Below are 55152 nucleotides of genomic sequence, written 5' to 3'. Positions count from 1 at the left end.
ATTTTGTCGCGGCCAGTTTTTGCCATGATAGCTCCCTAATTAAACTTTGATGCCACGAGCGCGCATGTCGACCAGAACCGCATCGATGCCCAGCTTGTCGATCACGCGCAGGCCGGCGTTCGACAAACGCAGCGAGACCCAGCGGTTTTCCGATTCAACGTAAATACGGCGGTTCTGCAGGTTAGGCAGAAAACGGCGTTTCGTTTTGTTGTTTGCATGGGAGACGTTGTTGCCAACCATCGGACCCTTGCCAGTAACTTGGCAGACACGTGCCATAGCGCACTCCTTAGATAAATAAACTTCCGAATTCGGAAAAAACGAGAGTATAGCGTGAAAACCATCACGGAATCAAGCACTTGCAGAAAACAAGTGTGTCATGCTCATGCGCTACAATTTAACAATTGTAAAATTGCCGCCGGCGCCTTGTTTTCATGCGGCCGGTCGAGCGGCGGCGCCACGCCAGCGGCCGAGACAAACGTCGATTCGGGCAGCAAAAACCGCGATTCCTGGTCTTAAAGCTGGCCATGCTCGGCGAAGGAATGCACCCGTGTCCCGGCCACCACGAAATGGTCGAGCACGCGCACGTCGATCAAGCCTAGCGCCTGGCTCAAGCTGCGCGTGAGCCGGATATCCGCCTCGCTCGGCTCGGCCATCCCGGAGGGGTGGTTGTGCGCCAGCATCACGCCAGAGGCGTTGCGGCGCAGGGCGGCCATCACGACCTCCCGCGGGTAGACGCTGGTGTGGGTGAGGGTGCCGCGAAACATTTCCTGCGCATCGATCAGGCGGTTCTTGACGTCGACGAACAGGACGACGAAGGATTCGTAAGCCTGCAAGCCAAACTTGCCACGCAAATAGGTCTTGACGACGTCGGGCGAACACAGCGCGTGGCGGAAGAATTCTTCCGAGATCGCACGGCGCGACAATTCCATCACCGCTTGCAGCTGCGCGTACTTGGCCAGGCCCAGGCCATGTACCTGCGAGAATTCCTGGGGCGTCGCATGCAGCAAGGCTTGCAGCGAGCCGAAGTGATCGAGCATGTGGCTGCCTAGCTGGACCGCGCTGCGCCCGCGCACGCCGACGCGCAGGAAAATGGCCAGTAATTCCGCGTTCGACAGGGCGGCCGGCCCTTCGCGCGCCAGCCGTTCGCGCGGCCGGTCCTGTTCCGGCCAATCGTTGATGCCCATGGTGCTCCATTATCGTCAAAAGAGAGGGCTGATTATGGGCATCGGGCAGGAAGCGGTTCTGATCTGGCGCGCATCCGCTGCATGCGCGGCGCCGGCGCCAATGCGGCAGCGGGGACCGTGGCAGGATACGCAGCCTGCGCGATTGCTCGCTCGTCATCATGCCGATGCGCGCGCGCGACACTCGGGTGGGAAACGATTTCGCCAGCCCCGCCGGCTGCCGAAAAAAGCGGCGCCCGGACGCGGGAACGGGCGCCAGGCTTTACAATAGCGGTTTGCCCGTCATAACGCATACCAAGCGCATACCATGTCCAACGCTTCCCCTGTTGTCACCGAATCGGCCTACCTGACCCTGCACTACCGCCTCGCCGGCGCGGATGGGACCGACATCGTCACGACCTTCGGCACCAATCCGGCCACGCTGATGCTGGGCCAGAACCAGCTCGCGCCTTTCCTGGAAGAGCGCCTGCTCGGCATGGCGGAAGGCGAACACAAGACATTTATCCTGAGCGCGCAGGAAGCGTTCGGCGAGCGCAATCCGGAGCTGGTCCAGTGGGTGTCGAAACAGACGCTCGACGACAACTCGGTGCCGGACGCCGACTACAAGGCGGGCGACCTGGTCGACTTCGCCGCCCCGGGCGGCGGCCGCTTTGCCGGCATGCTGCGCGAAATGCGCGAGGACGCCGCCTTGTTCGACTTTAACCACCCGCTCGCCGGCCAACACCTGCATTTCGAAGTCAAACTGATTTCGGTGCTGTAAAGGAGTGACGATGGAAAACGTGGAAAACGAGATTCTGCTTGCCCAGCCGCGCGGCTTTTGCGCCGGCGTCGACCGTGCCATCGAGATCGTCGAACGCGCCCTGCAGCAGTTCGGCGCGCCGATCTACGTGCGCCACGAGATCGTCCACAACGCGTACGTCGTGGAAGACTTGCGCAACAAGGGCGCGATCTTCATCGAAGACCTCGACGATGTCCCGGCCGGCAATACGCTGGTATTTTCGGCCCACGGCGTCTCGAAAGCGGTACGCGCCGAAGCCGAGTCGCGTGGCCTGAAGATTTTCGATGCTACCTGTCCCCTGGTCACCAAGGTGCACGTGGAAGTGTCGAAGATGCGCAAGGGCGGCGCCGAGATCATCATGATCGGCCACGACGGCCACCCGGAAGTGGAGGGCACGATGGGCCAGGCCGAAGAGGGCATGCACCTGGTCGAGACGGTCGAGGACGTGGCGACCCTGCAGGTGGCCAATCCCGACAACCTCGCCTATGTCTCGCAGACCACGCTGTCGGTCGACGACACGGCCGAAATCATCCTGGCCCTGAAACGGCGGTTCCCGAACATCATGGAACCGAAGAAGGGCGACATCTGCTACGCCACGACCAATCGCCAGGAAGCGGTGAAGTTCATGGCGCCGCAGGTCGAGGTCGTGATCGTGGTCGGCAGCCCGAACAGCTCGAACTCGAACCGCCTGCGCGAGCTGGCCGACAAGCTGGGCACGCCGGCTTACATGGTCGACAACGCGGGCATGATCGACTCCGCCTGGATCGCAGGCAAGAGGCGCATCGGCGTCACCGCCGGCGCTTCGGCCCCGGAAGTGCTGGTGCAGGCCGTCATCGACCGCCTCAGGCAGCTGGGCGCGGCCAGTGTGCGCGCGCTCGAGGGCGTGGAAGAGCATGTCACCTTCCCGCTGCCGAAGGGACTCGACGGCATCAAGGTCGGGGTCGCTTGAGTCGTGCATCCGTGTCGATAACCGGCGCAACAATTTTCCGTTGTTAGTTTTTCAAAAACCTCGCTATGATGGCGACGCTCGGAATTTTTGTCGTGGCAACTGTTTTCTCCCAGCAGGAAGCAGTGCGCAGTCGCAGCAATGCTGTTAGCGGTGGCGTGCCAGTGTCCCGCTAAGTCAACGACGTCAGGCCAAGGAGCGGCACTTCGGGTTTTCCGGGGTGCCGTTTTTGTTATCGAAATAAAGAGGTGCGCAAACGATGGAGACTTTTGTCCAGCAGATACTCAACGGGCTGGTGCTAGGCAGTATGTATGCACTGGTCGCGCTCGGGTACACGATGGTCTACGGGGTGCTGAACCTTATCAACTTCGCCCATGGCGACGTCCTCATGATCGGGGCGATGGTCGGCTTGTCGATCCTGCAATTGCTTGAAGCTTATTTCCCCGGCTTGCCCGGCTACGTCCAGCTTGCTGTCGCCATCCTGGGCGCGATCCCCGTGGCGATGCTGGTCAATGTCCTGATCGAACGGATTGCCTACCGCCGCCTGCGCAATGCGCCGCGCCTGGCGCCGCTGATCACCGCCATCGGCGTCTCCATCCTGCTGCAAACCTTCGTCATGGCCATGCCATGGTGGGGCCGCAGCCCGCTGCCTTTCCCGCAACTGCTCTCGTCCGAACCGATCATGATCGGCGGCGCCCTGATTTCGCAGACCCAGGTGCTGCTGCTGGTGCTGGCCGCGCTGGCCATGGTGGGGCTCGTGCTGCTCGTCGAACGCACCAAGATGGGGCGCGCGATGCGCGCCGTGGCGGAAAATCCCCGCGTGGCCGGCCTGATGGGCGTCGATTCGAACAGCGTCATCGTGGCCACCTTTGCCATCGGCGCCGCGCTCGCGGCCGTGGCCGGCGTGATGTGGGGCGCGAATTACGCCTCGATCACGTTCACGATGGGTGTGTTGCCCGGCTTGAAAGCCTTTTGCGCCGCAGTGCTGGGCGGGATCGGCAATATCTACGGCGCCATGATCGGCGGCCTTTTGCTCGGCATCATCGAGGCGCTCGGCGCCGGCTATATCGGCGACCTGACCGGGGGCTTCCTCGGCAGCCATTACCAGGACATCTTCGCCTTCGTGGTGCTGATCCTGGTCCTCACCCTGCGTCCGTCCGGCATCATGGGCGAGCGCGTGGCCGACCGCGCATAAAGGACCCGCCATGGCAATCCTGACTTTCGACGTCCACCACAAGCCGCGCCAGGCGCATCTCACGCTGGGCTTGCTGCTGGCCCTGCTGCTGGCCTTCCCCTTCGTCGCCAGCCAGTTCGGCAACTCGTGGGTGCGCATCATCGACATCGCGCTGCTCTACATCATGCTGGCGCTGGGCCTGAACATCGTGGTCGGCTTCGCCGGCCTGCTCGACCTCGGCTACATCGCCTTCTTCGCCGTCGGCGCCTACATGGTCGGGCTGTTTTCCTCGCCCCAGTTCGCGGCCCTGCTCGAATCGGTGGTCAATTATCATCCGGCGATCGGCGAGTCGCTCGTCGCCCTGTTCGGGCCGGACATCCAGCAAAACGGCATCCACCTGTCGGTGTGGGCGATCGTCCCGCTGGCCGGCCTGGTGGCCGCGTTCTTCGGCGCGCTGCTGGGCGCGCCGACGCTCAAGCTGCGCGGCGACTATCTCGCCATCGTCACGCTCGGTTTCGGCGAGATCATCCGCATCTTCATGAACAACCTGAACGACCCGATCAATTTCACGAACGGGCCCCAGGGCATCAACATGATCGATCCGATCCGCATCTTCGGCGTCTCGCTGGCCGGTGAAGCCGGGTCCCAATCGACGGTGTATATCGGCGGCTACGGCATGCCCTCGGTGAACGCCTATTACTTCCTTTTCCTGTTCCTGTGCATCGCCACCATTTTCGTCACCAGCCGCTTGCAGCATTCGCGCCTGGGACGGGCCTGGGTCGCGATCCGCGAAGACGAAATCGCGGCCAAGGCGATGGGCATCAACACGCGCAACGTCAAGCTGCTGGCGTTTTCGATGGGCGCCTCCTTCGGCGGCGTGGCCGGGGCGATGTTCGGCGCCTTCCAGGGCTTCGTTTCTCCGGAATCGTTTTCGCTGACCGAATCGATCGCCGTGCTGGCGATGGTGGTGCTGGGCGGTATCGGCCACATTCCGGGCGTGGTGCTGGGCGGCGTGCTGCTGGCGGCCTTGCCCGAGGTGCTGCGCCACGTGGTCGAACCGGCGCAGATGGCGCTGTTCGGCAAGGTCGTCATCGAAGCCGAAGTGCTGCGCCAGTTGCTCTACGGCCTGGCGCTGGTCGGCATCATGCTGGTGCGTCCGGCGGGCGTGTGGCCGTCGCCGAACCGCGAAGACCGGCCAACGGCCGCGCTCGCACGCGACGAGGAAAAGGAGGCGGCTGCCTGAGGCGCCGACACCATGAGCGAACAACTTCTTCTCAATATCGCCGGCGTGAACAAGCGCTTCGGCGGCCTGCAGGCGCTCACCGATGTCGGCATCCAGATCCGCCCCGGCCAGATCGTCGGCCTGATCGGTCCGAATGGCGCCGGCAAGACGACGTTCTTCAACGTCATCACCGGCCTCTACCAGCCCGACAGCGGCACCTTCGAGCTGGCCGGCAAGCCGTATTCGCCCTCGGCGCCGCATGCGGTGGCGAAGGCGGGCATCGCGCGCACCTTCCAGAATATCCGCCTGTTCGGCGAGATGACGGCGCTCGAAAACGTCATGGTCGGGCGCCACGTGCGCTCGAAGCAGGGCGTGTTCGGGGCGATTTTCCGGCACAAGGCCGCGCGCGACGAGGAGGCATCGATCCGCGCCCGCGCCCAGGAATTGCTCGATTTCGTCGGCATCGGCCAGTTCGCCAGCCGCACGGCGAAGTTCCTGTCCTACGGTGACCAGCGCCGCCTGGAAATCGCGCGCGCCCTGGCCACCGATCCACAACTGCTGGCGCTGGACGAGCCGGCGGCCGGCATGAACGCCACCGAAAAACTGGCGCTGCGCGAATTGCTCGTCAAGATCAAGGCCGGCGGCAAGACCGTGCTGCTGATCGAGCACGACGTGAAACTGATGATGGGCCTGTGCGACCGGATTACCGTGCTCGAGTATGGCAAGCGCATCGCCGAAGGAGTGCCGGCCGAGATCCAGAAGGATCCGGCGGTGATCGCGGCCTACCTGGGAGGTGCTCACTGATGAGTGAAACGAGGAGCGAAAGCATTCTGAAAATTGCCGGGCTGAAGGTGTCGTATGGCGGCATCAAGGCGGTCAAGGGCATCGACATGGAAGTGAACCGGGGCGAACTGGTCACGCTGATCGGCGCCAACGGCGCCGGCAAGACGACGACCCTGAAAGCGATTACCGGCACGCTGCCGGCATGCAAGGTCGAGGGCAGCATGTCCTACCTCGGCCAGCCGCTGGCAGGCACGCAATCGTTCCGCCTGGTGCAGCAAAAGCTGTCCATGGTGCCGGAGGGGCGGGGGGTGTTCACCCGCATGACGATTCACGAAAACCTGCTCATGGGTGCTTACACGCGCGACGACAAGGCGCAGATCGAAGCCGACATCGAGAAGTGGTTCGGCGTATTCCCGCGCCTGAAGGAACGGTCCGCCCAGCTTGCGGGCACCTTGTCCGGCGGCGAGCAGCAGATGCTGGCCATGGCGCGCGCGCTGATGTGCCATCCGACCCTGCTGCTGCTCGACGAGCCGTCGATGGGCCTGGCGCCGATCATGGTCGAGAAGATCTTCGAGGTGATCCGGGATGTGTCGAAGCAGGGCATCACGATCCTGCTGGTCGAGCAGAATGCGAAACTGGCGCTGCAGGCGGCGCATCGGGGCTACGTGATGGATTCGGGGATGATCACGATGACGGGCGACGCGAATGCGATGCTCGACGATCCGAGGGTGCAGGCGGCGTACCTGGGCGAGTAGACGTCGCTTTCGTTGTCCGCAAATAAAAAAGGGCCGCCTGACGATGCAGGCGGCCCCTTTTCTCACCACCCGCCGAAGCGGGTCGTCCATCTTCAGGCAGCAGCAGCAGCGGCGGCTGCAGTGGCGCTGGCGCCCGGTGCCTTGGCAGCGGCTTGCGAGAACTGCGACACGGCCGCGTTCACGTTGGTTTCGATGGCTTCGACGGCTTGCTTGGTCGTCTTGCTGAACTGCTCGTAGCCTGCGTTGGCGTTGCTGATCGCGGTCTTGACGGCGGCGACGAAGTTTTCCGAACCGGCAGGGGCGTTCTTGCTCACTTCGTCGACCAGGGCGATGACCTTGCGGTTCGCTTCGACGATCTGGCCTTCAGCGGCCTTCGAGAACTCGGCGCCGGTGCCGGTGGCGATGGCGGCCAGCTGGCGGTTGTAGGCGACGGCTTTCTCGGCAACAGGCTGAGCGCGGGAAGCCGACAGCTGGAAGAACTCTTGCGGGTCCTTGGCGGTCAGCAGCTGGCGTGCGACGTTGGAGCTGTCGGCCAGGGTAGCGCGGGCGGTGCTGAGGTTCAGCTCGACCAGCTTTTCCATGCTTTCGAAGGTTTTCGCGGTCAGCGACGAAAACAGGGCGAATTGGGTTTCGAAATTGGCTTTGGTGGCATTCGAGAACTGCTCTGGGATTGCAAACATGGGAATCTCCAAACAAACGTTATAGGAAGGTATGCTGCTAGAAACCGGTGCTTTTCCGAATGGTGCACCGCAACAGAACAGAGTTTTGCGCATTTTCGCGAGGCCGTCAAGCGATTTTGGTGCGTTGCACCATATCGATCGCGATTGTTGTTCCGTTACATCGGAATAAATATTTTTATACAATTAGTGTAATGCCTCTGCCATCGGGCCAGTGGTCCGGATGGCAATCGGAAGAGTTTTCCGGCCCATGTTAGACTTGCCATTACGCTATTCGCCATCCGGTGTTCCGGCGTTCGATTCCGAGATCATGGCCGATATCACCGCAACCGCAGGCGCCTCCGCCTCCGCCTTCACCGTACGCCACCGCTGGCTGGTGCCATGCTTTTTCGTCTTCCTCTGGAGTACCGGCTTCATCGTGGCCAAGTTCGGCCTGCCGTATGCGCCGCCGCTGACCTTTCTCCTCTTGCGTTGCCTGGGCGTGCTGCTGGTGCTCGTTCCCATCGTCCTGATCTGGGGCGCGCCCTGGCCGCATGGGCGCATCAAGCAGGTCGCGCTGGCCGGACTGCTGCTGCAGGCCGGTTACCTGGGCGGGGTCTGGTGCGCCATCAAGATCGGCATGCCGGCCGGGCTGGCGGCGCTGATCGTCGGCATGCAACCGATCCTAACGGCCGTGGCCTCGCCCCTGATCGGCGAGCGGGTGCGTCCGCGCCAGTGGATCGGCCTGCTGCTCGGCCTGGGCGGGGTGGCGCTGGTGGTGGGGGCCAAGATCGAGCTGGCCGGACTGTCGACGCCCGCCATCCTGTATTGCCTGTTCGCGCTGCTGTCGATCACGGCCGGCACCATGGTCCAGCGCCGCTATTGCCCCAGTTTCGATTTGCGCACCGGCACCGTGATCCAGTTCGCGGCGACCGTCGCCGCCTTGCTGCCCTGCGCCATCGTCTTTGAACAGCTGGACCCGGCCTTCTCCAACGTGGTGTGGACCGCCAACTTCGTCGGCGCGCTGCTGTGGTCGATCTTCGCGCTGTCGATCGGTGCGATCTTCCTGCTTTTCACCCTCATCCGCCGCAGCAACGCCGCCGAAGTGACCAGCCTGCTGTATCTGACTCCGCCGACCACCGCCGTCATGGCCTGGCTGCTGTTCGGCGAGTCGCTCAGCCCGCTCGGGCTGCTGGGCATGGCCGTGGCCGTCACCGGCGTCGCTTTCGTCGTCAAGAAAAAGGAGCTCCCATGATCTCAACCCCGCAACAAGCAGCGGTCGATGCCGCCATCACCTCGCGCCGCTCGATCCGCGCCTTCCTCGACAAGCCGGTGGAGCAGGACGACATCGCGCGCATCCTCGAGGTGGCGGCGCGCGCCCCGTCCGGCACCAATACCCAGCCCTGGAAAGTGTATGTGCTCACGGGCCAGGCGCGCGTCGACTTGTCGGAGGCGATTCTCGCCGCGCACACCGACCCCGAGCAGTCGCGCCAGCACAGCGAGGAATACGCCTACTATCCGCGCGAATGGGTTTCGCCCTTCATCGACCGCCGCCGCAAGGTCGGCTGGGACCTGTACGGCCTGCTCGGCCTGTCGCGCGAGGACAAGGCCGGCATGGCGGCCCAGCACGCACGCAATTTCCGTTTTTTCGATGCGCCGGTGGGCTTGATCTTCACGATCGACCGCATCATGGAACAGGGCTCCTGGCTCGACTACGGCATGTTCCTGCAGAACATCATGGTGGCGGCGCGCGGGCGCGGCCTCGACACCTGCCCGCAGGCGGCCTTTACCCAATACCATCGCATCATCGCCAGGCAACTGGCGCTGCCGTCGAACGAAACGGTGGTATGCGGCATGGCGCTGGGCTGGGCCGATCCGTCCCGCATCGAGAATTCGCTCGTCACCGAGCGCGAGCCGCTTGCCGGGTTTGTACGTTTTGTTAATTAAGGTGTTGCGCTCATCACACAATTCAGAGGAGAACAGTCCACCAAGCAAGCTGCTTTACGCTCCAGTCCGTTGTTGTGCGGCAAAATAGGCGAGGCGATGGTAAATTCGCTTGCAGTCGAGTTGTGGGCGAATACACTTTAGTAAAGGCCTCACCGGTTCGCGTAAAAAGGAAGTAGAAATGTTGAAGCTCCTGTTGTCTGTCCTGGTGTCGCTGTTCCTCGTTGCCGAACCGGTGTCGGCCGCCGGCGCCGGTGCCGGTGCCGGTGCGCAGGCCGCTGCACGGGAAGCCAAGCGCCCGGTAGTCAAGAAGAAACCCGTCAAGAAAGCCGCTGCCAAGGCAACCCGCAAGGGCAAGCGCAGGGACGTGGCGAGCATTCCCGCGGCCGACGGCCGCCAGCGCATCGTGCGCCGCGTGGTGTCGGTGCGCGGCAAGCGCCGGGTCCTGTATCAAACGGTACGGCGCGCCGCGCCGGCCGTGCTGGCTATACCCGCGGCACGGACCGCGGGCGATATCGCCGGCCTGAACCAGACGCGCGATCCGCTGTCGCTGGCCTCGAACGTCGCCTTCGTGATGGACCAGAACAGTTCGGAAGTGCTGTTCGAAAAGAACGCCAACGTGCCGCTGCCGATCGCCTCGATTACCAAGCTGATGACCGGCCTGGTCGTGGTCGAAGCCAATCTCGACCTCAACCAGACCCTGGTCGTCAGCGACGACGACGTCGACCGCCACAAGTTCAGCAGCTCGCGCCTGCCCGTCGGCGCCCGCATGACGCGCGGCAACCTGCTGCACATTGCGCTGATGAGTTCGGAAAACCGCGCGGCGTCCGCGCTCGGGCGCAACTACCCGGGCGGCATCCACGCCTTCGTGGCGGCGATGAACGCCACGGCGCGCGAGCTGGGCATGAACGATACGCGCTTTGTCGACGCCAGCGGCCTGTCGAGCCAGAATGTCTCGAGCGCGCGCGACCTGGCGAAACTGGTGGCCCATGCCCACCGAAAACCGTTGCTGCGCCAGTATTCGACCGATCCGAACTGGGTGGTCGAGGCGAGCGGGCGTCCGATGCGCTACAACAATACGAACTACCTGGTGCGCCTGCCGGACTGGAACATCGGCTTGCAAAAGACCGGCTTCATCAATGAAGCGGGGCGCTGCCTGGTGATGCAGGCGATGATCCAGGGCCGTAACGTGATCATGGTCTTCCTCGACTCGAAGGGGCGGATGTCGCGCACGGCCGACGCCGGCCGCATGCGGCGCTGGCTGGAGGCGCTCACGCCCGACACCATCGACGTGCCGCTTGCAAGCCCGGTGGGCATCGGCGAGTCCGCGCCCAGCTCCTTCTCTGCCGTTTCGGCGGCAACCGTGCTGCAGAAACGGTAACACGGCCACAGGCTGATACGACAAAGGCGCCCGCGGGCGCCTTTGTCGTGTCTTAGGCCATCGAGGCTGGCCGGAAGCCCAGCGTTGCCGAAATCTGTCCGGCGGTCTGCACCAGGTCGTCGAGCCAGTCTTCCTGCAGGCGGTCGGCCGGGGCCGAGATCGACAGGCCGGCCACCAGCTTGCCGCTGTCGTCGTAGATGCCGGCGGCCATGCAGCGCACGCCCAGTTCCAGTTCCTCGTTGTCGCGCGCATAGCCGCGCGCGCGTACCAGGCCCAGCTCGCGCTCGAGCTTGGTGAGGTCGGTGATCGAATTCTTGTTGTGGCCGGCAAGCCCGGTACGCGTGGCGTAGGCCCGGATCGCCTTGGCTTCGTCCACCGACAGGAACAGCTTGCCGGTCGAGGTGAGGTGCAAGGGCCCGCGTCCGCCGATCGCGCGCACCACCTGCATGCCGGAGCGCTCGGAGAAGGCGCGGTCGATGTAGACGATCTCGTCGCCCTGGCGCACCGACAGGTTCACCGTCTGCTGGGTTTTCTTGTGCAGGGCGCGCATGAAGTCGAGCGCCGCTTCGCGCACCGACAGCCGGCTTTTCACGACATTGCCCAGTTCCAGCAGGCGCATGCCGAGCCGGTAGGTGCCCGGCTCGACGCGGTCGACGAAGCGGGTGACGACCATGTCGTTCAGGATGCGGTGCGCGGTCGACGGATGCAGGCCCGAGACCTTCGACAATTCCTTCAGGCTGACGGGATCGGGATAGGTGGCCAGCGCATCGAGCAGGGCGACCATGCGTTCAATCACCTGGATCGAGGTCTTGGGCGGTTCAAGTGTTTCGATTTTCATGATGTGTTGGTGCAGTGCAGTATCATGCCTACTTTATACCATAATGCGAAAAGCGGCGACCTTTTCGCGCATGTCGTGCATCTTGGGAGCCAACCTGCGCATGTCGGCGCCGAACGGGCATAATGACAATTCTTAGTGTCTTCTTGGAAATATGATGGAACAACCGACCAGCGAATTCAAGAGCAAGGGCGGCTTCAAGCGCATCCTGGCCGCGTCGAGCTATACCGTGCAGGGCCTGGCCATGGCTTGGCGCATAGAACATGCGTTCCGCCAGGAAGTGCTGGTTTTCCTGCTCGGCCTGGTATTTGCCTGGGTGCTGCCGGTGTCGGGCTTCCAGAAACTGGCGCTGATCGGCGTCTTGCTGCTCGTGCTGATCGTTGAACTCGTCAATTCGGCAATCGAAGCGATCGTCGACCGTATTTCGCTGGAAAAGCATCCCCTGTCGAAAAACGCCAAGGACTTCGGCAGCGCCGCGGTCGGCCTGACGATGCTGCTTGCCGCGATCACCTGGGGCACGGTGCTGTATAACCGGTTCATGTAGGCGGAGCGCGGCAACGGCATGGCAAGCTTGTCGAAAATGCCTCAGAATAGCCGGATGGCTTGCGGCGACCTGATCTGTCGCCGCGGCCTTCCCTCGACAACTCCCGGAGATGACCATGACCTTACGCCTCGGCGACACCGCCCCCGACTTCGAGCAGGATTCCACCATCGGCCGCATTCGCTTTCACGAGTGGGCCGGCGATTCCTGGGTCGTGCTGTTTTCGCACCCGGCCGATTTCACGCCGGTATGCACGACCGAACTGGGCCTGACGGCCAAGCTGAAGCCGGAATTCGACAAGCGCAACGTGAAAGCGATCGCGCTCTCGGTCGACCCAGCCGAGCAGCACAAGGACTGGATCCGCGACATCGAGGAAACCCAGCAGACCGTGGTCGGCTTCCCGATCATCGCCGACGCCGATAAATCCGTCTCCACCCTGTACGACATGATCCACCCGGCAATGTCGGCCACGGCCACGGTGCGTTCGCTGTTCGTGATCGACCCGAACAAGAAGATCCGCCTGACCATCACCTATCCGATGAGCACCGGCCGCAACTTCGACGAAGTGCTGCGCGTGCTCGATGCGCTGCAGCTGACGGACGGTTATTCGGTGGCCACGCCGGGCAACTGGAAGGATGGGGACGACGTCATCATTCCATTGACGGTGCAGGACCCGGCGGTGATTGCTGAGAAGTATCCAAAAGGATTCACCGCGCCGCGGCCGTATCTGCGCTTGACCCCGCAGCCGAATAAATAATCACGGAGTGGACCGGGCGGCACCGCTTCCGGTCCACCCCGCGTCGAGCGGGTGATTTTTCGTGTCGCGGCGACCCCCGTCGCCCTGCACGCATAAGCAAATAAGAAACCCATCCTTTGCCCCACGGCTGACCCGGCTTACTCTTGGGCCATGCTGCTTACCTATATCACTGCCGGATTCGGCGTCGGCTTGCTTGTCGGAATGACCGGCGTCGGTGGCGGTTCGCTGATGACGCCGCTCCTGACCCTGCTGTTCGGCGTCTCGCCCACCGTCGCGGTCGGCACCGACCTTGCCTTCGCCTCCATCACCAAGGGCGCCGGCACCATCACCCACCGCCTCAACGGCACCGTCGACTGGGCCATCGTGCGCCGCCTCTGCCTCGGGGCGCTGCCCGCCGCCTTCGTCGCCACGCTCGGCCTGCGCCACTTCGGGGCGCTCGACGCCGGGATCGGCCAGCTCATCCGCTATTCGATCGCCGGTTCGGTCATGCTGACCGTGGTCGCGCTACTGTTTCGCAAGCGCATGCTGGCCTGGATGCACGCCAAGCCTTCGCGCCAGTTGCAGGGCAACAGCCTGGTCACGGCCACCGTGGTCTCGGGCGCGGTCCTGGGCGTACTCGTCACCGTTTCCTCGATCGGCGCCGGCGCCATCGGCGCGACCCTGCTGGTGATGCTGTATCCGAAGCTGACCCCGGCCGAAGTGGCGGGTACCGACATCGCCTACGCCGTGCCGCTGACGGCGATCGCCGCCCTCGGCCACTGGTGGCTCGGCTCGATCGACTGGACGCTGCTGCTGACGCTGCTCATCGGTTCGCTGCCGGGTATCACGCTCGGTTCGATGCTCGCCCGCAAGGTGCCGGAGCGCTTCCTGCGCACCTTGCTGGCCCTGGCGCTGACCGGTGTCGCCGCCAAGCTCATTTACTGACGCGGCCAGCCGGCGCACCAGGCATCCGGGCGCTAATAGCTTAATTCATCTATGCAAATGAAGATTCGTTCGTTTGGTTTATGAGATGACAGTGAGATTATGACGCTCCATTAGAAGAATTTGTAATAAGGACGCCATGAAACTAATTCAGCCGCGCGCGCCGGGCAGGGTGATCCCCGGCTTCGGCTTGTCGCTCGGATTCACGATCTTTTATCTCGCACTGATCGTGCTGATCCCGTTGTCGGCCGTCTTCCTGAAAACCTTCACCATGACCTGGGAAGCCTTCTGGACCGCGGTCACCTCCGAGCGCGTGGTCGCTTCCTACAAGCTCAGCTTCGGCGCCTCGCTGATCGCGGCCAGCCTGAACGTGGTCTTCGGCGGCATCGTCGCCTGGGTGCTGGTGCGCTACAAGTTTCCGGGTAAACGGTTTGTCGACGCCCTGGTCGACCTGCCGTTCGCGCTGCCCACCGCCGTGGCCGGCATCACGCTGACCGCCCTGTATTCGAACAATGGCTGGATCGGCAAATATCTCGAACAGTTCGGCATCAAGGTCGCGTTCACCCCGCTCGGCGTGGTCGTGGCGCTGACCTTCATCGGGCTGCCCTTCGTCGTGCGTACCGTGCAGCCGGTGCTGGAAGAAGCCGAGCGCGAGCTTGAGGAAGCGGCGGCCAGCCTGGGCGCCAGTCCGCTCCAGACGTTCTGGCGCGTGATCCTGCCGACGATCGTGCCGGCCTTGCTGACCGGCTTCGCGCTGGCATTCGCGCGCGCCACCGGCGAATACGGCTCGGTCATCTTCATCGCCGGCAACCTGCCGATGGTGTCCGAGATCACGCCCCTGTTCATCATCACCAAGCTCGAGCAGTACGACTACGCCGGCGCCACCGCGATCGCGGTCGTGATGCTGGTGTTCTCGTTCATCCTGCTCTTGACGATCAACCTGTTGCAGGCCTGGACCCGCAGAAGGGCAGGCAAGAAATGAGCGCCGTGCTGGACAAACCCATTGACGCGGCGGCACCCGCGGTGCGTCGCGTGAAAACCAATGCCTTCGAGCCGAACTGGGTGCGCTGGACCCTGATCGCCATTGCCCTGGCCTTCCTGACCCTGTTCCTGTTCGTGCCGCTGGTGGCCGTCTTCACCGAGGCCTTCAAGAAAGGCTGGGATACCTATGTCGCCGCGATCCTCGATCCGGACGCCGTTTCCGCCATCAAGCTGACCCTGATCGCCGCCGGCATCGCCGTGCCGCTGAACCTGGTCTTCGGCGTCGCCGCCGCCTGGGCCATCGCCAAATTCGAATTCCGCGGCAAGAGCGTGCTGCTCACGCTCATCGACCTGCCGTTCTCGGTCTCGCCGGTGATCGCCGGCCTGATCTACGTGCTGCTGTTCGGCGCCCAGGGCTGGTTCGGCGAGTGGCTGATGGAGCACGACATCAAGATCCTGTTCGCGGTGCCGGGCATCGTGCTGGCCACGGTCTTCATCACTTTCCCGTTCGTGGCGCGCGAACTGATTCCACTGATGCAGCAGCAGGGCACCGAGGAGGAAGAAGCGGCGCTGGTGCTGGGCGCGTCCGGCTGGCAGACCTTCCGCCGCGTGACGCTCCCGAACATCAAGTGGGGCCTGCTGTACGGCGTCATCCTGTGCAATGCGCGCGCGATGGGCGAGTTCGGCGCGGTGTCGGTGGTCTCGGGCCACATCCGCGGCGAAACCAACACCATGCCGCTGCAGGTCGAGATTCTCTACAACGAATACAACTTCACGGCCGCGTTCGCGATCGCATCCCTGCTGGCGCTGCTCGCCCTGGTGACGCTGGCCATCAAGTCCTTTATCGAATGGCGTCTGCACCTGTCCATGCGTGACGACGCCGGTACCACGGAGCGCACGCAATGACGATCGAAGTCCAACACATCCGCAAGCAGTTCGGCCAGTTCACGGCCCTCGACGACGTCTCGCTGCAGTTCCCCAACGGCGAGCTGACCGCCTTGCTCGGCCCCTCCGGCTGCGGCAAGACCACGCTGCTGCGCATCATCGCCGGCCTGGAACATCCGGACTCGGGCGCCGTGCTGCTGGACGGCCAGGATGCCTCCAGCAGCCACGTGCGCGAGCGCCAGGTCGGCTTCGTGTTCCAGCACTACGCGCTGTTCAAGCACATGACGGTGTTCGAGAACGTGGCGTTCGGCCTGCGCGTGCGCCCGCGCAAGGAGCGCCCGAGCGAGCAGCAGATCCGCGACAAGGTCAAGCAGCTGCTCGAACTCGTCCAGCTCGACTGGATCGCCGACCGCTATCCGCCGCAGCTCTCGGGCGGCCAGCGCCAGCGTATCGCGCTGGCGCGCGCCCTGGCCGTCGAGCCGCGCGTGCTGCTGCTCGACGAACCGTTCGGCGCCCTGGACGCCAAGGTGCGCAAGGAATTGCGCCGCTGGCTGCGCCGCCTGCACGACGACCTGCACGTGACCTCGATCTTCGTCACCCACGACCAGGAAGAAGCGCTGGAAGTGGCCGACCAGGTGGTCGTCATGAACAAGGGCCGCGTCGAGCAGCTGGGCACGCCGGAAAGCGTGTACAACGCGCCCGCTTCGCCCTTCGTCTACAGCTTCCTGGGCAACGTCAACCTGTTCCACGGCCGCGTGCACGACGGCGTGCTGGCCAGCGGCGACGCGCTGTTCGACGCGCCCGGCCATGTCGCGGTGCAGAACGCCGACGGCATCGGCTACGTGCGCCCGCACGACCTGGAAGTGGAACGCTACGTGGCGGGCCAGCCGGGCATCGCCGTGAAGCTGCGCCGCGCGCATGCGATCGGCCCGCTGGCCCAGCTCGACCTCGAACGGCTCGATACCGCCCAGCTGATCGAGGCGGTGATTCCCAACGAGCGCTTCGCCGGCCTGGGCCTGAAGGAAGGCGAGACCCTGCTCGTGCGTCCGCGCCAGATCCAGGTCTTCGTCGACGAGGGCGGCGGCATATGAACTTCCAGCAGCTGCGCTCGGTCCGTGAAGCCGCGCGTCGCAATTTCAACCTGACCGATGTCGCCAACGCGCTGTTTACCTCGCAGCCGGGCGTGTCGCGCCAGATCCGCGAACTCGAGGACGAGCTGGGCGTCGTGATCTTCGAGCGCAACGGCAAGCGCCTGACCGGCCTGACCGCGCCCGGCAAGGGCATCCTGAAGATCGTCGAGCGCCTGCTGGTGGAAGCGGAAAACCTGGCGCAGGCGAGCCAGGAATACTCGGCCCAGGACAGCGGCACGCTGACCATTGCCGTTACCCACACCCAGGCGCGCTACGCGCTGCCGCAGGTGGTGCAATCGTTCCGCAATGCGTTTCCGAACGTGCGCATCGCCTTGCAGCAGAGCGCACCGGAGCACATCGCCGAATACGTGCTGTCGGGACGGGCCGACATCGGCATCGCCACCGAAGGCCTGTCGACCTTCCCGGACCTGGTGTCGTTTCCGTGCTACCGCTGGAGCCATGTGGTGGTGGCGCCGGACGGCCACCCGCTGCTGGGCAAACTCCCGCTGCGCCTGGAAGACCTGGCCGAGCATCCCTTGATCACCTACGACGTCGGCTACACCGGCCGCGGCCATATCGACGATGCGTTCGCCGGGGCCGGGCTGGCGCCGGACATGGTCTTGACGGCCATGGATTCGGACGTCATCAAGCAGTATGTGTCGCTCGGGATGGGGGTGGGGATCATCGCCTCGATGGCCTTCGACGATGGCCGCGACAAGGGGCTGCGGGCGATCGAATCGTCGCACCTGTTCGCGCCGAACGTGACGCGCCTGGCGGTGCGGCGCGGGGCCTACCTGCGGGCGTATGCATATCATTTCATCGAGCGCTTCGCGCCGGGCGTGACGCGCTCGGACATCGAGCGCAGTTTGCAGGCGGATGAGGCGGTGGCGATCTAAATGCCCGGCGCGGCGCCGGGCGGCGCCGGCAAGGTCATGCGGCGCCCATTGCACTCATTGCGCTCATCGTGCGCAGCGTACTCATAGCGCGCATCGTGTTTATTGCCCGGGGTTGGTGATGCGCCCGTGGATCGCGTCGATCGCCGCGACCACTTCATCGCCCAACGCGATCTGCGCCGCATCGATGTTCTCCTCGAGCTGCGCCATGGTCGTCGCCCCGATGATGGTCGATCCCACGAACCAGCGCGAATAACACCACGCCAATGCCATCTGCGCCGGCGTGAATCCGTGCGCCCGCGCCAGTTCCGCATATGCGCGCGTGGCCTCCAGCACTTCCGGCCGCACGTAACGCGGACTCCAGTTCGGCGGAAAAATCGTCAGCCGGCCTTGCGCTTTCGGATCGTCCAGGTATTTCGCCGTCAACTGCCCGAAGGCCAGGGGACTGTAGGCCAGCAAGCTGACCTCGCTGCGGAAACAGGTCTCGTCCAGCAGCGAGGTCTCGAACCCGCGCGCCGTCAGGTTATACAGGTTCTGGATCGTGGCAATGCGCGGCAGCCCGCGCAGCTCGGCCTGCTTGACGTATTCGCAGACGCCCCAGCTGCTCTCGTTGGAAATGCCGATCGCGCGGATCTTGCCCGCCCTGACCAGTTCATCCAGCGCCCCCAGCGTCTCCTCGATCGGCACGCTGCTGCGTTCGCGCTTCGGGTCGAAACTGTTGGCGCCGAAAATCGGCAGGTTGCGGCTCGGCCAGTGGACCTGGTACAGGTCGATGTAATCGGTCTGCAGGCGCTCCAGGCTGGCCTCGACCGCGGCGCGGATGTCGGACGCGTCGAGATTGTGCGCAGGGCCGCGGATCCAGCCCATGCTGGCATTCGGGCCGGCGATCTTCGACGCGATGACGACGTCGTCGCGCCTGCCGCGCCTGTGCAGCCAGCTGCCGATGAAGCGCTCGGTCGACCCCTGGGTTTCGGCGCGGCCCATGACCGGATACATTTCCGCCGTATCGATGAAATTGATGCCGCGCTCGATCGCATAGTCGAGCTGGCGGTGCGCGTCGGGTTCCGTGTTCTGCTCGCCGAAGGTCATCGTGCCGAGGCACACCTTCGATACCCGTATATCGCTGCGTCCGAGCCGGTGGCGTTCCATCGTCTGCTTACCCCTTGATGGTTCTGAGCGCCTCGGCGCACTCGCGCACCAGCGACGGGCCGCGGTAGATCAGGCCACTGTAGAGCTGGACCATCCGGGCGCCGGCCTCGATTTTCGCCTGGGCGTCGCTGCCCGACAGGATGCCGCCGACGCCGATGATCGGGATCGCGTCGCCCAGTTCCCGCTTCATCGCGCGGATCACGATGTTCGACAGGTCGAACACGGGCGCGCCCGAGATGCCGCCGGTTTCCATGCCATGCCGGTAGCGCTCGACGTCGCGCCGGTTCAGGGTGGTGTTGGTGGCAATGACGCCATCGATCTTGTGGCGCAGGAGGGCGCCGGCGATGTCGCGGATCTGTTCGGCGTCGATGTCCGGCGCGATCTTCAGCACGAGCGGGACGTAGCGGCCGTAGTCGTCAGCCAGGCGCGTCTGCTCGGCCTTCAGTTGCGCGAGCAGGCTGTCGAGTTCCGAGGCGCCCTGCAACTGGCGCAGGTTCTTCGTGTTCGGCGACGAGATGTTCACCGTGACATAGCTTGCATACGGATACACCTTGCGCAGGCATTCCAGGTAATCGTCGGCGGCGCGCTCGATCGGGGTGTCGGCGTTCTTGCCGATGTTCAGGCCGAGCACGCCCTGCTGTTCCTGGTAGAAGCGCGAAGCCTGGACGTTGGCGACGAACGCGTCGACGCCGCGGTTGTTGAAGCCCATGCGGTTGATGATGCCGCGCGCGGCCGGAATGCGGAACATGCGCGGTTTCGGGTTGCCGGCCTGGGCCCGCGGGGTCACGGTGCCGATTTCGATCGAGCCGAACCCGAGGGCCGCGAGGCCGTCGATATAGGCCCCATCCTTGTCCAGGCCCGCCGCCAGGCCGACCGGGTTGGGGAAGGTGATGCCCATGACGGTGCGCGGGTCCGGCGCCGGCTTCTTGAACATGCCGGCCATGCCGCGCCGGGCGGCGCCGCGCAGGGCGGGCAGGGTCAGGTTGTGGGCAGTTTCCGCCGGCAGCGTAAACAGCAGAGGACGGGCGAGGGTGTAGAGGATTTTATCGGACATGGAGCGCTCGAAAATGGGGTCGCGCCAATTGTACCGTGAGCAGCCTCCTTACCGGTCGAGGATGCCCCAGACGCCGTTGATGCGCGCTTCCAGGGGGCGGAAATTGATTTTATAGGCCATTTTCGGACTTTGCTCGATCCAGTAGCCGAGGTAGACGAAGGGCAGGTCCAGTTCGCGCGCCTGGGCCACCTGCCACATCACGTTGTAGGTGCCGAAGGAGGCGCCCGCCACGTCCGGATCGAAGAAGGTGTACACCGAGGACAAGCCGTCGGACAGGACGTCGATGATCGAGACCATGCGCAGCGTGCCGTCGGGCTCGCGGAATTCGACCAGGCGCGTGTTGACCCGGCTTTGCAGCAGGAACTGGGCGTACTGGTCGCGGCTGTCCTGGTCCATGCCGCCGCCGACGTGGCGCGTGGTCTGGTAGCGCAGGTAGAGCGCGTAGTGCTCGTCCGAGAACGAGAGGTTGGCCACCATGGCGCTGAGCGTCTCGTGGCGCTTCCAGGCGCGGCGCTGGGCGCGGCTGGGCGTGAACGCGGCGCAGCGTACGCGCACCGGGATGCAGGCCTGGCAACCGTCGCAGTACGGGCGGTAGGTAAAAATGCCGCTGCGGCGAAAGCCGTTCTTCACCAGTTCGGAGTACACGTCCGCATTGATCAGGTGCGAAGGGGTGGCCACTTGCGAGCGCGCCTGGCGCGCATCGAGGTAGCTGCACGGGTAGGGTGCGGTCGTGTAGAACTGCAGCGTTGAAAAGGGCAGGTCATTAAGGTGCGTCATGCAGAGCTCTCGGGACGTGATGGGGCTATTCTAACGAAAGCCGGGCCGCGCACAATTCTCTACGTGCTAAACGGTGCGACGGGTTCCCACGGGCCGATGGCCGGCTCGCGTATTGCCGCGCGCAAGTGCTGCAGAAACACTGCCCGTGGAATGGGCGCCGCGCCCAGCGACGCCAGGTGGCCGGTTTCCTGCTGGCAGTCGACCATGCGCACACCGTGCGCGCGCAGGAAGGCCACCAGGTAGGACAGCGCCACCTTCGAGGCGTCCGACACCCGCGCGAACATCGATTCCCCATAGAACATGCGGCCGATGCACACGCCGTAGGCGCCGCCGACCAGTTCGCCATCGAGCCAGACCTCGGCCGAGTGGGCGTAGCCGAGCGCATGCAGGCCGGCATAGCCGGCGATGATGTCTTCGGAGATCCAGGTGCCGGGCCCGTCCTTGCGCGGGGCGGCGCAGGCGCGCATGACGGCGTCGAAATCGCTGTCGAAGCGCACTTGCCAGCGCCCGCCTTCGGTGCGGCTGCGTTCGACGCGGCGCAGGGTTTTCCTGAGGCTGTCGCTGATCTTGAACTCGTCCGTATGCAGGACCATGCGCGGATCGGTGCTCCACCAGAGGATGGGCTGGCCTTCCGAGAACCAGGGAAAGATGCCGTTCTGGTAAGCCAGCAGCAGGCGCCGCGGCGACAGGTCGGCGCCTGCCGCGAGCAGGCCGGGCGCGTCGATCGTCAGCGCCTCGGATACGTCGGGAAACGGCGTATGCGCGTCAAGCCAGGGAATCATGGCGGTTCTCGCCCCTCAGTCAGGTTCGCGTGGAGCAATCATCGGACGCCGGATGTCGTGGCTGTGCACGCCATACGATCTCGACACGCCCTCGCGCATTTTGACGCGGTCGGCAAAGAACAGTTCCAGCGTCGTGCGGATCGTCGGAAACGCCAGGTCGTCCCAGGGAATGTCGCGTTCGGCGAACAGCTGCACCTCGAGACTTTCCTCGCCGGGCGCGAAGTCGAGGTCGAGCAGGCGCGCCAGGTAGAACATGTGGACCTGGTGAACGTGGGCAACATTGAGCAGGGAGAACAGGTTGCCGATCTCGATGTTGGCGCCGGCTTCCTCCTCGGTCTCGCGCACGGCGGCCTCGCTGGTCGTCTCGCCGTTTTCCATGAAGCCGGCGGGCAAGGTCCAATAGCCATGGCGCGGTTCGATGGCGCGGCGGCACAGCAGCACCCGCGGCGTGCCGTCCTCTTCCCAGACCGGGATGGAGCCGATGACCATTTTCGGGTTCTGGTAGTGAATCGTGCCGCACTGCGTACATACATGGCGTGGCCGGTTGTCGCCTTCGGGAATGGCCAGCGCGACCGCATGGCCGCACTCGGAACAAAAGTTCATAGGGATGCATGAGAATGAATATGCGGCTACTTTACACCCGATTCGGGCAACAGTGCCGCGACGCCGGCTCGGCAGCAGGACGTTCGCGCCCTATTGAATCCGTCAATCGTTCATGCGTCCGGCATCAGGTTTGCCTAAACGGCCGAAGCCGCGTATAATTCATTTCACAGACGCGGGGTGGAGCAGTCTGGCAGCTCGTCGGGCTCATAACCCGAAGGTCACAGGTTCAAATCCTGTCCCCGCAACCAGATTCAGAAAAGCCGCAGATTCCTTGACAGGGGTCTGCGGTTTTTTCATGCCCGCTCCCTTTTCCTTGCCGGACTCGACCTGTATCAAGCAGCTTGCGGGTTGACGGCACTAGCCGAACTCGGCGCTGTCGAACAATCAGCTGGCCCCGGCCATGGAAATGTTTCCTTGGCACGCGCCGACACGTCCAACCTTCCATTGACGGGTTCACCATGATTACTGTTGAAGATATCAACGACGCCTGGGGCTGGATGGGCTTGCGGGCGGTCGAGATACTCGGCGCCAACGCCTTCGGCAACCTGATCCTGCGCGACGCCGACGGCACCTACTGGCGCCTGCGCCCGCAAGACCTGTGCTGCGAACCGGTCGCCGAAGACCGCGCCGCCCTCGATGCGCTTTCCTACAACCAGGACTTCCTCAACGACTGGTACATGCCGGAACTGGTCGACCTGGCCGAGTCCACGCTCGGGCCCCTGACCGACGACCGCACCTATTGCCTCAAGATTCCCAGTGCGCTGGGCGGCCATTACGGCAGCGAGAACCTGGCCACCGTGCCCTTGAGCGAACTGATCCGGTTTTCCGGGGAGGGCGCGCAGCAGCTGGAGGGGATGCCGCGCTGGACGTGAGGCCGGCAGCGCCGCTAGCCTGCCGTCCCGGCGAGACTGGCCCACAAATAGGCCGCCGCCATCGTCCGGTGCGGGCTGTACTGCGCCAGCCATGCCTGCGTGCGCGCGTGGTCCGGCTTTTCCGTTTCCCCCAATAAACGTCGCAGCGCCTCGCGCACGGCGACGTCGCCTTCGAGCGAACAGTCGGCATGGCCGTAACCGCGCAGCAGGGTGTAATTCACGGTCCAGGGGCCAATGCCCTTGATTGCCAGGAGGCGCGGGGCGGCGCGCGCCGGATCGTCGTCCTGCGCCAGATGCAGTGCGCCGTCGGCGGCCATGCGCGCCACACGCAACAGGGTCTCGGCCTTGGCGCGCGAGAACTTGCGCGACGTGAGCGTGTCGAGGTCGAGCCGCGCCGCGTCGGCGGCTTCCGGGTAGCACCACAAGCCGCTGCTGTGCGGCCGTCCGGCCTGGGCGATGAAGCTGCGGCGCAGGCCGATGGCAAACGGCAGGTTGATCTGCTGGCCGATGACGGCCCAGGTCAAGGCCTCGAACACGCTGGCGGACTGGACGATGCGCAAGCCCGGCCGGCGCGCCACCAGCGGACCGAACACGGGATCGGCGCGCACGCAGGCATCGAAGGGCGCCGGATCGATGCGCAGCGCCAGGATGCTGCGCAGTGCCTCGTGCACGCATGCCATCGCGGCCGCGTCGAGCGCGCCGTCGGCCTCGATCTGGCAGTGCGCCGCCTGCGGCGCGAGCGTGACGTCCAGCAGCACCGGCACACCGCGCATCAGCACCGCCTTGCGGATGCGCTCGCCGCTGACCTGTTCGGCCAGGCCCGCGCCGTCGCGCGCATGGAAAGCGAGCACGTCGGCGCTGCGGTAATGCGCGGGCAGCGCGACGGTCAGCGCCCGGGTCGTCATGGCCGGCCGGCGGCCGGCGCCGGACGCTTGACGCGCGGCACGAAGCCCGTCACCAGCGCGGTGCCGACCAGCACGATCGCCGCGCCCGCCAGCGTATGCCAGCCCACGGCCTCGCCGAGGAAGAGCGCGCCCCAGAGGATGCCGAACAGGGGATTGAGGAAGGTGACGGTCAGCGCCGAGGTCGGGCCGATGTCGACGATCAGGCGGAAGTAGATCAGGTAGGCGATGCCGCTGCACAGTACGCCCAGCGCCAGCACGGCCGCCCACACGCCCGGGGTCGGGGTGGCGGGCGCCGGAAAGAAGGGCAGGGCCGGCAGCACGAACAGCGCCGCCGCCCACATCGTGCCGTGGGCGTTGGCAAAGGGTTCGACCGTCCTGGCCGTCTTCGCATACAGGCTGGCGATGCTGTAGCACAGGGCCGCCGCCAGCGCCGCCGCCAGCGCCAGGCCGGCGCCCGGCCGGCGCGAGACGTCGTCGAAGCCCACCAGGAGGGCCACGCCAGCCGTGCCCAGCACGAGGCCGATGGCGCCCTTGACCGTGATCGCCTGGCGTGCCCACAGCGCGCCGATCAGCGCCCCCCACATCGGCGCCGTTGCGTTCAGCACCGATAGCACCGACGCGCTCAGGGTGCGTGCGCTGTAGGCGAACAGCAGGAAGGGCAAGGCGGAATTGAAGAAGCCCAGCATCAGGTAATGGCGCCAGTTGGCGCGCAGGTCGAGGCGCTTGCCCAGCAGCAGGCCGACCGCCGCCAGGAACAGCGCGGCGAACAGCACCCGGTACTCGACCAGCACGGCGGGGCCGAGCACGGGCGCGCCGATGCGCATGAACAGGAAGGAGCCGCCCCAGATGGCGGCCAGCAGCAAAAGGCGCAGGAAATTGATTGTGGTCATGTTCGACTCAGCACGCGAGGGCGCATGGTGGCCCGCGGCGCGCGGCCGCGCAAGCCGTTCCTTGCCCGCCTGTCGCGGCGCGTCCGCACATCAGAGCGTGCAGATGTCGCTCGTGGCCGGGGCCGGCGCGGCCGCGTGCGGCACCAGCATCGCCGCCGGTACGCCGTTCCTGACGGCGGTCATTTCGGCCAGGATCGCGATGCCGATTTCGGACGGCGTCTTGCTGCCGATGTACAAGCCGATCGGACCGTGCAGACGGCCGAGCTCGGCGTCGGAGAGATCGAACAATTTCAGGCGCTCGCGCCGTCTTGCATTGTTCAGGCGCGAGCCGATCGCGCCGACGTAGAAGGCCTCGGATTTCAGCGCTTCCATCAGGGCCAGGTCGTCGAGCTTCGGGTCGTGGGTCAGGGCCACGACGGCGCTGCGCGCGTCGAGCCTGGCCTCGATCATCAGGTCGTCCGGCATCGTGTGCACCAGTTCGGTGCCCGCCAGGTTCCAGTCGGCCCGGTATTCCTCGCGCGGGTCGCAGACGATGACGCGGTAATCCATCGCACCGGCCACTTGCGCCAGGAAGCGCGACAGGGGACCGGCGCCGATGATGAACAGGCGCCAGCGCGGGCCATGCACGGTGGTCAGCATATCGTCTTCGACGCGCAGCACGCTGCCGGGCGTGGCGCGCGCCAGCGTCACGGCGCCGCTGGCCAGGTCTAAGCGGCGTTCCAGCAGTTCGCCGCCCTCCAGGCGCCGCAGCAGTTCGCGCAGGCCGCTGGCGCCGCCCAACGGCTCGATGGCCAGTTCGATGGTGCCCCCGCACGGCAGGCCGAAGCGGTGCGCATCGTCGGCGCTGATGCCGTAGCTGACGAGATGCGGCTTGGCGTCCCGCGCGATGCCCCGGGCGCGCACGTTCTCGATCAGGTCGTCCTCGATGCAACCGCCGGAGACCGAGCCGATCACGCGGCCATCGCCGCGCACGGCCAGCGTGGCGCCGATCGGGCGCGGGCTCGAGCCCCAGGTCTTGACGACGGTGACCAGCTGGCAGCGATGTCCGGCATCGAGCCAGGCGGCTGCGGTCTTGAGTACGTCGAGGTCGAGGCTGTCCATGATTTAGCGCGGCGCTGCTGGTGAGGGATGTCAATGATACGGAAAAAGCGGGCGGGACGTCGGCACGGCGGCAATGGCGCAGGGTGGACGGGAACCCATCCACCCTGGCGGCCGGCGAAACGGCGTGCGAGCGAGTGTGACGTGCGATCGACTGCGGCGGCAACGGCCTTACGGCACCAGCGACTTCTTCCCGCCCTTCTTCGACTTCACGTCCTCGATCGCCAGCTCGATCGCCGTCAGCCGCGCCGCCGTCGACGGATGGTTGGCCGTGAAGCCATTGGCCACGCTTGCCGGATAGGCCGCCGCCAGGCGCTTCCAGAACCCCGGCGCGCCCTCGATATCGTAGTCGGCGCGGGCCAGCATGAAGATCGCCATGCGGTCGGCCGCGACATCCAGGTTGGCGGGCATGGGCTTGATGCCGGCGCTGCCGCCCAGCATGGCGGTGTCGGGTGTCATGCGCGTCAGGTTGTCGATCACGCTGCCCTGCGTGGCCTGGTTGCGTTGCACCTTCGCGTGCTCGAGCATGTTGTGCGCCATCGTGCGCGCCAGCACATAGGCCAGCTCGGTGTCGCTGCGGGTCACGCCCAGCATGCCGCGCGTGACCATGACGCGCGCGCCATCGGCGTAGGCGTTCACGTTGTCGGCGTTGCCCAGCTCGATGCCGAAGCCGCAGGCGCGCGTGACCGGGACGCTCAGATCGCGCGGACGGCCGTCGCGTTCGATCGACAGCGGCAAGGTGGACTGCGAGGCGACGATCGGACCGAAGATCGCGGCCGCGCCGGCCAGGGCGTTGGCGCCGGTCGGCAGCGGCTTGCCGCCGGCCGCGACCAGGTCGTCGCCCGGGCGCAGGCCGGCCTTGGCGGCGCCGCTGCCGGCCAGCACGGCCGTCACTTGCAGGCGTTCGTCCATGCCGAAGGCCACGTGCGCGGCCTCGTTGTAGATGCCCGGGTAGGAATGGCGGTTCTTGGCGGTAAAGCCGAGCAGGTTGCGCGCGTGTTTCGTGCACAGCGCCGCATTGTCGATCAGGAGCGGCGCCGCCACGCGATACAGGCGGTCCTGCAGCGCGGCCATCCTGGTGAGCGTCTCGGCGGCGGCCGACATCTGCGGCGTCAACGGCGTGCCTTGCGGCGTTTCCGTGATGGGTCCGGGCATGCCGGGCTGGCGGATCGGGGCTTGCGTGCCGCACGCGGCCAGCAGTACAGCAATGGCGACACCCAGCACGGCCGGGCGCAGGCGTTCAAAGCGAATCATGGTCCTCCTCGTTATTGTTTTCCGGTGCTGCCGAACCCGCCGGCGCCCCGTTCGCTCGATGCGAACTCGTCGACGACCTGGAAGCCGACCTGCAGGACGGGCACGATCACCAGCTGCGCCAGGCGCTCCAGCGGCTGCAGCGTAAAGGCGGCCTGGCCGCGGTTCCAGGTCGAGACCATCAGCTGGCCCTGGTAATCGGAGTCGATCAAGCCTACCAGATTGCCGAGGACAATGCCGTTCTTATGGCCGAGTCCACTGCGCGGCAGGATCATCGCCGCATAGCCGGGATCGGCAACGTGGATCGCCAGCCCGGTCGGCACCAGCACGGTCTGGCCCGGCTGGAGATCGATCGGCGCGTCGATGCAGGCGCGCAGGTCGAGCCCCGCGCTGCCGGGCGTGGCGTAGGCGGGCAGCAACTCCTTCATGCGCGGGTCGAGGATTTTTACGTCGATGGTTTTCATGCGTGTTCCTGGATCGTTGAATCAGGTGAGCAGCGAGCGCTGTTCGAGGCGCTTGCCGATTTCGGAAACGAGCTGGCGCGCCAGCGTCAGCTTGTCGGCGCGCGGCAGCACGGTGTGGCCGTGCTCGTCGAACAGGACGATCGCATTGTCGTCCTGGCCGAAGGTATGGTGGCCGATGTTGCCGACCAACAGGGGAATGCCTTTGCGTTCGCGCTTGGCTGCGCCGTATTCGACCAGGTTTTCCGACTCGGCGGCAAAGCCGACGCAGTAGGGCCAGCCCGACAGCGAGGTGGTGGCCGCGACCGCCGCCAGGATGTCGGCGTTCTGCACGAATTCGAGCTGGGGCGCGCCGCCGCCTTCCTGCTTTTTCAGTTTCTGGTCGCTGGCGTTGGCCACGCGCCAGTCGGCCACCGCGGCCACGCCGATGAACACGTGCTGGTCTTCGACGCCCGCCATCACGGCGTCGTGCATCTGCCGGGCAGAAACCACGTCGATGCGGCGCACGCCATGCGGTGTGGGCAGGGCGGTCGGGCCCGACACCAGCGTCACCTCGGCGCCGGCTTCGCGCGCGGCGCGGGCGATCGCATAGCCCATCTTGCCGGACGAGAGATTCGTGATGCCGCGTACCGGATCGATCGCCTCGAAAGTAGGCCCGGCCGTGATCAGCACCCGCTTGCCCAGCAGGATCTTGTGCTGGAAGGAGGCGATCAGTTCCTCGAGCAGTTGCTCCGGTTCCAGCATGCGCCCCAGGCCCGTCTCGCCGCAGGCCTGCTCGCCGGCGGCCGGACCGAAGATCTTGACGCCATCCTCGCGCAGGGTCGCGACGTTGCGCTGCGTGGCGGGGTTCTGCCACATCTCGACATTCATCGCCGGCGCGACCAGCAGCGGCACGCCGTGCGGGCGCGCAAGGCACAGGGTCGAGAGCAGGTCGTCGCAGGCGCCATGCGCGAGCTTGCGGATGAAGTCGGCCGAGCAGGGCGCGACCAGCACCGCGTGCGCGCCGCGCGTGAGGTCGATGTGCGCCATGTTGTTGGGCATGCGCGCGTCCCACTGGTCGAGCCAGACCGGGTTGCCCGAGAGTGCCTGCATGGTGACGGCGCCGATGAAGTGGGTGGCGGCCTCGGTCATCACGACGTGCACCTGCGCGCCCTGCTTGATCAGCGCGCGGCACAGTTCCGCCGCCTTGTAGCAGGCGACGCCGCCGGACAGGCCGAGGACGATTTTTTTACCTTGCAGGTCCATGTCGCGCTCCTTGCTGGTGTTCCGTATTCAGTTTTTACTCAGTTCTTGCTCAGTTCTTGCTCAGTGCTTGCTCAGTTCTTGTTCACGCGCCGCAGTTCATCGAGGATGAACAGGAAGGCGCCGACCGAGATGCCGATGTCGGCGACGTTAAAGGCCGGGAAATGGCCCCAGCCGCGCCAGTAGAAGTCCAGGAAATCGATCACGTGGCCATAGGCGATGCGGTCGATCACGTTGCCGATGGCGCCGCCCAGGATCAGGGCCAGGGCCCAGCAGAACAGGCGCTGGCCCGGATGGCGCTTGAGCAGGTAGAGAATGAAGCCGATCGCGCCGACCGCGATGGCCGTGAAAAACCAGCGCTGCCAGCCGCCCTGGTCGCCCAGGAAGGAAAACGCCGCGCCCGGGTTATACACGAGCACCAGGTTGAAGAAGCTGGTCACCGGCAGCGTCTCGCCGTAGGTGAACAGTTTCGAGACGGTGATCTTGGTGAGCTGGTCGATCAGGACGATGATGAAGGCGATGCCCAGCCACGGGGTCATGCCGGCGCCGGCGGACTTGTGGACGGTGGTGATGCTCGGTTTTTTCTTGGTTGCCATGGGATATCGGGTCGGATGGTAAAACCGCCATGCCGCTTCAAGGGCGGCATGGCGGCCGGGGTGCGACTGCTTACGCGAAGCGGCGTGCTTCGCCGGCGCCGAACAGGTTGCTCACGCAGCGGCCGCACAGGCCCGCGTGCGCCTGGTCGTGGCCGACGTCGCGGCGGTAGTGCCAGCAGCGCTCGCACTTGGGCGCTTCCGACGCCGTCACCTGCACCGCTTCATCGAGCGCGTTGGCCGCCTGTGCCACCGTCGCCTGCGAGGTGATGAAGACGAATTTCAGGTCGTCGTCCAGGCTCGTGAGCAGTTCGTACTTGGTGCCAGCCGCCTTGATCGTCAGTTCGGCCTGCAGCGACGAACCGATCGCACCCGCAGCACGCACTTCCTCGAGCTGCTTGGTGACGTCGGCACGCACGTCGCGCAAGGCCGCGTACTTGGCCAGCAGGGCTTCGGCGTCCGGCAGGTCCGGGAACGTCCACAGCGTCTGCGTGAAGATGGTCTCGTCGCTGTCCTTGTAGGCTTGCTCGTCCGCGAACACGGCCCAGGCTTCCTCGGCGGTGAACGAGAGCACCGGCGCCATCACGCGCAAGAGCGCATGCGCGATGTGCCAGAGCGCGGTCTGGGCCGAACGGCGCGCGGGCGAATCGACGGCGGTCGTGTACAGGCGGTCCTTCAGGATGTCGAGGTAGAAGCCGCCCAGGTCTTCCGAGCAGTAGTTTTGCAGGCGCGAGACGACCGGGTGGAATTCGTAGCGCTCGAAGTGCGCGGCGATGTCGTCCTGCAGGGCCGCCATCGAGGCGATCGCGTAGCGGTCGATCTCGACCAGCTGCCCGCTCGGGACCGCGTGCCTGGCCGGGTCGAAGTCCGAGGTGTTCGCCAGCAGGAAGCGCAGCGTGTTGCGGATGCGGCGGTAGGATTCGGTCACGCGTTTGAGGATCTCTTCGCCGATCGACAGCTCGCCCGTGTAATCGGTCGACGCGACCCACAGGCGCAGGATGTCGGCGCCGAGCGTATCCGAGATTTTCTGCGGCGCCATGGTGTTGCCGAGCGACTTGCTCATCTTCTTGCCGTTCTCGTCGACGGTGAAACCGTGGGTCAGCAGCGCCTTGTAGGGCGGGGCGCCGTTGAGCATCGACGAGGTCAGCAGCGACGAGTGAAACCAGCCGCGGTGCTGGTCCGAGCCTTCCAGGTAGAGGTCGGCCGGGAAGGTCGACTGCCGGGCGTGCGAGCCGCGCAGCACGGTCTGGTGCGTGGCGCCCGAATCGAACCAGACGTCGAGCGTGTCCTTGTTCTTTTCGTAGGCATCGGCGTCGTCGCCGAGCAGCGCGCGCGGGTCGAGCGCCTGCCAGGCGTCGATGCCGTCCGCCTCGATCAGCTTGGCCACCTGCTCGAGCAGCTCGGGCGTGCGCGGGTGCAGTTCCCCGGTTTCCTTGTGGATGAAGAAGGCCATCGGCACGCCCCACTGGCGCTGGCGCGACAGGGTCCAGTCCGGACGGTTTTCGATCATGCCGTGCAGGCGCGCCTGGCCCCAGTCCGGGAAGAATTGGGTCTTGGCGATGCCGGCCAGCGCCGTTTCGCGCAGGGTCGGGCCGCCGTCTTTCGGCGTGATGTCCATGCCGGCGAACCACTGGCTCGTCGCGCGGTAGACGATCGGGGTCTTGTGGCGCCAGCAGTGCATGTAGCTGTGGTCGAACATTTTCAGTTCGAACAGGGCGCCGGCGGCGGTCAGTGCGGCGCAAATGGGTTTGCTCGCTTCCCAGATCGTCAGGCCGCCGAACAGGGGCAGCGAGCCGGCGAAGCGGCCGTCGCCCATCACCGGTTTCAGGATCTCGTCGTCCTGCATGCCGTGCGCTTTGCACGAGACAAAGTCTTCCAGGCCGTAGGCGGGCGCCGAGTGGACCACGCCGGTACCGCTGTCGGTGGTCACGTAGTCGGCCAGGTAGACAGGCGAAGTGCGGTCGTAGAACGGGTCGGCCGCGTGCAGCGGGTGCTTGAAGCGCATGCCTTCGAGCTTGTCGCCGGTCGTGGTGGCGATCACGCTGCCGTCGAGCTTGTAGCGCGCCAGGCAGGACGCGACCAGGTCCTGCGCCAGGATCAGCAGCAGCGGCCGGCCGTCGCGCTCGGCCTGCACGAGGGCGTAGGTCACTTCGGGATTGACGTTCAATGCCTGGTTCGACGGGATGGTCCACGGGGTCGTGGTCCAGATCACGATGAAGCCGTTGTCCGGATCGACGCCGGCCGGCAGCGCCGGCAGGCCGAATGCGGCCGCGACTTGCCCGGGTTGCGCGAACGGGAAGCCGACGTCGATCGCCGGGTCGCGCTTGTCCTGGTATTCGACTTCCGCTTCGGCCAGGGCCGAGCCGCAATCGAAGCACCAGTTGACCGGCTTCAGGCCGCGGTAGACATAGCCCTTGTCGAGCAGCTTGCCGAGCGCACGCAGCTCGTCGGCCTCGTTACCGTAGGCCATCGTCATGTACGGGTTTTCCCATTCGCCGAGCACGCCCAGGCGGATGAAGCCGGCGCGCTGGCGGTCGATCTGTTCGAGCGCATAGGCACGCGCTTTCTGCAGGACTTCCGGCGTCGGTAGATTCTTGCCGTGCAGTTTTTCGATCTGGATTTCGATCGGCATGCCGTGGCAGTCCCAGCCCGGCACATAGGGCGCGTCGAAGCCGGCCATGGTGCGCGATTTGACGACCATGTCCTTCAGGATCTTGTTCACCGCGTGGCCGAGGTGGATGTCGCCGTTCGCGTACGGAGGACCGTCGTGCAGCACGAAGGTCGGGCGGCCTTTGGCAGCCTTGCGGATGCGGTGGTAGATCTGCTTGTCCTGCCATTGCTTGACCCAGCCCGGCTCGCGCTTGGCGAGGTCGCCGCGCATCGGGAACGGGGTGTCGGTCATGTTGACCGGGTACTTGCTCTCTGGTTTCTTGCCGGCCTTCTGGGCAGGCGCATGCTGGACGGGTTTGCTGTTTTCGGACATAAATTTCTTCGGTAAGGGAAGGGGGTGTGGCGGCACGGTTCCTGGCGTGCCGCCGCGCGCAACGTGGCGTTGCGCGTCAAATTCGGTCGGTGGCGGTCAGGGCGCCGGCGCGGGCGGCGCTGCGCGGATCGTGGCGCAACCGGTGCGCGGCAAACCAGGCGCGTGCCTGCTCGGCATCGCGATGGATCGCCGTGGTGAGCGTATCGAGGTCGACATATTTTTCTTCGTCGCGCAGTTTTTCCAGGAACTCGACCCGCACCAGCTTGCCGTAGCAAGGGCGGTCGTAGTCGAAGATGTGCACTTCCAGCAGCATGCGCCCGGCGTCCTCGACCGTCGGGCGCACGCCCAGGCTGGCGACCGCCGGCAGGGGCGTCTCGGCCAGGCCATGGACTTGCACCACGAAGATGCCTTGCAGGGCGGGGCGGTGCATGACGCGCAGGTTCAGGGTCGGGAAACCCAGCGTACGGCCGAGCTTGGCGCCATGGATCACGTGGCCCGAGATCGCATACGGGTGGCCGAGCAGGGCGCCGGTCGCCTGCAAATCGCCCGCGGCCAGGGCCGCGCGCACCAGCGAGGACGAGATGCGCTGGTCGCCCTGGTGTACCGTCGGCAGGGTCTCGACTTGGAAGCCGTGGCGGCGGCCCGCTTCCTTGAGCATCTCGACGTTGCCGGCGCGCTTGGCGCCGTAGCGGAAATCCTCGCCCACCATCAGCCATTTGACATGCAGGCCGTCGGCCAGCACGCGCCCGGTGAAGTCGTGCGGGGAGATCGCGGCGAATTGTTCGTTGAAGTGCTCGACGATGACGCGGTCGATGCCGGCGTTGGCCAGGTCGCCGAGTTTGTCGCGCAGATTGGCGATGCGCGCCGGTGCGCGGCTGAGGTCGCCGCTACGGCTGGCAAAGTATTCGCGCGGATGCGGCTCGAAGGTCATCACCGCCGCTTCCAGTCCCAGCACCTGGCTTGCCGCCCGGACGCGCGCCAGCAAGGCCTGGTGGCCGCGATGGACACCGTCGAAATTGCCGATCGTGAGGGCGCACGGGGCGCGCGCCGCGTCGTTGGGAAGTCCGCGAAATACCTTCATTGTGGGTTCCAGAATGCCCGGCAAGTCCGTCACGCATGTCGTGGCCGGCGCTGCCCCAGGGCGAAACCCTGATTATACGGTAAAGGCTTGTTGCATTGCGGAGAGAGACGGGGCGTCGGCGCGCACCGGCGGTGGGCGGCGGGCGAAAAAAAACGCCGCCTGCGGACAGGCGGCGCTGGATCTGGGCATGTACGCGGCCGGAGCGCGCAACGGACTCGGACCGCTTAGCCGGCCAGGGGCTTGTTGATGGCCATGATCCAGTAGCGTGCCAGGTCGGCCGTGCCTTCCTTGCCGCCGACGCCGCGCAGCGTGCTGATCGCCTGCTGCTTCTTGCCGGCCGCGGCATAGGCTTCGCCCAGGCGCAGCTTGGCTTCGTCGGCGTAACGCAGGCCGCCGGCCTTGATCGCCGTTTCCATCATCTTCAGGCCTTTGTCGGTCTGGCCCGACTGCACCAGGCCGTAGCCGAGGGCGACCAGGCCGTCGTTGTCCTTGGCCGCCACGTATTCGGCTTCCAGGGCGGCGCTGCCCTTGTTCTGCTCGGCGAGGGTTTTCTCGGCCAGATCCTTCAGGCGCTGGTGACGGGCAGCGTCGGGGCCGGTGCCCAGGGCGCCTGCCTTGTAGCCCTTGTCGATGATCTTGAGCGCTTCGGCCGGGGCCTTCGCCTGCAGCACCAGCTGGGCCATTTCCATGTATTCGCTCGGCTTCTTCAGCAGGCCGTTGGCCAGCTTCAGGCGGTAGACGTCGACCGCCAGGCGGCTCGAGAAACCGGGCTTGCCCTGTACGCGGTTGAGCAGGTCGTTCCAGTACTGGGCTTTCGGATAGTTCGCCGCCAGCTTTTCGATGGTGTTGACGTAGCCGGCCTTGTCGTTCTTCTTGAGCTGGATGTTGGCCAGCATGCCGAGCATGTCTTCGCTCATGCGGCCCGATTTCTCGGCGTTGCGCAGCTCGGTTTCCAAGGCGGCGACATTGCCCTGCTTGTAATAGTTCTGCATCAGGTAGCCACGCAGCTTCGGATCGTCGCCGTTTTTGAGCTGGCGCTGGATCGCTTCGTTTGCCTTGTTCAGCTCGCCGCCACGCATGTAGATGCCGATCAGGCCTTCCGAGAACTGGCTGCGTTCGCTGGCCGACAGCTTGCCCGAGGCAATCAGGGATTCGAATGCGTCGGCGGCGGTACTGTAATCGCCGGCCGACGAGGCGGCCGAGGCGCGTACGCGCTCGATCAGGTAGCTCTCGTGGGCACTCTTGCCGGCGATTTTGTCCGCTTCGCGCAGTTTTGCCAGGGCATCCTTATGCTTACCCTGTTTCATCAATGCCTGGGCTGCCTGCAGTTGCTTGCCGACTTCGGCGCGTACTGCTTGCGCATGTGCCGGGGCAAGGCCAACGATCGGCGCTGCTGCGGTGAAGCCGAGGGCGGCCAGTGCGAGGCCGAGGTGTGCGAGTCGGAATTTGATCATCGTGGAAAATCCTCTTTGAAAATGGACACGGCAGGGAAACCCTGCCGTGTTATCAGTCAAGCATGATGCGATTACTGGAACTGCTCGTTACCGACCATGCCGATCTTCGTGACGCCGAGACGTTGGGCCGTCGCCATGACACCGGCAACCACCTTGTACTCGACCAGCTTGTTCGGACGCAGATGCACCTCCGGCTGGTTTGGCTGGGAAGCCACTTCATTCATCTTCGCTTCCAGCGTGGCGCGATCAGGAATCGCGGCGCCGTCCCACATGATGGTGCCGTCGAAGTCGACGTCGATCGTGACAACGCGCGGCTCTTCGGTCTTCGGCGGTGGCGTACCCACCGGCATGTTCAGATTGACCGAGTGGTTTTGCTTCGGAATCGTGATAATCAACATGATAATCAAGACCAACAGAACGTCGATCAAGGGCGTCATGTTCATTTCCATCATCGGTTCCGGATCGGCTGCCTTGGCGGAGCCTGAACCTACGTTCATACCCATGGTGTTTCCTTTTCTAATGACTGGGGTGCAATCGCGGCACCAGGCTTGCGCCCGGCACCGCGGGGAGGGTGTTAGCCCTTGTCAGGCGGTTCGATAACGAAACCGACCTTTTGCACGCCAGCACGTTGTGCCGTATAGATGACCCGACCGATCGATTCGTAGCGGGTTGCCTGGTCGCCACGAACTTTCACTACAGGTTGCGGCACCTTCACCGACTGCTCCGCGAAGAACTTGAACAGCTCGTCCGTGTTCGCGATGCGGCGCTGGTTCCAGAACATTTCCCCGTCTTTATTGACGGTGATGTTGATGTCTTCCGGCGCGGTCTTGGTGACCTGGTTCGTTTCCGCCGGCAGAGCAACCTTTTGCAACTGCAGGACCACCGGGCTGGTGATCAGGAAGATGATCAAGAGAACCAACATGATGTCGACAAGCGGCGTCGTGTTGATCTCTGACATCACGGCATCTTCATCTCCGCTATCGGAGCCGACACTCATTGACATGATTTATCCAATCTTCTTGGCCGACGTCGCAGCGCGTGCGGCTTCCGAGGTGTTCATCGCGCCCGACACCAGGACCGAGTGCACGTCGGCGCTGAACGAACGGACATCTTCCATGGCCGACTTGTTGCGGCGCACCAGCCAGTTGTAACCCAGAACGGCTGGAACGGCGACGAACAGGCCGAAGGCGGTCATGATCAGTGCTTCGCCGACTGGACCTGCAACCTTGTCGATCGATGCGTTACCCGACATACCGATGTTGACCAGTGCGTTGTAGATACCCCAGACGGTACCGAACAGGCCGATGAACGGCGAGGTCGAACCGACGGTTGCCAGGAACGACAGGCCATCTTGCAGACGCGACTGAACGCGGTCCACGGCGCGCTGAACTTGCATCGTGACCCAGGTCGACAGGTCGATCTGCTCGAGCAGGGCGCCGTCGTGGTGCTGGGTCGCCTTGGTGCCGGTTTCAGCGATGAAGCGGAATGGCGAGCCTTCTTTCAGGGCAGCCGAACCAGCAGCGATCGAGTTGGCTTTCCAGAATTTCTGGGAAACTTCCTTCGACTGGCGCATGATCTTCGACTGGTCGATCAGCTTGGTGATGATGATGTACCACGAACCCATCGACATCAGCGACAGGATGATGATGGTGCCCTTGTTGACGAAGTCGCCTTCTTCCCACATGGCCTGGAACCCGTATGGGTTGTGCACTTCTTCCTTGGTCTCGCCAGCGGCAGCGGCAGGCGCAGCGCCTTCGGCTGCGGGTGCCGCGGCGGCTGCGTCAGCGGCCGGAGCTGCTGCTGCGTCTGCCGGTGCTGCGGCTGCCGGTGCTGCGGCTGCCGGAGCGGCTGCTGCCGGTGCGTCAGCGAAGGCTGGTGCCGAGACCAGGGCCGATGCTGCCGTCACCGAGAACAGGACTGCCGCCAGTACAGCGGACAAACGGGTATTCTTAAACATGCTTCCTCCAGAAATATAAAAATAGACAGTTCGCTGATCCAAAGACAACGAAAATCATAGTTGTGAGACGATCTTCTGTCTCGGTTATTGTTCCAGCGACCAGACGTACTGTACTGGGACCCATGCCTGTTCAGGCTGACCATTGACCATCGCCGGTTTGAAGCGGCACTTGCCGATTGCAGACTGCGCTGCGCGGTCAAGATCACGGGAACCGCTCGATTTCGTGATCTTGGAATCGACCATCCGACCATCGACGCCGATCAGGAACGAGATCGTCGTCGTGCCTTCTTCTTCGTTACGAGCCGAGGCCTTCGGGTATTCCGGTTTTGCACAGGTACTGAAGTCAGCCACTGCCGCGGTACGGCTAGGACCCGCCGGTGCTGCTGCCGGCGCGGCCGCCGGTGGCGCCGGCGGTGCCGGAGGAGCCAGGCTGGTCGTCGGTGGCGGCGTGCTCGTCGTGGCCGCGATTGCGTTCTGCGGCGGCGGCGGCTGCTGTACCTGCACCTCGACCGGCGGGATGAACGGAGGCGGCGGCGCCTTCATTTCAGGCGGCGGCGGCGGCGGAGGAGTCTCCGGTGGCGGTGGTGGCTTCACCTCTTCGATCAACTTCGTTTCCACTGCTTCCTGCACCTTCGTGATCACCTTTGTTCCGAGACCATTGAGGATCCCCCAGCCGACCAGGACGTGCAACAGGACCACAATGGTGATACCAGTGATGTTCTTCCCCGGTTCCTTCTCATGTGAAAAATTCATGCCTGCTTTCTCCAATACCAACTCTTTTTGTTGCTACTAAACCCACAAAACACGACGAACAGACAAGGCCGTATCCGGGACATCGGCGAATTATACCTACGAATTCTTTTTTGCACAGGTATTTTTGACGCACTGAAACGGGCATAAATGCCTGTAAAAACAAGCGATACGGCGAATTCCAAGCCTCAAAACGGTGCGCAAAAACCCAGCCAAACCATATACAAAATTACAACATTGCAGCCTGATACTAATGCACTGTAGAAGATGTGTAAAAACAAGTATTTCGCCGAATATTGCATGCCAAATTTGCCAATTTACAAATAACATATAGTGCGATGCTCAGCTTTCGCAAACTATAGCCAATTCTGGCGCAGCCAGGCGTTCGCCAGCGAACAGAATAAGCGCGAACACGGGGCAAGGGGGGAGGAGGGGAGGTGGTGGCTCGCAGCCGAGACGTGATGACTTGACCTGCGTCAGTGCTAAGCTTGCCTTCGGGCAGCGCCGGGACCGTACCGGCGCTGCCCTGTCTAAAAGCTGTAATTTGACTACAAAAATCAGCGATGGCGCTTTTCGCGCCGGCAGTCGAGGAAGCTGACGACATGCCCGCTGGTATCGACTGTTTCCAGGCGAACGTCGAAGCCCCAGAGCCGGGCAACGTGCTTGAGCACTTCCTGCGACTGGGCATTCAGGGGGCGGCGCTGGAACTGGGTGTGGCGCAGGGTCAGGGCCCGGTCATCGCGGGTATTGACCTGCCAGACCTGGATGTTCGGTTCGCGGTTGCCGATGTTGTACTGCTCAGCCAGCTGCTGGCGCACATAGCGGTAGCCGGCTTCGTCGTGGATGGCCGAGATGGTGAGCTTGTCGCTGCGGTCGTCGTCGAGCACGGCAAAGAAGTGGAAGTCGCGGATCAGCTTGGGCGACAGGTATTGGGCGATGAAGCTTTCGTCCTTAAAATTGCGCATCGCGAAGTCGAGCGTCTTGACCCAGTCGCTGCCCGCCATGTCCGGGAACCAGGCGCGGTCTTCCTCGGTCGGGTTTTCGCAGATGCGGCGGATGTCGCTCATCATCGCGAAGCCCAGTGCGTAGGGGTTGATGCCGCTGTAATAGGGACTGGTGGCCGCCGGCTGGTAGACGACATTGGTATGGCTTTGCAGGAATTCGAGCATGAAGCCGTCGCCGACGATGCCCTCTTTATACAGTTCCTGCAAGATGGTGTAGTGCCAGAAGGTGGCCCAGCCTTCGTTCATGACCTGGGTCTGGCGCTGCGGATAGAAGTACTGCGAAATCTTGCGCGTGATACGGACCAGCTCGCGTTGCCAGGGTTCGAGCAGCGGCGCGTACTTCTCGATGAAGTACAGCAGGTTTTCCTCGGGCTCGAGTGGAAAGCGCGGCGGTGGGGCGTTGCGTTCTTCTTCCTCGCGCCGCGGCACGGTGCGCCACAGGGCGTTGACCTGCGACTGTGCATATTCTTCGCGTTCTTTCTGGCGCGCTGCTTCTTGTGCCACCGACAGCTTGGCCGGCCGCTTGTAGCGGTCGACGCCGTAATTCTGGATGGCGTGGCAGGAATCGAGCAAGTCTTCGACGGCATCGATACCGTAGCGCTGTTCGCACTCGGCGATATAGTTCTTTGCGAACACCATGTAGTCGACGATCGCCTCGGCGTCGGTCCAGGTGCGGAACAGGTAATTACCCTTGAAGAAGGAGTTATGCCCGTAGGCGGCGTGGGCGATGACCAGCGCCTGCATCGTCAGGCTGTTTTCCTCCATCAGGTAGGCGATGCAGGGATTGGAGTTGATGACGATTTCGTAGGCCAGGCCCATCTGGCCACGCTTGTAGCTCTTCTCGGTCGACAGGAAGTGCTTGCCGAAGGACCAGTGGTTATAAGACACCGGCATGCCGACCGAGGTGTAGGCATCCATCATCTGCTCGGCGGTGATGATCTCGAGCTGGTTCGGGTAGGTGTCGAGGCCAAATTTCCTGGCCACGCGGCGGATTTCCTCGTGGGCTTGCTCGATCAGGTCGAAGGTCCACTCCGACTGTTCGGGCAGGGCACGGGGGTTTTTGATGAGGTCGTCTGGCATATGCGTGCCTCTGCTTTACTTGGGCTGCTTCTTGAACAGCTCGCGGAAGACCGGATAGATGTCGGCCGGCGTCACGATTTTCTGCATCGCGAAATTGGCATGGTGCGCGGCGACCTCGGTGTATTGCTCCCACAGGTTCTGCGGCGGCCCGTCGGTGATTTCGACATAGGTATAGTATTGCACCTTGGGCATGATGCCGTGGTCGAGCAATTGCTTGCACAGCAAAGAATCGTTGTCCCAATTGTCGCCGTCCGAGGCCTGGGCAACATAGGCGTTCCAGTCGGAACTCGAATAACGCTCGCCGATGACTTTCTGCAGCAGGTGCAGGGCCGAGGAGACGACGGTGCCGCCGGACTCGCGCGAGTGGAAGAATTCGTCCTCGTCGACTTCGGCCGCGGCCGTGTGGTGGCGGATGAAGACGACGTCGATGCGTTCGTAGACGCGTTTCAGGAACAGGTAAAGCAGGATGAAGAAGCGCTTCGCGGTGTCCTTGCGCGTTTCATCCATCGAACCGGACACGTCCATGATGCAGAACATCACGGCCTGGGTGCTCGGTTTCGGCACCTTGATGCGGTTGCTGTAGCGCAGGTCGAACGGATCGATGAAGGGAATCGCGTTGATGCGCGTGTGCAGGTGATGGATTTTCTTCCTCAGTTCGAGGACGCGCGGATCGTCCTCGGGGACCTCGGCATCGAACAAGGCTTCGAGTTCGAGCTGGAGTTCGCCTGCCGCGCGCCGGCTCGGGCCGCCGACCGCGATGCGCCGGCCCAGCGCGCCGCGCAGCGAGCGCAGCACATGGATGTTCGAGGGCGTGCCGGAGACGTTGTAGCCGGCGCGCTGGGTCTTGAAGTCGATCGTCTGCGTCAACTGGGTCTTGACCATGTTCGGCAGTTCGAGGTCTTCGAAGAAGTAATTCATGAACTCTTCGCGCGACAACTCGAAAATGAAATCGTCCTCGACCGTCTGGTCGCTGTTGCCGGCGCGGCCACGGCCGGAACCGCCGCCGCCGCTGCGCGGCCGGTTGAACTGGTCGCCTTTCTGGTATTCGGTATTGCCGGGGTTGACGGTTTCCCACACGCCGCCATGGGCGTGGCCGAAATGCGGTTCGTTGACGTCCTTGACGGGGATCGAGACCTTTTCGCCGTTCTCGATGTCGGTGATCGAGCGGCCCTTGATCGCGCGGCCGACCGCATCCTTGATCTGCGCCTTGTAGCGGCGCAGGAAGCGTTCACGGTTCACCGCGGACTTGTTCTTGCCCTGCAAGCGTCGGTCGATGAGGTAAGTCAAAACATGCCTCCTGTTAAAACCGCGACGGACCGCCTGTTCGCGCGGTCCCCCTATCTTAATACGCGGCGTGCGTAAGCGGGTGATGCACGCCTGGCAGGGTACCCAAAAACGCGCGAAACGACGGCTGGCGCGTCATGTGCCGACGCTTTCGATGCTTGCGGCACATTCATGGAGCCGGACGGGCAGCGCGTGTTGGCGGCGCTGCCCGCGCAGCTGCGCTTAGGACGACTTCCTCACACGCAGATACCATTCGCACAGGAGCCGTACCTGCTTGGCCGTGTAGCCTTTTTCGACCATGCGGTTGACGAAGTCGGCATGCTTCGTCGCGTCTTCCGCACTGGCCTTGGCGTTGAACGAAATGACCGGCAAGAGTTCCTCGGTATTCGAGAACATTTTCTTCTCGATCACGGTGCGGAACTTCTCGTAGCTGGTCCAGGCCGGATTCTTGCCGCCGTTGGTCGCCCGGGCCCGCAAGCCGAAGTTGACGATCTCGTTGCGGAAATCCTTCGGGTTCGAAATCCCGGCCGGCTTCTCGATCTTTTCCAGCTCGGCGTTGAGCGATTCGCGGTCGAAGCTCTCGCCCGTGTCCGGGTCGCGGAATTCCTGGTCCTGGATCCAGAAGTCCGCGAAGGTCACGTAGCGATCGAAAATGTTCTGGCCGTATTCCGAATAGCTCTCCAGGTAGGCGGTCTGGATTTCCTTGCCGATGAAGTCGACGTAGCGCTGCGCCAGGTGCTCCTTGATGTAGGAGTGATAGCGCTGCTCGAGCTCGGGCGGGAACTGCTCGCGCTCGATCTGCTGCTCCAGCACGTACAGCAGGTGCACCGGATTGGCGGCCACTTCGGTATTGTCGAAGTTGAAGACCTTGGACAGGATCTTGAAGGCGAAGCGGGTCGACAAGCCGTTCATGCCCTCGTCCACGCCGGCGTAGTCGACGTATTCGTGCAGCGACTTGGCTTTCGGATCGGTATCCTTCAGGTTCTCGCCATCGTAGACCAGCATCTTCGAGTAGATGCTCGAGTTTTCCGGATCCTTCAGGCGCGACAGGATCGCGAACTGCGCCATCATGCGCAGCGTGCCGGGCGCGCAAGGGGCTTTCTCGAGCGAGGAATTGCGCACCAACTTATCGTAGATCTTGATCTCGTCGGAAATGCGCAAGCAGTAGGGCACCTTCACGATGTAGATACGGTCGAGGAAAGCCTCGTTGTTGCGGTTGTTGCGGAAGGTTTTCCATTCCGATTCGTTCGAGTGCGCCAGGATGATGCCCTCGAAGGGAATCGCGCCGAAGCCTTCGGTGCCCTTGTAGTTGCCTTCCTGGGTCGCCGTCAGCAAGGGGTGCAGCACCTTGATCGGGGCCTTGAACATCTCGACGAATTCCATCAGGCCCTGGTTTGCCAGGCACAGGCCGCCGGAATAGCTGTAGGCGTCCGGATCGTCCTGCGAGTAATCCTCGAGCTTGCGGATGTCGACCTTGCCGACCAGGGAGGAAATGTCCTGGTTGTTTTCGTCGCCCGGTTCGGTCTTTGAAATGGCGATCTGCTTGAGGATCGACGGGTAGCGCTTGACGACGCGGAACTTGTTGATGTCGCCGCCGAACTCGTGCAGGCGCTTGACCGCCCACGGGCTCGGGATCGAGCGCAGGTAGCGGCGCGGGATACCGTAGTCCTCTTCCAGGATGACCCCGTCCTCGTCCTCGTTGAAGAGGCCGAGCGGCGACTCGTTCACGGGCGAACCCTTGATCGCATAGAAGGGCACCTGTTCCATCAAGTGCTTGAGCTTTTCGGCGATCGACGACTTGCCGCCGCCGACCGGTCCCAGCAGATACAGGATCTGCTTGCGCTCTTCCAGGCCCTGGGCCGCGTGGCGGAAGTAAGAGACGACCTGCTCGATCACTTCCTCCATCCCGTAGAACTCGCGGAAGGCGGGATAGACCTTGATGACCTTGTTGGCAAAGATGCGCGACAGGCGCGGATCGAGTCGCGTATCGACCAGCTTCGGCTCGCCGATCGCCGCCAGCATGCGTTCCGGCGCGCTGGCATAGGTCAGCGGGTCCTTCTTACAGAGGGCAAGATATTCGGACAGGGAATATTCTTCTTCGCGGGTGCGCTCGTAACGGGCTGCGTAGTTGTCAAAAATGGTCATGTGCATGTCCTTTAGTGTGCAAACAACGATCACTGTCACGACAGGCGGCATGAAGCCGACTGCCCAAAGGCCCGATTTTCTTGGCGTAGTTACGGATACCTCGTTAGACCTGCTGCCGCGCCAGATGTCAGCCGACCTTTGTCAGCAAAATCCGATCGCGACGGTTTCGCGAAGTTCCACCCGTTAGGCGGGTCGTCCTGGTAGCGCCGCTAACGCGCGCGGCGACTCAGGCGGATTGTTCTTTTTTGAACCGGCTTGTGGCCGGGTGTCCCGTGGAAGAAAGGGTCTTTTTATGTTTCTGAAATTTATTATGTGCCTATTAGTTCCCGAAGTCAAAGCACGATCGATTTCGCGTTTGTAACACATGTAAGTGTTTGATTATTCACGGGAAAAAATGTATTTGACGATCATTTCGCCAGCGCTGAAACAGCTGACTCCGTGAAATTGTTTATCCATTCTGTATAGCTATTTCCCTACGTCTTTACTGCTGGGGTGACAAAAGCCCTGAATCGATAGTGCACGATCCGGCAGGCCGGTGGCGCACGCCAAAGCCGCTCGTTTCAGTGGTTTATCCAATGAAAACAGCGCCCCGGCGGCATGCGGTACACTGTTCGGCCTTGCCCTGAACAACCGCCTTTGACGGAGAACCTCCATGCTGAACGAGCAGCTGCGCCGGACCATTGAACAGATGCCGAAGGCCGAATTGCACATCCATATCGAGGGCTCGCTCGAGCCGGAGCTGATCTTTGCGCTGGCGCAAAGGAACGGCGTATCGTTACCTTATCCGTCGGTCGAGGCGTTGCGTCAGGCCTACGCTTTTACCGATTTGCAGTCCTTCCTCGACATATATTACGCCGGTGCCAGCGTTTTGCTGGCCGAGCAGGATTTCTACGACATGACCGCCGCCTACCTTGCGCGCGCCGCGCGCGATAACGTGCGCCATGCCGAGATCTTCTTCGATCCGCAGACGCATACCGCGCGCGGCGTGCCGTTCGAGACCGTGGTCAACGGCATCTGGCGCGCCTGCCAGGACGGGCCGATCAGCGCCTCGCTCATCATGTGCTTCCTGCGCCATCTGTCCGAGGACGAGGCCCTGGCCACGCTGGACGAATCGCTGCCGCACCGCGACAAGATCCTGGGCGTCGGCCTCGACTCGTCCGAAGTGGGGCATCCGCCGGAAAAATTCGCGCGCGTCTTCGAGCGCGCCCGCCAGCTCGGCCTGCGCCTGGTGGCGCACGCGGGCGAGGAGGGGCCGCCGGCCTATATCGAAAGCGCGCTCGACGTCCTCAATGTCGAACGCATCGATCATGGCGTGCGCTGCCTGGAGAGCCCGGAGCTGGTCGAGCGCCTGGTGCGCGAGCAGATGGCGCTGACGGTCTGCCCGCTGTCGAACGTCAAGCTGCGCGTCTTCGACGTGATGGGCAGCCACAACCTGCGCACCCTGCTCGACAAGGGCCTGGTGGCGACCGTCAATTCGGACGACCCGGCCTATTTCGGCGGCTACATGAACGACAATTTCATCGCCGCCTTCGACGCGCTGCCGCTGGACGCCACGCACGCGCGCCAGCTGGCGCGCAACAGCTTCAGCGCGGCCTTCCTCGGACCGGAGCAAAAGCGTGCCTACCTGGCGGAGGTCGACGACTTCTTCGCCGCCCGCCAAGGAAGCTGAGCGATGCTGACCCAGGCCCTGCGCATGACCGCGCGCGATTGGCGCGCGGGCGAACTGCGCTTTCTCTTGGTGGCGCTGATCGTGGCCGTCTCGGCGCTGTCGTCGAGCGGCTTCTTCATCGACCGCATGCGCGCCGCCCTGGCGCGCGACGCCAACCAGCTGCTCGGCGCCGACCTCCTGGTCAATGCCGACAACCCGGTGCCGCCCGCCTGGCGCCAGGAAGCCGAACGGCGCGGCCTGCTGCTGGCCGATACCGTCACCTTCCCCAGCATGGCGCAAGGCGGGGAAGGCGAGGCTTCGCGGGCCCAGCTGGCCTCGATCAAGGCGGTCTCGCAAGGCTATCCGCTGCGCGGCGTCCTGCGCATCACCACCGATCCCGCGCAGGCCGGCGCCGCGCGCGGCGTCGCGGCCCGGTCGATTCCGGCGCCCGGCACCGTGTGGGTCGACGCCAACCTGCTGCCGGCCCTGAACGTGAAGGTGGGCGACGCGCTGCAGGTGGGCGAGCGCCGCTTCACGATCGCCCAGCTGGTCGCGGCCGAACCCGACCGCGGCGCTTCCTTCGCCAACTTCGCGCCGCGCGTGATGCTGGCGCTACCCGATTTGAAATCGACCGGCCTGGTGGACGACTTCGCGCGCGTGACCCACAGGCTGCTGGTGGCGGCGCCCTCGAACAACGACCTGGCGCGCGTGCGCGCATTCGAAACCTGGCTGCGCGCGCGCATCGCGCAAGACAACGTCAAGGGCGTGCGCATCGAATCGATCGAGAACGGCCGCCCGGAGATGCAGGCCACGCTCGAACGCGCCGACCGTTTCCTGTCGCTGGTCGGTCTCCTGTCGGCGATGCTGGCGGCGGTTGCCGTCGCCATGGCGGCGCGCCGCTTCATGCAGCGCCATCTGGACGCCTGCGCCATGCTGCGCTGCCTCGGCATGACGCAAAACGGCGTCGGCGCCATGTACCTGGTCGAATTCGCCCTGGTCGGCCTGGCCGGCAGCATCATCGGCGTGCTGGTCGGCTTCGGCGCCCACTTCGTGCTCTTGCAGCTGATCGGCACGCTGCTGCCGGCCGACCTGCCGCCGGTCTCGCCCTTGCCGGCCTTGCAGGGCATCGCCACCGGCATGCTGCTGCTGGTCGGCTTCGCGCTGCCGCCGGTCCTGCAATTGAGGAACGTGCCGCACAACCGCGTGATCCGGCGCGAACAGGCCGCGCCGCAGCCGATGGCGCTGGCCACCTACGGTCTCGGAATAGGCGTTTTCGTCGCGCTGCTGCTGTGGCAGGCCGGCGACGTCAAGCTGGCGCTGACGACCGCCGGCGGCTTCCTGGGCGGCTTCGCGGTATTCGCGCTGGCCGCCTGGCTGGCCCTGAAACTGCTGCGCCGCCTGCGCGGCCTGTCGACGCACCAGGGCTGGCGCTTCGCCGTCACCTCGCTGCAGCGCCGCCCCGGCGCGACCATCGTGCAGGTCGTCTCGCTGGCGCTGGGCCTGATGGCGCTGCTGCTGCTGACCGTGGTGCGCGGCGACCTGGTCGCGGCCTGGCAGCGCGCCACGCCGGAAAACGCGCCGAACCGGTTCGTCATCAACGTCATGCCCGAGCAGAAGGACGAGGTGGCGCGCCGCATCGCCGCCGCCGGCGTCGACCAGCCGGTGCTGTACCCGATGATCCGCGGCCGCCTGACGGCGGTCAACGGCAAGGCCGTCACGCGCGACACCTATACGAGCGAGGACGCGCGCCGCCTCGCGAACCGCGAATTCAACCTGTCGACGATGGCGCAGGCGCCGGAAGGCAACGAGATCGTCGCCGGTGCCTGGTATCGCGACGGGCCGGGCGTGTCGGAAGCCTCGGTCGAGCAGGGGATCGCCAAGACGCTCGGCCTGAAGCTGGGCGACGTCATGCGCTTCGACATGGCCGGCAGCGTGGTCGACGCCAGGGTGACGAGCCTGCGCAAGCTCGAATGGGGTTCGATGCGCGCCAACTTCTTCGTCATCATCAATCCGCAAGCGATGGTCAATGCCCCGGCCACCTACATGACGGCCTTCCACCTGCCGCAGCAGGGCGCGGACCTGGCCAACACGCTGGCGCGCGCCTATCCGAACCTGACCGTGATCGACGTGAGCGGCATCATCCGCCAGGTGCAGGACGTGGTCGACCAGGTCGTCGTCGCGGTCGAGTTCCTGTTCCTGTTCACGCTCGCCTCGGGCGTGCTGGTGCTGTACGCGGCCTTGATGGGTTCCCAGTCCGAGCGCACGCGCGAGGCAGGCCTGCTGCGCGCGCTGGGCGCGACGCGCAGGCAGCTGGCGCAGGCGCAGCGCATCGAGTTCGTGCTGGTCGGCGGCCTGGCCGGTCTGCTGGCCGCGAGCGGCGCGGCCCTGCTCGGCTGGGCGCTGGCGACCTACCAGTTCAAGTTCCCCTGGAGCTTCGAACCGGGCGTGTGGCTGGCGGGGGTCGCGGTCGGGGCCGCGTGCGCGCTGGTCGGCGGCTGGCTGGGCCTGCGCAGCGTGCTGCGCCAGCCGCCGCTGCAGACGCTGCGCGAGGCGTGAGCGGGCCGCTCGACCGAGACCGCACGGCCGCTCCCCCGCCGGAGCGGCCGTGCGCTATCATGACGCCATGTCCGAGAACCGAACCCTGTACGAAATCATCGGCGGCGAAGCGCGCCTGCGCGAACTGGTCGACCGCTTCTATGACCTGATGGAGCTGGAGCCCGAGTTTGCGGGCATCCACGCCCTGCATCCCAAGCCGAACGACAGTTCGCGCGACAAGCTGTTCATGTTCCTTTCCGGCTGGATGGGCGGTCCCGACCTGTTCGTCGAGCGCCACGGCCATCCGCGCCTGCGCGCGCGCCACCTGCCCTTCGGCATCGGCACGAGCGAACGCGACCAGTGGCTGCGCGCGATGGCCTGGGCCATGGAAGACATCGGCATCGACGAAGACCTGCGCATGCGCCTGATGCAGTCCTTCTACCAGACCGCCGACTGGATGCGCAACAAGGCCGACTGATGTCCACATTCGAATTTGCCGTCCTGCTGGTGGCCGTGCTGGCCGTGATTGCGCTGCAGCTAATGCTGCTGCTGCGCGGCCGCCGCGACGGCGGCGGTTTCGCCTTCGAGCGCCTCGAACGCGAACTGCGCCAGGAACTCCAGCACAGCGCCCAGGCCACGCGCCAGGAACTGGCCGGCCACATGATGCAGCACCAGGGCGCCACCGTCCAGAACCTCGACAGCATGCGCCAGCAGATGCAGCTGCACGCGGCCGGCGGACGCGAGGAGCAGGCGCGTTCCTTGAAACGCTTTGCCGACACGCTCCAGCAGACATTAAGCAACCTCACCGAATCGAACGCCCAGCGCATGCTGGAGGTGCGCGCCACGCTCGAGCACAAGATCCGCGACCTGCAGGCCGACAACGCCAAGCGCCTGGAAGAGATGCGCCAGACGGTCGACGAAAAGCTGCACACGACCCTGGAGACGCGCTTGACCGAATCGTTCCGCCAGGTCTCGGAACGGCTGGAAAAGGTGCACCAGGGCCTGGGCGAAATGCAGCAGCTGGCCATCGGCGTGGGCGACCTGAAACGCGTGCTGACCAACGTGAAGACGCGCGGCACCTGGGGCGAAGTCCAGCTCGAGATGCTGCTCGAGCAGGTGCTCACGGGCGACCAGTATGCGAAGAACGTCGAGACCGTGCTGGGGACGAATGCGCGCGTGGAATTCGCGATCAAGCTGCCGGGCGTGGTCGACGGCGGCGCGCCGCTGTGGCTGCCGATCGACGCCAAGTTCCCGAAGGAGCAGTACGAACGCCTGCTCGAATCGCAGGACCGGGCCGACGCCGAGGGCGTGGCGAAATACGGCGCCGAGCTCGAGCGCGCGGTGCGTACCGAGGCCAGGACCATCTGCGAAAAATACGTCTCGCCGCCGCAGACGACGGATTTCGCGATCCTGTTCCTGCCGACCGAGGGCCTGTACGCCGAGGTCATGCGCCGCCCGGGCCTGGCCGACGACCTGCAGCGCACGCTGCGGGTGACGATCGCCGGCCCGTCGACCCTGTCGGCCCTGCTCAACAGCCTGCAAATGGGCTTTCGCACCCTGGCGCTGGAAAAACGCTCGTCGGAAGTGTGGCAAGTGCTGGGCGCGGTGAAGACCGAGTTCGGCAAGTTCGGCGACGTGCTGGCCGCGACCAAGCTGACGCTGGAGAAGGCGGCGAAGAACATCGAGAATGCCGAGGTGCGCAGCCGCCAGATGGCCAGGAAGCTGAAGTCGGTGGAGGCGCTGCCGAGCGAAGCGGCGCAACTCATGCTGGGGCCGGAGGCCGAGCGCGACGAGTGAGCGGCCGGCGCCGAATCGGCCCGGTCCAGGCCCCTTCGGCCGGCGCCGCGGCGCTGGTTACACCAGGCCTTCGAACATGAGGACGTCGACCATGTCGCCGGCCGCGACATTGCCTTGGCCATCGTGCAAGACGACCATGCAATTGGCCTCCGACATCGAGCGCAAGATGCCCGAGCCTTGCGAGCCGGTGATGCGCACCTGCGGCATGCCGTCCTCGCCATGCGTGAGCACGCCACGCTGGTATTCGGTGCGTCCCGGCTTCTTGCGGATCGCCCCGGCCGAACGGGCGCGCAGCAGGGGCAGGGGCGCGTCCGCGCCCATCATGCGCAGCAGCGCCTCGCGCGCGAAGAAGTAGAACGAGACCATCACCGCCACCGGATTGCCCGGCAAGCCGAACAGGAAGGCGCCGTGCCCGTTCGAGGCGATGCGTCCGAAGGCCAGCGGCCGCCCTGGGCGCATGCCGATCTTCCAGAAGGTGACGTCGCCCAGGCGCGCCATGATCTGCTTGGTGTAGTCGGCCGCGCCGACCGAGACGCCGCCCGAGGTGATGATGGCGTCGGCGTTTTCGCAGGCGCTGCGCAGCGCCTCTTCCAGTGCGGCCGGGTCGTCGCGCACGATGCCCATGTCGACGATGTCGCAGCCCAGGCGTTCGAGCATGCCGTAGATCGTATAGCGGTTGCTGTCGTAGACGCTGCCCTCGTCGAGCGGCTGGCCGATCGAACGCAGCTCGTCGCCGGTCGAGAAGAAGGCCACGCGCAGGCGGCGCCGCACCGGGACCTCCGCGATACCGAGCGAGGCGACCAGGCCCAGGTCGGCCGGGCGGATGATCTTCCCTTCACGCAGGGCCGCGCTGCCCGCCTTCAAGTCTTCGCCGGCAAAGCGCCGGTTGTCGCCGGCCTTGAGCACGCCGGCCGCGACGACGATCGCGTCCGTGCCTTCGTCGGCCACGAATTCCTGCGGAATCACGCTGTCGCAGCCGGCCGGCATGACGCCGCCGGTCATGATGCGCACGCACTGGCCGGGGCCGGGCGCCACGTCCATCGGCTTGCCGGCGTAGACCGTGCCGATCACCGCCAGGCGCGTTTGTCCTTCGGCCGGCAGGTCGTCCCCGCGCAGCGCATAGCCATCCATCGCCGAGTTGTCGTGCGCCGGCACGTCGATGGGCGAGACGATGTCGCGCGCCAGCACGCGGCCCAGCGCCGCGCGCAAGGCCACCTGCTCGACGGCGCGCACGGGCTGCACGAAGGCGCGGATGATGCGCTGCGCGTCCTTCACCGGCAGCGCGTCGGGATCGTAGCCGGACAGGCAGCTCGTCACTTCCGCCAGCCGCGGCGCCCGGGGCGTGTCGAGGCTGTGGAGTTCGTCGAGCGTATTGATGTTGCGGAAGGCGTCGGCATCCTCGAAACGCACTTCGATCGCCTTCACGTCCTTGTACCAGCCATCCATGCGCCGTCCGCCCTCGGCCAGGTATTGCGACAGGATCGGCAGCAGCGATGCCTTGACCAGGCAGAACACCGGATGCGGCTGCGGGCGCCGGCCCGGCTCCTGGGTCATGGCGAACGCCAGGCCGGCATCCTGCGCGCGCAGCGCGGCCAGCAGGCGCGCGGCCAGGTCCGGCGGCAGGAAGGGCGAATCGCAGGGCGCGGTGAGCAGGAATTCGGTCTGGCAGCGCCGCATGCCGGCTTCCATGCCGGCCAGCGGTCCGGCGAAACCGGCCAGGTCGTCGGGCCACACCGGCACGCCGAGCGCGGCATAGGTATCGAGGTTCTGGTTGGCGTTGATCGCCACGCTCGCCACTTGCGGCGCGAGGCGCTCGAGGACGTGCGCCGCCATGGTCTTGCCACGGAAGGGCTGCAGGCCCTTGTCGACCTGGCCCATGCGCGTGCCGCGTCCGCCCGCGAGGATCAGCCCGCTGATCGATGCTTGTTGAGTCATTATGTTGTAGCCACCGCCTGGGTTATCCACCGATATAGGACATTTCGACTTTGCGTGTGCCGGGCTCGAGCGCCCGGGTCGCGTCCGTGCGCGTTTCCGAATACCTGTCCGTGCGCGCACGCCACACCGCGGCGATCGCGCCGCTCAGCGCCAGGTCGCCGTGGCCGGCACGCAGCAGGGCGCGCAAATCGTGGCCGCGGGTGGCGAACAGGCAGGTGTAGAGCTTGCCTTCGGTCGACAGGCGCATGCGGCTGCAATCCTTGCAGAAGGCGCCGGTCACGCTCGAGATGACGCCGACCTCGCCACCGCCGTCGAGATACCGCCAGCGCGCGGCCGTCTCGCCGGTGTAGTTGGCGGCAACCGGCGCCAGCGGCAGCTCGGCACCGATACGCCGCACCACTTCGCCGGAAGGCACGACTTCATCCATGTTCCAGCCGTTCGAGGCGCCGACATCCATGTATTCGATGAAGCGCAGAATCGTCGGCGAACCCTTGAAATGGCGCGCCATCGGGACGATCTGGTCGTCGTTGCTGCCGCGCTTGACGACCATGTTGACCTTGACCGGACCCAGTCCGGCGGCGTGCGCCGCCTCGATCCCGGCCAGCACGTCGGCCACCGCGAAGTCGACGTCGTTCATGCGCTTGAAGACGGCGTCGTCGAGCGCGTCGAGCGAGACCGTGACGCGGTCCAAGCCCGCCTCCTTCAGTGCCCGCGCCTTGCGCGCCAGCAGCGAGCCGTTGGTCGTGAGGGTCAGGTCGAGCGGGCGGCCCGAGGGCGTCGGCAAGGCGCGCAGCATCGCCACCAGATGTTCCAGGTTCTTGCGCAGCAGCGGCTCGCCACCGGTCAGGCGGATCTTCTCGACGCCGTGCTCGACGAACAGCCGCGCCACGCGCGTGATTTCCTCGAAGGAAAGCAGGTCGCCGTGCGGCAGGTAGGGATAATCCTTGCCGAACACTTCCTTGGGCATGCAGTACACGCAGCGGAAATTGCAGCGGTCGGTGACCGAAATGCGCAAGTCGTGCAAGGGACGCGCCAGGGCATCGGCCAGGTAGCCGACGGGCGCCGCGGGTGCCGCCGGGACGGCCAGCGCGGGCGCGCGCAGGTCGTGGAGCATGATGATTTTTTCAGACATGCCAATACGATAGCACGAGGCCAGCGCACGCACAGGCGGCGAGCAGGCTGATGGTGCCGACCTTGTAGCGCAAGAGGGCGATCGCCGCCAGCAGGCCGAGCACGATCGCCTGCGGCTGGGCGCTGCCGCCGGCGAAAAACACCTCGCGCCCGAAATAGAGCGCCAGGCTCGCGATCACCCCGACCACCGCCGCCGAGATCGCCGTCAGCGGCGCCGTCAGGCGCAGGTTGCCGCGCGTGGACTCGACCAGCGGACCGCCGGCCAGGATGAAGACGAAGGAGGGAAGGAAGGTGAACAGGGCCGCCACGCTCGCGCCGGCGATGCCGCCCAGCCAGGGCGCGGCCGCGCCGAACACGGACTGGGTCCAGCCGCCGACGAAACCGACGAAGGCGACGATCATGATCAGGGGGCCGGGCGTGGTTTCGCCCAGCGCCAGGCCGTCGATCATCTGCGGCGCCGTGAGCCAGCCGTAGTGCTCGACCGCGCCTTGCACGACATACGGCAGCACGGCGTAGGCGCCGCCGAAGGTGAGCAGGGCCGCCTTGGTGAAGAACCAGCCCATCTGGGCCAGCGTGCCGCGCACGCCGCCCCAGTAAGCGAGCATCAGCCAGGCCGACAGCATCAGGCCGACGCCGATGAGGACGACCAGCGCCAGGCGCGCCCGCGAAAAGCGCGCGTGCTCGGGCGTGGGCGTGTCGTCGTCGATGAGCGCGCGCGGCCGCGGCAGCGCGGCATCGGCGTGCCGCGCGGCATGCGAGCCGCCCGGCTGGAACGCGGCCGGACGCAGGCGGGCGCCGGCCACGCCGCAGAGCGCCGCCGCCAGCACGATCAGCGGGAAGGGCAGCTCGAGCAGCGCGATCGCGACAAAGGCGGCCACCGCGATCGCGATCAGGACCCTGTTGCGCAGCGTGCGGCTGCCGATGCGCCAGGCGGCAGCCAGCACGATGGCCACCACCGCCGGCTTGATGCCGTTCATGATCCCGCTCACGAAGGGCAGGTGCCCGAAGGCAAGATAGATCCAGGCCAGTCCGATCAGGATCAGCAGCGAAGGCAGGATGAACAGCAGGCCGGCGATGATGCCGCCGCGCGTGCGGTGCAGCAGCCAGCCGATATAGACGGCCAGCTGGGTCGCCTCCGGACCGGGCAGCAGCATGCAGTAGTTCAGCGCATGCAGGAAACGGCCCTCGGAGATCCAGCGGCGGCGCTCGACCAGTTCGGCGTGCATCAGCGCGATCTGTCCGGCCGGGCCGCCGAAGCTGATGAAGCCGAGTTTGAGCCAGTAGAGGAAGGCGGTGCGCAGGGAAACCGGCTGTGGCGCTGCATGGTCGGTCATACGGTTCAGCTATGGTTCAGCTATGGTTCAGCTATGGTTCAGCCAGGGTTCGGCTATAAGGAATTGAGATAAAAAAGGGAAGCACGCGGCTTCCCTTTTCGCCGATCGACGCGGCGCTTACTGGCGCGTGTCGACCTGGACCAGCGGCTCGTCGGCAAGCTTCGGCGCCGGCTTGCGGGCACGGCCGACGCGCACCGGCGCGGCTGCCTGGGCGGCCGCTTCCTGGGCTGCGCGCAGCTTTTCCGGATCGGTCGCGGCCAGCGTCAGGCCGGCCGCGCCGAGCACGTCGCCCAGGTCGGCGGCGGCCGGCGCCACGGCAAGCTGCGGTGCCGGTGCCGACGCAGGTACAGGTGCCGGCGCAGGTGCCGATGCAGGTGCAGGTGCTGGCGCAGGTGCCGGTGCAGGTGCAGGTGCCGGGACGGGCGCTTCAGCCACCGGTGCCGGCGCGGCATGGGCCTCAAGGACCGGCGCCGGTGCCGGCGCGGCAGGGGCCTCGACAACCGGCGCCTCGGCCACCGGCGCAGGCGCGGCGGCTTGCGCCGGCTGCGCCGCCGGCTTGGCCGCGGCGATCGATGCGGCCGTCGGGAAGAACCAGGCCTGGCCCGTCGCGGCCGGCACGCCGAAGGACGGCGCCGGCGCGGGGGCCGGCTGCGGGGCCGGCGCGGCGTTGGCGGCCGCCTGGGCTTGCGCCGCGGCGACCGATGCGGCGGTCGGGAAGGGCCACGGCGTCAGCCTGGCGGCGTGCTGCTGGCGGCCTTCGCCACGTCCACGGCCACGGCCGGTCTTCTCGGCGGCGGCGACTTTCGCGGCTTCCTCGTCGGCGACCGGCATGAATGCCGGCGTGCCTTCGTGTTCGCCATGTTCGCCCGGCTCGATCTCGTTGCCGTCGCGGTCGCGGCGGTTACGGTTGCGGCCACCGCGGCGGCGGCGGCGGCGCGGCTCGTCGCCTTCGCCCTCGGTTTCTTCGCCCTGCGGACCGCTGCTGGCCACGGCTTTCACGGCGTGCTCGAGCACGTCGCCGTGCGGCGACGTCGTCGACAGTTCCGATTCAGGCGTCGCGATCGCGGTGGTCACGCCCAGTTCTTCGAGCTTGGCTTCGACCGGCTGCTGGCGTTCGGCGCGTTCGCGCGGCTGGCGCGGGGTGCGTTCCGGACGCTCGGCACGTTCCGGACGCTCCGCGCGTTCGGCGCGCGGAGCGGCCTGGACCTCGGCGCCTTCGCGCGCTTCACGCGCAGCGCGCGGCTCGCGCGGCGGACGCGGGGGGCGCGCCGGTTTGCCTTCGTCGCCCGCCTTGACGGCCTCGTCGACGCCTGCCTTGACCGTCTCGCGCTCTTCGCGGGTACGTTCCGGCTTGCCGGTACGGCCCTCGTTGCGTCCATTCCTGGAGCGCGGAGCGCGCGCACTGCGCTCGCCGCGCTCGGCCGGCGCCGGTGCCGCAGGCTTGACCGGCTCGGCCACGACGGGGGCGGCCACTTCCGGCTCGCCGAAGAAGAAGGCCTTGATCCTGGCGAAGAAGCCGACCGGCTCGGGTGCGGCGGGCGCGACCGGTGCGGCCGGCGCCTCGACCGGCTTGACCGGTTTCGCCGCTTCGCTG

Annotated in this window: 52 protein-coding genes and 1 tRNA gene (2 of these 53 cut by a window edge); 22 read left to right on the top strand and 31 right to left on the bottom strand. The window is 65.2% G+C overall.

Annotation, left to right across the window (positions count from 1 at the left end; all coding sequences use genetic code 11):
- The 3 genes from rpmG to radC form a co-directional block, all read right to left on the bottom strand.
- A protein-coding gene (gene rpmG / locus ACFPOU_RS00875) for a 50S ribosomal protein L33 (RefSeq protein ID WP_056157216.1) crosses the window boundary here: on the bottom strand, positions 1-26 show its beginning. 142 nt of this gene lie to the left of the window's left edge; only the first 26 of its 168 coding nucleotides appear in the window; the start codon lies at positions 24-26; its stop codon lies beyond the left edge, outside the window.
- Positions 27-39: 13 nt separating this feature from the next.
- Entirely contained in the window at positions 40-276 is a 237-nt protein-coding gene (gene rpmB / locus ACFPOU_RS00870; RefSeq protein ID WP_379715742.1) for a 50S ribosomal protein L28, read from the bottom strand.
- Between the two features lie 236 nt (positions 277-512).
- On the bottom strand, positions 513-1184 hold the full coding sequence (gene radC, locus ACFPOU_RS00865; protein ID WP_379715739.1) for a RadC family protein: 672 nt from the start codon (positions 1182-1184) through the stop codon (positions 513-515).
- A 304-nt stretch (positions 1185-1488) separates the two neighbouring features.
- Here radC and ACFPOU_RS00860 point away from each other — a divergent pair, with 304 nt between their 5' ends.
- The 6 genes from ACFPOU_RS00860 (at position 1489) to ACFPOU_RS00835 (ending at position 6839) form a co-directional block, all read left to right on the top strand.
- Positions 1489-1941 carry an FKBP-type peptidyl-prolyl cis-trans isomerase gene (locus tag ACFPOU_RS00860; protein ID WP_379715736.1) on the top strand — a complete coding sequence of 151 codons (453 nt, stop codon included), beginning with the start codon at positions 1489-1491 and terminating at the stop codon, positions 1939-1941.
- A 10-nt stretch (positions 1942-1951) separates the two neighbouring features.
- Positions 1952-2908: a 4-hydroxy-3-methylbut-2-enyl diphosphate reductase gene (ispH, locus tag ACFPOU_RS00855; protein WP_379715733.1), complete on the top strand. Its 957-nt coding sequence runs from the start codon at positions 1952-1954 to the stop codon at positions 2906-2908.
- A 256-nt stretch (positions 2909-3164) separates the two neighbouring features.
- On the top strand, positions 3165-4100 hold the full coding sequence (locus tag ACFPOU_RS00850) for a branched-chain amino acid ABC transporter permease (protein ID WP_379715730.1): 936 nt from the start codon (positions 3165-3167) through the stop codon (positions 4098-4100).
- Between the two features lie 10 nt (positions 4101-4110).
- On the top strand, positions 4111-5322 hold the full coding sequence (locus ACFPOU_RS00845) for an ABC transporter permease subunit (RefSeq protein ID WP_379715727.1): 1212 nt from the start codon (positions 4111-4113) through the stop codon (positions 5320-5322).
- A 12-nt stretch (positions 5323-5334) separates the two neighbouring features.
- Positions 5335-6105, top strand: a complete 771-nt coding sequence (locus tag ACFPOU_RS00840; protein WP_379715724.1) for an ABC transporter ATP-binding protein — start codon at positions 5335-5337, stop codon at positions 6103-6105.
- Positions 6105-6839 carry an ABC transporter ATP-binding protein gene (locus tag ACFPOU_RS00835; RefSeq protein WP_379715721.1) on the top strand — a complete coding sequence of 245 codons (735 nt, stop codon included), beginning with the start codon at positions 6105-6107 and terminating at the stop codon, positions 6837-6839. The genes ACFPOU_RS00840 and ACFPOU_RS00835 overlap by 1 nt, the downstream gene beginning before the upstream one ends.
- A gap of 92 nt (positions 6840-6931) precedes the next feature.
- Here the strand turns inward: ACFPOU_RS00835 and phaP are convergent, their stop codons facing one another.
- Positions 6932-7519 carry a TIGR01841 family phasin gene (phaP, locus tag ACFPOU_RS00830; protein ID WP_379715718.1) on the bottom strand — a complete coding sequence of 196 codons (588 nt, stop codon included), beginning with the start codon at positions 7517-7519 and terminating at the stop codon, positions 6932-6934.
- 307 nt (positions 7520-7826) lie between these two features.
- On the opposite strand from phaP, the gene ACFPOU_RS00825 reads away from it, so the two are divergent.
- From ACFPOU_RS00825 to ACFPOU_RS00815, 3 genes are all read left to right on the top strand, one after another.
- The gene (locus ACFPOU_RS00825; protein ID WP_379715715.1) at positions 7827-8750 is read left to right on the top strand and encodes a DMT family transporter; all 924 of its coding nucleotides are present in this window, start codon (positions 7827-7829) and stop codon (positions 8748-8750) included.
- On the top strand, positions 8747-9442 hold the full coding sequence (locus tag ACFPOU_RS00820; RefSeq protein ID WP_379715712.1) for a nitroreductase: 696 nt from the start codon (positions 8747-8749) through the stop codon (positions 9440-9442). Before ACFPOU_RS00825 ends, ACFPOU_RS00820 begins: the two co-directional genes overlap by 4 nt.
- Positions 9443-9620: 178 nt before the next feature.
- Positions 9621-10820: a serine hydrolase gene (locus tag ACFPOU_RS00815; protein ID WP_379715709.1), complete on the top strand. Its 1200-nt coding sequence runs from the start codon at positions 9621-9623 to the stop codon at positions 10818-10820.
- A gap of 52 nt (positions 10821-10872) precedes the next feature.
- On the opposite strand, the gene ACFPOU_RS00810 is transcribed toward ACFPOU_RS00815, so the two are convergent.
- Positions 10873-11658: an IclR family transcriptional regulator gene (locus ACFPOU_RS00810; RefSeq protein ID WP_379715706.1), complete on the bottom strand. Its 786-nt coding sequence runs from the start codon at positions 11656-11658 to the stop codon at positions 10873-10875.
- 154 nt (positions 11659-11812) lie between these two features.
- Between ACFPOU_RS00810 and ACFPOU_RS00805 the strand changes: the two genes are divergently transcribed.
- The 7 genes from ACFPOU_RS00805 to ACFPOU_RS00775 all read left to right on the top strand — a co-directional run bounded on the left by ACFPOU_RS00805 (position 11813) and on the right by ACFPOU_RS00775 (position 17766).
- Positions 11813-12199: a diacylglycerol kinase gene (locus tag ACFPOU_RS00805; RefSeq protein WP_379715703.1), complete on the top strand. Its 387-nt coding sequence runs from the start codon at positions 11813-11815 to the stop codon at positions 12197-12199.
- A gap of 115 nt (positions 12200-12314) precedes the next feature.
- Entirely contained in the window at positions 12315-12953 is a 639-nt protein-coding gene (locus tag ACFPOU_RS00800; RefSeq protein ID WP_379715700.1) for a peroxiredoxin, read from the top strand.
- A gap of 150 nt (positions 12954-13103) precedes the next feature.
- Positions 13104-13877, top strand: a complete 774-nt coding sequence (locus ACFPOU_RS00795; RefSeq protein ID WP_379715697.1) for a sulfite exporter TauE/SafE family protein — start codon at positions 13104-13106, stop codon at positions 13875-13877.
- A gap of 136 nt (positions 13878-14013) precedes the next feature.
- Positions 14014-14856, top strand: a complete 843-nt coding sequence (gene cysT, locus ACFPOU_RS00790) for a sulfate ABC transporter permease subunit CysT (RefSeq protein ID WP_379715694.1) — start codon at positions 14014-14016, stop codon at positions 14854-14856.
- Positions 14853-15761: a sulfate ABC transporter permease subunit CysW gene (gene cysW, locus ACFPOU_RS00785; protein ID WP_379715691.1), complete on the top strand. Its 909-nt coding sequence runs from the start codon at positions 14853-14855 to the stop codon at positions 15759-15761. The genes cysT and cysW overlap by 4 nt, the downstream gene beginning before the upstream one ends.
- Positions 15758-16831: a sulfate/molybdate ABC transporter ATP-binding protein gene (locus tag ACFPOU_RS00780; RefSeq protein WP_379715688.1), complete on the top strand. Its 1074-nt coding sequence runs from the start codon at positions 15758-15760 to the stop codon at positions 16829-16831. Before cysW ends, ACFPOU_RS00780 begins: the two co-directional genes overlap by 4 nt.
- The gene (locus ACFPOU_RS00775; protein ID WP_379715685.1) at positions 16828-17766 is read left to right on the top strand and encodes a CysB family HTH-type transcriptional regulator; all 939 of its coding nucleotides are present in this window, start codon (positions 16828-16830) and stop codon (positions 17764-17766) included. Before ACFPOU_RS00780 ends, ACFPOU_RS00775 begins: the two co-directional genes overlap by 4 nt.
- Positions 17767-17865: 99 nt before the next feature.
- On the opposite strand, the gene ACFPOU_RS00770 is transcribed toward ACFPOU_RS00775, so the two are convergent.
- From ACFPOU_RS00770 to ACFPOU_RS00750, 5 genes are read right to left on the bottom strand one after another with little or no spacing between them, the layout of a single operon-like run.
- Positions 17866-18912, bottom strand: a complete 1047-nt coding sequence (locus ACFPOU_RS00770) for an aldo/keto reductase (RefSeq protein WP_379715682.1) — start codon at positions 18910-18912, stop codon at positions 17866-17868.
- 7 nt (positions 18913-18919) lie between these two features.
- Complete coding sequence (locus ACFPOU_RS00765; protein ID WP_379715679.1) at positions 18920-19966, bottom strand: quinone-dependent dihydroorotate dehydrogenase; 1047 nt, start codon at positions 19964-19966, stop codon at positions 18920-18922.
- A gap of 48 nt (positions 19967-20014) precedes the next feature.
- Entirely contained in the window at positions 20015-20743 is a 729-nt protein-coding gene (locus ACFPOU_RS00760; RefSeq protein WP_379715676.1) for an arginyltransferase, read from the bottom strand.
- 59 nt (positions 20744-20802) lie between these two features.
- Complete coding sequence (aat, locus tag ACFPOU_RS00755; protein WP_379715673.1) at positions 20803-21525, bottom strand: leucyl/phenylalanyl-tRNA--protein transferase; 723 nt, start codon at positions 21523-21525, stop codon at positions 20803-20805.
- A 15-nt stretch (positions 21526-21540) separates the two neighbouring features.
- Positions 21541-22128 (bottom strand): NUDIX hydrolase, encoded by a 588-nt coding sequence (locus ACFPOU_RS00750; RefSeq protein WP_379715670.1) that lies wholly within the window; start codon positions 22126-22128, stop codon positions 21541-21543.
- Between the two features lie 171 nt (positions 22129-22299).
- Between ACFPOU_RS00750 and ACFPOU_RS00745 the strand changes: the two genes are divergently transcribed.
- Together ACFPOU_RS00745 and ACFPOU_RS00740 are read left to right on the top strand one after the other, a co-directional pair.
- Positions 22300-22376: transfer RNA gene (locus tag ACFPOU_RS00745), tRNA-Met, on the top strand.
- Positions 22377-22586: 210 nt separating this feature from the next.
- Positions 22587-23000, top strand: a complete 414-nt coding sequence (locus ACFPOU_RS00740; RefSeq protein WP_379715667.1) for a T6SS immunity protein Tdi1 domain-containing protein — start codon at positions 22587-22589, stop codon at positions 22998-23000.
- Between the two features lie 14 nt (positions 23001-23014).
- On the opposite strand, the gene ACFPOU_RS00735 is transcribed toward ACFPOU_RS00740, so the two are convergent.
- The 17 genes from ACFPOU_RS00735 to ACFPOU_RS00655 form a co-directional block, all read right to left on the bottom strand.
- Positions 23015-23905 (bottom strand): DNA-3-methyladenine glycosylase family protein, encoded by an 891-nt coding sequence (locus ACFPOU_RS00735; protein ID WP_379715664.1) that lies wholly within the window; start codon positions 23903-23905, stop codon positions 23015-23017.
- Positions 23902-24795 carry a DMT family transporter gene (locus tag ACFPOU_RS00730; RefSeq protein WP_379715661.1) on the bottom strand — a complete coding sequence of 298 codons (894 nt, stop codon included), beginning with the start codon at positions 24793-24795 and terminating at the stop codon, positions 23902-23904. The genes ACFPOU_RS00735 and ACFPOU_RS00730 overlap by 4 nt, the downstream gene beginning before the upstream one ends.
- 90 nt (positions 24796-24885) lie before the next feature.
- Positions 24886-25896 carry an XdhC family protein gene (locus ACFPOU_RS00725; RefSeq protein ID WP_379715658.1) on the bottom strand — a complete coding sequence of 337 codons (1011 nt, stop codon included), beginning with the start codon at positions 25894-25896 and terminating at the stop codon, positions 24886-24888.
- A 168-nt stretch (positions 25897-26064) separates the two neighbouring features.
- The gene (locus ACFPOU_RS00720; protein ID WP_379715655.1) at positions 26065-27147 is read right to left on the bottom strand and encodes a M48 family metalloprotease; all 1083 of its coding nucleotides are present in this window, start codon (positions 27145-27147) and stop codon (positions 26065-26067) included.
- Positions 27148-27158: 11 nt separating this feature from the next.
- Positions 27159-27608: a dUTP diphosphatase gene (gene dut, locus ACFPOU_RS00715; RefSeq protein ID WP_379715652.1), complete on the bottom strand. Its 450-nt coding sequence runs from the start codon at positions 27606-27608 to the stop codon at positions 27159-27161.
- 21 nt (positions 27609-27629) lie between these two features.
- Positions 27630-28850, bottom strand: coding sequence for a bifunctional phosphopantothenoylcysteine decarboxylase/phosphopantothenate--cysteine ligase CoaBC (gene coaBC / locus ACFPOU_RS00710; RefSeq protein WP_379715649.1), 1221 nt, complete (start codon positions 28848-28850; stop codon positions 27630-27632).
- 71 nt (positions 28851-28921) lie between these two features.
- The gene (gene lspA / locus ACFPOU_RS00705; RefSeq protein ID WP_379715646.1) at positions 28922-29443 is read right to left on the bottom strand and encodes a signal peptidase II; all 522 of its coding nucleotides are present in this window, start codon (positions 29441-29443) and stop codon (positions 28922-28924) included.
- Positions 29444-29513: 70 nt separating this feature from the next.
- Positions 29514-32423, bottom strand: a complete 2910-nt coding sequence (gene ileS, locus ACFPOU_RS00700; RefSeq protein WP_379715643.1) for an isoleucine--tRNA ligase — start codon at positions 32421-32423, stop codon at positions 29514-29516.
- 76 nt (positions 32424-32499) lie between these two features.
- Positions 32500-33504, bottom strand: a complete 1005-nt coding sequence (locus ACFPOU_RS00695; RefSeq protein ID WP_379715641.1) for a bifunctional riboflavin kinase/FAD synthetase — start codon at positions 33502-33504, stop codon at positions 32500-32502.
- A 224-nt stretch (positions 33505-33728) separates the two neighbouring features.
- Entirely contained in the window at positions 33729-34958 is a 1230-nt protein-coding gene (locus ACFPOU_RS00690; RefSeq protein ID WP_379715639.1) for a tetratricopeptide repeat protein, read from the bottom strand.
- A 71-nt stretch (positions 34959-35029) separates the two neighbouring features.
- A complete protein-coding gene (locus tag ACFPOU_RS00685; protein ID WP_379715637.1) occupies positions 35030-35461 on the bottom strand; it encodes an ExbD/TolR family protein in 432 nt (143 codons plus the stop codon).
- Between the two features lie 71 nt (positions 35462-35532).
- On the bottom strand, positions 35533-35961 hold the full coding sequence (locus tag ACFPOU_RS00680; protein ID WP_379715635.1) for an ExbD/TolR family protein: 429 nt from the start codon (positions 35959-35961) through the stop codon (positions 35533-35535).
- A 3-nt stretch (positions 35962-35964) separates the two neighbouring features.
- Positions 35965-36915: a MotA/TolQ/ExbB proton channel family protein gene (locus tag ACFPOU_RS00675; protein ID WP_379715632.1), complete on the bottom strand. Its 951-nt coding sequence runs from the start codon at positions 36913-36915 to the stop codon at positions 35965-35967.
- An 84-nt stretch (positions 36916-36999) separates the two neighbouring features.
- Positions 37000-37668 carry an energy transducer TonB gene (locus ACFPOU_RS00670; protein WP_379715628.1) on the bottom strand — a complete coding sequence of 223 codons (669 nt, stop codon included), beginning with the start codon at positions 37666-37668 and terminating at the stop codon, positions 37000-37002.
- A gap of 554 nt (positions 37669-38222) precedes the next feature.
- Complete coding sequence (locus ACFPOU_RS00665; RefSeq protein ID WP_379715624.1) at positions 38223-39749, bottom strand: SpoVR family protein; 1527 nt, start codon at positions 39747-39749, stop codon at positions 38223-38225.
- A 15-nt stretch (positions 39750-39764) separates the two neighbouring features.
- Positions 39765-41036, bottom strand: coding sequence for a YeaH/YhbH family protein (locus ACFPOU_RS00660; RefSeq protein ID WP_379715621.1), 1272 nt, complete (start codon positions 41034-41036; stop codon positions 39765-39767).
- 219 nt (positions 41037-41255) lie between these two features.
- A complete protein-coding gene (locus ACFPOU_RS00655; RefSeq protein ID WP_379715618.1) occupies positions 41256-43178 on the bottom strand; it encodes a PrkA family serine protein kinase in 1923 nt (640 codons plus the stop codon).
- A 652-nt stretch (positions 43179-43830) separates the two neighbouring features.
- Between ACFPOU_RS00655 and ACFPOU_RS00650 the strand changes: the two genes are divergently transcribed.
- From ACFPOU_RS00650 to ACFPOU_RS00635, 4 genes are all read left to right on the top strand, one after another.
- Positions 43831-44847 (top strand): adenosine deaminase, encoded by a 1017-nt coding sequence (locus tag ACFPOU_RS00650; protein ID WP_379715616.1) that lies wholly within the window; start codon positions 43831-43833, stop codon positions 44845-44847.
- A gap of 3 nt (positions 44848-44850) precedes the next feature.
- Complete coding sequence (locus ACFPOU_RS00645) at positions 44851-47382, top strand: ABC transporter permease (protein WP_379715613.1); 2532 nt, start codon at positions 44851-44853, stop codon at positions 47380-47382.
- A gap of 67 nt (positions 47383-47449) precedes the next feature.
- Positions 47450-47839, top strand: coding sequence for a group II truncated hemoglobin (locus ACFPOU_RS00640; RefSeq protein WP_379715610.1), 390 nt, complete (start codon positions 47450-47452; stop codon positions 47837-47839).
- Positions 47839-49158, top strand: coding sequence for a DNA recombination protein RmuC (locus tag ACFPOU_RS00635; protein WP_379715607.1), 1320 nt, complete (start codon positions 47839-47841; stop codon positions 49156-49158). The genes ACFPOU_RS00640 and ACFPOU_RS00635 overlap by 1 nt, the downstream gene beginning before the upstream one ends.
- Before the next feature lie 57 nt (positions 49159-49215).
- On the opposite strand, the gene moeA is transcribed toward ACFPOU_RS00635, so the two are convergent.
- From moeA to ACFPOU_RS00615, 4 genes are all read right to left on the bottom strand, one after another.
- Positions 49216-51093: a molybdopterin molybdotransferase MoeA gene (moeA, locus tag ACFPOU_RS00630; RefSeq protein WP_379715604.1), complete on the bottom strand. Its 1878-nt coding sequence runs from the start codon at positions 51091-51093 to the stop codon at positions 49216-49218.
- A gap of 22 nt (positions 51094-51115) precedes the next feature.
- Positions 51116-52225: a GTP 3',8-cyclase MoaA gene (moaA, locus tag ACFPOU_RS00625; protein ID WP_379715601.1), complete on the bottom strand. Its 1110-nt coding sequence runs from the start codon at positions 52223-52225 to the stop codon at positions 51116-51118.
- On the bottom strand, positions 52218-53558 hold the full coding sequence (gene chrA, locus ACFPOU_RS00620) for a chromate efflux transporter (protein WP_379715598.1): 1341 nt from the start codon (positions 53556-53558) through the stop codon (positions 52218-52220). The genes moaA and chrA overlap by 8 nt, the downstream gene beginning before the upstream one ends.
- Positions 53559-53675: 117 nt before the next feature.
- Positions 53676-55152: the 3' portion of an Rne/Rng family ribonuclease gene (locus tag ACFPOU_RS00615; RefSeq protein ID WP_379715595.1), read on the bottom strand. Its footprint extends 1625 nt past the window's final position; only the last 1477 of its 3102 coding nucleotides appear in the window; its start codon lies off the right edge, out of view — the gene reads right to left on this strand; the stop codon is at positions 53676-53678.

This window comes from Massilia jejuensis (assembly GCF_042656795.1).
GTDB lineage: Bacteria > Pseudomonadota > Gammaproteobacteria > Burkholderiales > Burkholderiaceae_D > Telluria > Telluria jejuensis.
The sequence above is the reverse complement of the archived record's forward strand: the minus strand, read 5'-3'. Positions and strand labels throughout refer to the sequence as shown.

What these genes read in the sequence shown, in the direction of transcription:
- ACFPOU_RS00725 (WP_379715658.1), bottom strand. Translation starts at nt 25,896, where the DNA reads ATGGACAGCCTCGACCTCGACGTACTCAAGACCGCAGCCGCCTGGCTC.
- ACFPOU_RS00780 (WP_379715688.1), top strand. Translation starts at nt 15,758, where the DNA reads ATGACGATCGAAGTCCAACACATCCGCAAGCAGTTCGGCCAGTTCACG.
- phaP (WP_379715718.1), bottom strand. Translation starts at nt 7,519, where the DNA reads ATGTTTGCAATCCCAGAGCAGTTCTCGAATGCCACCAAAGCCAATTTC.
- ACFPOU_RS00735 (WP_379715664.1), bottom strand. Translation starts at nt 23,905, where the DNA reads ATGACGACCCGGGCGCTGACCGTCGCGCTGCCCGCGCATTACCGCAGC.
- lspA (WP_379715646.1), bottom strand. Translation starts at nt 29,443, where the DNA reads ATGGCAACCAAGAAAAAACCGAGCATCACCACCGTCCACAAGTCCGCC.
- ispH (WP_379715733.1), top strand. Translation starts at nt 1,952, where the DNA reads ATGGAAAACGTGGAAAACGAGATTCTGCTTGCCCAGCCGCGCGGCTTT.
- ACFPOU_RS00805 (WP_379715703.1), top strand. Translation starts at nt 11,813, where the DNA reads ATGGAACAACCGACCAGCGAATTCAAGAGCAAGGGCGGCTTCAAGCGC.
- aat (WP_379715673.1), bottom strand. Translation starts at nt 21,525, where the DNA reads ATGATTCCCTGGCTTGACGCGCATACGCCGTTTCCCGACGTATCCGAG.
- ACFPOU_RS00820 (WP_379715712.1), top strand. Translation starts at nt 8,747, where the DNA reads ATGATCTCAACCCCGCAACAAGCAGCGGTCGATGCCGCCATCACCTCG.
- ACFPOU_RS00650 (WP_379715616.1), top strand. Translation starts at nt 43,831, where the DNA reads ATGCTGAACGAGCAGCTGCGCCGGACCATTGAACAGATGCCGAAGGCC.
- moeA (WP_379715604.1), bottom strand. Translation starts at nt 51,093, where the DNA reads ATGACTCAACAAGCATCGATCAGCGGGCTGATCCTCGCGGGCGGACGC.
- ACFPOU_RS00730 (WP_379715661.1), bottom strand. Translation starts at nt 24,795, where the DNA reads ATGACCACAATCAATTTCCTGCGCCTTTTGCTGCTGGCCGCCATCTGG.
- cysT (WP_379715694.1), top strand. Translation starts at nt 14,014, where the DNA reads ATGAAACTAATTCAGCCGCGCGCGCCGGGCAGGGTGATCCCCGGCTTC.
- ACFPOU_RS00690 (WP_379715639.1), bottom strand. Translation starts at nt 34,958, where the DNA reads ATGATCAAATTCCGACTCGCACACCTCGGCCTCGCACTGGCCGCCCTC.
- ileS (WP_379715643.1), bottom strand. Translation starts at nt 32,423, where the DNA reads ATGTCCGAAAACAGCAAACCCGTCCAGCATGCGCCTGCCCAGAAGGCC.
- ACFPOU_RS00795 (WP_379715697.1), top strand. Translation starts at nt 13,104, where the DNA reads ATGCTGCTTACCTATATCACTGCCGGATTCGGCGTCGGCTTGCTTGTC.
- ACFPOU_RS00850 (WP_379715730.1), top strand. Translation starts at nt 3,165, where the DNA reads ATGGAGACTTTTGTCCAGCAGATACTCAACGGGCTGGTGCTAGGCAGT.
- ACFPOU_RS00720 (WP_379715655.1), bottom strand. Translation starts at nt 27,147, where the DNA reads ATGATTCGCTTTGAACGCCTGCGCCCGGCCGTGCTGGGTGTCGCCATT.
- ACFPOU_RS00840 (WP_379715724.1), top strand. Translation starts at nt 5,335, where the DNA reads ATGAGCGAACAACTTCTTCTCAATATCGCCGGCGTGAACAAGCGCTTC.
- ACFPOU_RS00750 (WP_379715670.1), bottom strand. Translation starts at nt 22,128, where the DNA reads ATGAACTTTTGTTCCGAGTGCGGCCATGCGGTCGCGCTGGCCATTCCC.
- ACFPOU_RS00695 (WP_379715641.1), bottom strand. Translation starts at nt 33,504, where the DNA reads ATGAAGGTATTTCGCGGACTTCCCAACGACGCGGCGCGCGCCCCGTGC.
- ACFPOU_RS00665 (WP_379715624.1), bottom strand. Translation starts at nt 39,749, where the DNA reads ATGCCAGACGACCTCATCAAAAACCCCCGTGCCCTGCCCGAACAGTCG.
- ACFPOU_RS00670 (WP_379715628.1), bottom strand. Translation starts at nt 37,668, where the DNA reads ATGAATTTTTCACATGAGAAGGAACCGGGGAAGAACATCACTGGTATC.
- ACFPOU_RS00740 (WP_379715667.1), top strand. Translation starts at nt 22,587, where the DNA reads ATGATTACTGTTGAAGATATCAACGACGCCTGGGGCTGGATGGGCTTG.
- coaBC (WP_379715649.1), bottom strand. Translation starts at nt 28,850, where the DNA reads ATGGACCTGCAAGGTAAAAAAATCGTCCTCGGCCTGTCCGGCGGCGTC.
- ACFPOU_RS00775 (WP_379715685.1), top strand. Translation starts at nt 16,828, where the DNA reads ATGAACTTCCAGCAGCTGCGCTCGGTCCGTGAAGCCGCGCGTCGCAAT.
- ACFPOU_RS00760 (WP_379715676.1), bottom strand. Translation starts at nt 20,743, where the DNA reads ATGACGCACCTTAATGACCTGCCCTTTTCAACGCTGCAGTTCTACACG.
- chrA (WP_379715598.1), bottom strand. Translation starts at nt 53,558, where the DNA reads ATGACCGACCATGCAGCGCCACAGCCGGTTTCCCTGCGCACCGCCTTC.
- ACFPOU_RS00835 (WP_379715721.1), top strand. Translation starts at nt 6,105, where the DNA reads ATGAGTGAAACGAGGAGCGAAAGCATTCTGAAAATTGCCGGGCTGAAG.
- ACFPOU_RS00685 (WP_379715637.1), bottom strand. Translation starts at nt 35,461, where the DNA reads ATGGGTATGAACGTAGGTTCAGGCTCCGCCAAGGCAGCCGATCCGGAA.
- ACFPOU_RS00640 (WP_379715610.1), top strand. Translation starts at nt 47,450, where the DNA reads ATGTCCGAGAACCGAACCCTGTACGAAATCATCGGCGGCGAAGCGCGC.
- dut (WP_379715652.1), bottom strand. Translation starts at nt 27,608, where the DNA reads ATGAAAACCATCGACGTAAAAATCCTCGACCCGCGCATGAAGGAGTTG.
- rpmB (WP_379715742.1), bottom strand. Translation starts at nt 276, where the DNA reads ATGGCACGTGTCTGCCAAGTTACTGGCAAGGGTCCGATGGTTGGCAAC.
- ACFPOU_RS00680 (WP_379715635.1), bottom strand. Translation starts at nt 35,961, where the DNA reads ATGTCAATGAGTGTCGGCTCCGATAGCGGAGATGAAGATGCCGTGATG.
- ACFPOU_RS00770 (WP_379715682.1), bottom strand. Translation starts at nt 18,912, where the DNA reads ATGGAACGCCACCGGCTCGGACGCAGCGATATACGGGTATCGAAGGTG.
- ACFPOU_RS00655 (WP_379715618.1), bottom strand. Translation starts at nt 43,178, where the DNA reads ATGACCATTTTTGACAACTACGCAGCCCGTTACGAGCGCACCCGCGAA.
- ACFPOU_RS00815 (WP_379715709.1), top strand. Translation starts at nt 9,621, where the DNA reads ATGTTGAAGCTCCTGTTGTCTGTCCTGGTGTCGCTGTTCCTCGTTGCC.
- ACFPOU_RS00645 (WP_379715613.1), top strand. Translation starts at nt 44,851, where the DNA reads ATGCTGACCCAGGCCCTGCGCATGACCGCGCGCGATTGGCGCGCGGGC.
- cysW (WP_379715691.1), top strand. Translation starts at nt 14,853, where the DNA reads ATGAGCGCCGTGCTGGACAAACCCATTGACGCGGCGGCACCCGCGGTG.
- ACFPOU_RS00810 (WP_379715706.1), bottom strand. Translation starts at nt 11,658, where the DNA reads ATGAAAATCGAAACACTTGAACCGCCCAAGACCTCGATCCAGGTGATT.
- ACFPOU_RS00825 (WP_379715715.1), top strand. Translation starts at nt 7,827, where the DNA reads ATGGCCGATATCACCGCAACCGCAGGCGCCTCCGCCTCCGCCTTCACC.
- radC (WP_379715739.1), bottom strand. Translation starts at nt 1,184, where the DNA reads ATGGGCATCAACGATTGGCCGGAACAGGACCGGCCGCGCGAACGGCTG.
- ACFPOU_RS00635 (WP_379715607.1), top strand. Translation starts at nt 47,839, where the DNA reads ATGTCCACATTCGAATTTGCCGTCCTGCTGGTGGCCGTGCTGGCCGTG.
- ACFPOU_RS00800 (WP_379715700.1), top strand. Translation starts at nt 12,315, where the DNA reads ATGACCTTACGCCTCGGCGACACCGCCCCCGACTTCGAGCAGGATTCC.
- moaA (WP_379715601.1), bottom strand. Translation starts at nt 52,225, where the DNA reads ATGTCTGAAAAAATCATCATGCTCCACGACCTGCGCGCGCCCGCGCTG.
- ACFPOU_RS00765 (WP_379715679.1), bottom strand. Translation starts at nt 19,966, where the DNA reads ATGTCCGATAAAATCCTCTACACCCTCGCCCGTCCTCTGCTGTTTACG.
- ACFPOU_RS00860 (WP_379715736.1), top strand. Translation starts at nt 1,489, where the DNA reads ATGTCCAACGCTTCCCCTGTTGTCACCGAATCGGCCTACCTGACCCTG.
- ACFPOU_RS00845 (WP_379715727.1), top strand. Translation starts at nt 4,111, where the DNA reads ATGGCAATCCTGACTTTCGACGTCCACCACAAGCCGCGCCAGGCGCAT.
- ACFPOU_RS00675 (WP_379715632.1), bottom strand. Translation starts at nt 36,915, where the DNA reads ATGTTTAAGAATACCCGTTTGTCCGCTGTACTGGCGGCAGTCCTGTTC.